Raw genomic sequence first — 57,671 nt, forward strand, 5'->3', positions numbered from 1 at the left:
AACATTTTCTCATCTTAAGTGGATGTTTGAGTGGTTCATTAAAAACACTCTCTTTGATTTTCCGTCTCTCCAGATGTACGGATCATTTTCAAAAATCAAATACTAGTCCTATAGCAAAAGACCAGATTTTTGTATTTGGCAGCAACACAGAAGGAAGACATGGTGCTGGAAGTGCTTTATTTGCGCGACAGTACTGCAATGCAGAATACGGTAATCCCCAAGGACGACAAGGACAATCCTGGGCAATCGCAACCAAAGACCTAAATAAAGGTATCCGGTCAATTCCCCTTCCCCAAATCAAATCCCAAATTGAGAAACTAGTCGAATATGCAAAGACTCATCCTGAACTAGAATTTCTAACAACTAGGATTGGATGCAACCTTGCAGGATACACTGACCCAGAGATAGCTTCCCTGTTTAGCAATTTCAATCTTCCTCCTAATATCTGGTTGCCCCAGGAGTTTGTTGATTGCCTTATAGAAGATAAACCAACTCTAAAAGTGGCATTTACAGGAAACAGTCACAAAAAATTTGATGAGGAAGGATGGAAGCAGGTGCGTAACCGACTTGAAGCTATGATTGTTCGTGCTTGCGATCGCGCCCTTGAGTGGGGTTACAAACGCATCCAGTTTTATTCAGGCATGGCATTGGGAGTTGATACCGCAGCAGTAGAGATAATCTTAGGCTTAAAAGATAAGTACCCTATTGAAATAAACCTTACTGCTGCCGTACACTGCATTAACCAAGATGTCAAATGGAATAATCTCGATAAGCAGAAGTATCATTGGCTGTTATCCCAATGCGACGCTAACAAATTTGTCTCTAACTTACCTTAACATTATCGTTCACAAAGCCGTTCCTGACCCTCCCACACGCAACGAACCACGAGTTATTAAACGCCGCCCCAAAGCTTACCCCTTTATGACCCAACCCCGGCACGAATTACGTAAACGATTACAGACTGCTTAATTGATAAGTGTTTCCGCTTTTCTTAGTGCCATTCGGCTTTGTTTCAGTGTTATCTGCCATCGGTGACGCTCGCCGTTATGCGGCTCAAGTTATCAGTGAGGGTACTGCCGCAAAGTGTTTTGTAGGGATGTCACATTAGTTGACTTCATAATCGCAACTTGAATTATGAAATTGGCATAGGATTTTAGGCATAGGAAGCTCATTAAGTAAATCTTTGTATTCTCGTAGTTCTCTTCTCGGTCATGGAGCGATAATTAAATTGATGAATGTTGAGTGAATACACATAGTATCCTAGCTTCGGTGCTTGACCAGGGTAGGAAGTTATCGGATACCTAGATCCTGTTCAAGTGGGCGAAGTGGACATAGAAAAATCTAGGAGGTCTGCAATGGTAGCTAGTGAATTTACCAATGAAGAGGCTCAAGCGATCAATCCTGAAAAAATACGGGAGCCAGAAGACATTGTTCTCGATCTTTATAGAGCTTATGAGCCGCTAATTGATCCCCATCTTTGGCCTTGGGAAACCAAACGTTGGCATGAATTAGTATTCTGCTTACTAACCATGATCGCAGAGCCAGAAGTTTTGCCTGAAACAGTTAGGGAAGTTACCCAAACATTATCTGAGTGGCGTTTGCTAGAAGTTAGCATTTTAGGAAGCTTGAACCCAGCCCAAAATGAGCAGGATGCTTCAAATCCTATCGTGATAACTATTATGACAATCCTACAACAGTCAGGCTTGAATGCTGACAAAGCTAGGATAGCAGTGACCGCTATATGCGAAGCAGCTTCTGGGTTACAGCAGAAGTATGAGGGCAGGGTGCAGAAGTATTTCCGCAAGTATGGTGCGCTCATGTTGGATGAAATAGCGCAGAATTTCTCGTTTACTCAACTCAATAATGAGAATACTAGGAAAGCCTTTTCAATCTGGTTACAGAATACTTTGAATATGCCTGTTCCGGCGTTGAGCCCTATTGCTGAAAAGGTATGTGAAAAGCTTGATGTTGAATACACAACTCTTGTGGATGCAGCTGACAAGTTAGGAATTAATATCGTTTGGTTAGACGAAGCTCTGCAAGAATATTGGGAGGAAAAATGCACACAAGAGGAGTTTTTACCTGCAACTGAGTAGTAGGAGGTATAGCAATGAGTGGGGCGAATCTAAAACGTGGATATCGTATTGAGTTTAATGGTCAAACTCTAAATGTCTTCAATAGTCGAGGAAAGCTAGTAAGAGGCTTTCCTGCCAGCTCAGGTTTAAGAGGTACTAGTGCATTTGATCAACATATTAGAGATAGGGGCCCTATTCCTGAAGCAATATATTTTCTAGATCCCAAGCAGTTTTCAGGAGGGTGGTTGAAAAACATAATTCGTAACAAAATGCCAAGTTTACTTCCAAAATTTATACTTGAACAACCACCAGATTGGGGGACATATCGTGTTCCAATAAAGGCTGCATCTGGTGAGTATTTATTTGGGCGTGACAACTTCTTTATTCATGGTGGGAGAAAACCAGGGAGTAAAGGATGTATTGACATAGGACATAGGGATATAGAGTTCTATAACTTATTAAAAAACCATGAAGGTGTCATACCAATAAACGTAAGATATCCCCAAACAACACCACCTCCATGGAAGGAATTACCTCGATCGATTAAACCATCTCTATTAGATTATGGTGGTTCACCAACTAGTATTAACTACCGAGTGAAGAAACGAGAAACTTTATATAAGTTAGCTCCTCAGTATGGATATTCAGATCGAAGACAGTTTGTAAATGATTTTCTGAAGCTAAATCCACACGTCACCAATCCAAATCTGATTTATGCAAATCAAAGATACGTAATGCCGATAAAACCAATGATTGCAGGTGCAACCTACAGCGATATTTTTACTAGAAAGACTTACCAAGTGAATGCCTATGGTAGGCATATTCAAACAGGGATTGTGCCAAGATGAGCATAGATCATTACCATGAAATCTTGAAAAGCTCTTTGCATTTGGGCTTAATCCCCGTAGGACACAGGTAAATCAAATTGTGATTGCAGGATAAGTGGTGGGCTTCGTCCTCTATCGATAAATCGGCAGGGATTGCTGACTCAACAGATCGAGAAGGAGTTCTAGGTATGAAGTCAAAAGTAAAGAAGAATTTATTTAATGAATTCCTAACTTGGCTCTGGGAACCTAATTCAGATAGAACTCTTGTCAAGTGGCTGAAAGTAAAAGAAGTAAGAAGTAGGCAAATAGCCGAAGAAGAGAACAGAGCCAGAATCAAACAGAAAAGTGAAGCTGAAAAAGAATACAGAAAAAATATTGAGAAAGAGGCTTATCTTCTTTGGGAAGCTGATGGAAAACCAGAGGGTAAAGATAATTACTATTGGATAAAAGCAATAGAGAAAATAACCGAAAAGAATGTTCCTGGTATTTATAAGCCCTATTACTGGCTCGAAAAGCGTATTCTAGAGCCTAGTGAGGCTTGGATGAGCAAACAAGCTTTATTCAGCATCCTTGAAAGGCTTGGGTATCTAGTTATCTTAGTTGCTGTAATAGAATTTATAGGAGGACAACAAGTAAGACGCAATAATGAAGTTTTTACAGCTTGGCAAACTATAACAAATGTTGATTCTGAAAAGCAAAGTGGAAGTGGTGGTAGGAAAGAAGCTTTGGAGTTTCTCAATTCTCGACCCTTACGATTTCCTTGGATTGGTTGGACTGATGAAGATTGGTATTGGGACGAGCAAGATAAAAAATGTGAGCAAAAGCGTTTATTTGGACTGAGATGGGAGCGTCAAAGCTTACAAGGTTTGTCTGCTCCCAATGCTTATTTACAAGGCATTCGTTTATGTGGAGCCAATTTGGTGAGTGCCAACTTAGTGCAAGCCCACTTAGAAGGTACGGATTTGTGGGATGTTAATCTGGGGGGTGCTGGCTTAAAGTTAGCCAGTTTTGAAGGTGCTAACTTGACAGAAGCTCATCTACAATATGCTTTTTGGTCTGAAGCTAACCTCAAAGGAGCTAACCTCAAGGGTGCCAACTTGTCCTATCCTCAAAGTCTAACCCGAGAGCAAATAAAACTTGCCTGTAACTGGGAGAGGGCTATTTACAAAAGTTACTACGATAGCAATAAGAAACAATGGGTAGTTGACGAGGTGGCTAATCAGCAATATATCGAGCAACTAAAGCAAGACAAAGCCTCAGATCTTCAAGAGCCAGTTGATTGTACAAAGTGGGAAAAAGTTGTTACTTTTGATAACTAGATCGTCTTCGAGATTTATCTAGACTTTGGATTGTCATCATAATTACACAAAACTCTCTCAGGTATAAGCGGATATATAAACTGAAACTCCATCTTAGTTATATTGAAAGATCTAACCGCTACCTTTGTCACAAGGAATGAGCCTCATAACAACGCTCTTGCACCCGACTGAAAAGAGCTTACCTATAAGTTTTCGAGGTTATCTGCGGTGGGTGATTGGGAACGTTAGCCAGCAATCACATACAGCAGTCTAGACATGACATTGAATTGTTTTTGTTGGCTAGCTTAACAACTCAACTCGATGATCTTTGCGATCGCCCCACCAACTATCTCAATACAAAACCGTCACCGATAAATTTCAAAGCTGAAGAACGCTAATGGCTTTCACCAAATTATCTGTTAAATATTTTTTACATCCTTAGTTTCTTCTCTGGCCAAGATAGCCTTGACGGTAATCACTCTTCTTTAATCTGGAAGCTTGACGTGCAGACCACTGACGCATAGGAGTAACTTTCTCTACATGAAGTAGCTTCTGGCGATAAATATTATTATCTGTTAGTTGAGCGATCGCACCAGCAATAAATCGAGCGCAGCGTTCTGGCTGAGATGAGACTTGTTCTTCTGCAAACCGGATAACCAGCCAGTTTGCATCGACAAAACACTTGTTTCTATAGTCATCCTCGCCAATACAGTGAGTGGGCTTGCCAGTTGCAAATGAGATAGGCTCATCAACCTCCAAGTCTATGTGTAAGCCAGTATTTGGTTCAATCATCAGAAAATCAGCCGTAAACGGTAGTCGATGCCCTGGAGGAAGCATCATCTGCTGAGGAGAAACAATTTCACCAAAATAATGTTTGAGAACATTTTCAAACAGCCCCTCACTTGCTCCAATTGGTGCATCTCCTTGCCCAGACGGAAAAACTAAAGGGGTAAACTGTTTTTTGTCTTTAACTAACTCTGGAATAACAACGATTGGATATTCCGGTGTTTTGGCCATAACTAAAAATCGAAACACTTGGGAAATCAGAGTTCTTGGCAATTATCTAAATTCACAACACCATTACACAATCAACAAAATACTGAAAAGAAACCAACTTTTTTCTAATTTTTTGGATTTAGAAATTAGAAAATTATCAGTTATCGTACAGCATATCTTCTAGATAAGATTGCTTCTGATTACGCTACAAGCAACTAAGATGAAGTCTAGCTTTGAGTATCTAGAAGACCTGCTTGCGGACAATTATCCAATCATTGCCTGTGAATCCCCCCTCCAAGAACGCCACCGCTTCCTCATTCGTATTACTACTTCCTGTCAGCAAGCAGGCAGAAAAGTCTATATATGGAATTTAAGCGAGGATAGTATTAAAGAATTAGTCGTTAGCACCGAAAATAATCTTATTTTTCAAGAGTTTAACGACTATAAACCTTCCATCAAACAAAATATAGAAGACTATTTTCAAGTACTCAATTTTTGGAGAATTTATTCTGGCACTGGAGTATTAATCGTTGAGAATATTTTTCCTTGGTTAAAAGAAAGCATAACTAAAGATACTGAATTTCTTCTTCTATCAGAATGGATTAAGTCGTCGCTAGTTAATCTAAAATTTCATACAAACAATAGTGATAAGACTACCATATTACTAGGAGCCAATGCCGAAATAGCAAGCGAGATAGCGGCAGAAATTCCACTATGGAAACAAGAATTACCAGATACACAAGAAATTATTGATAATTTAATCAACAGTAATTTATTTCCTTTAATTTATACGGAACAAGACTATTTAGAAATTGCTAACGCTAGTGCTGGTCTGTATATTTCTGATATTATTCATTGCTTAACCGATATTAGAAAAAATCATGACTTAGGAAATCCCAGTGAGATAGCAAAGCTTCTACTAGCAAAAAAAATTCAACTGCTTAACCGCTTGTATGACATCGAATTCTTACCTCCACCAAAAGTCCAACTTGGTGGGTTAGAACTCATGCAGCAGTCATTCAAAAAGTTCAAGCGATTGCTTTCCCCGCGTGCCAAACAATACAATCTGCGCGTACCCAAGGGAATTATGCTTGTGGGGCCACCGGGGACGGGAAAATCACACTCAGCAAAAGCCTGTTCCCAGAACATGGGTATTCCCCTCATTATGGTCGATTGGGGCAACTTTAGAAGTTTTGGCAACCAAGCAGAAATGAAACTCAAACGCTTGTTGCGACTAGCAGATAGGCTAAACCAAGTAATTTTGTATTTCGACGACTTTGATAAAGGGTTCGCCGGGGATGATGACCTCGCCAAACGGCTGGCTGGTCAGCTGTTGACGTGGATGCAAGAGCGTATATCAGATGTACTGGTCATCGCATCAGTTAACCGTATGGAATGGCTGCCACCCGAACTCACCCGTGCAGGACGGTTTGACTATTTATATAAAGTAGACCTGCCCAATAATGGAGAAAGATATAGTATCTTCAAACTGCACGCTGCCCGGTTTGACGAACGCTTTCGCAATGGCGGCGACCCCTGGAGTGAAGAACAGTGGCGCAGAATTCTTAAAGCCACTAATCGCTGTGTAGGTGCAGAAATCCAGACAATTGTAGAACGCGCTGCTAGTACGATATTCTGCGAAACAATAACAGAAGATACCTACTCAGAAAGCCAACTCTCCAGACTTGAATTAACAATCGAGGCATTACTAGAAGAACGCCGTCAGATTAACCCGCTTGCTATCCGTGAAGCCGATAGAGTCGAATCAATGCGTAACAAAGCTGACCAACAAGCTTTACCTAGTAGCCCCCTCGATGAAAGCAAGTTTGCTGTTGGCAACATTGATATTTTTAGCTAGGACACCTCATAAATCAATTCAAAGTTTTATCATGTTTGGACGAAAGCAAATGTAAATAAAACATTTCAACAGTTCATAATCCTTACCATTTCTAAACGCTTTACTACCTTATTTAGCTAAAACTATGGAAGTCACAAGACAAACTGCTCAAACCAACATTCAAACTAAACAAGCACAAAATCCAGAAAAAAGCCTATTTTTCAAATTCATCAAATTTATCAAATTTATTGGGCCAATTGCTGGTTTTACTGCTGCCCTCTCACCCCTACCGCTATACTTTTGGACTCGCCAGCCCCAGTATTTACCTATTGGCGTAACCTTTACCAGTAACAATCAAACAGTTCAACTCGAATTAGCTGACGATAGAAAAGAATATGCCCACGGTCTCAAATTTCGTACTTCGATTCCTGAGAATCACGGAATGTTATTTGTTCTTAACAAACCTGAAAAAGTTAAACTTTGGATGAAGGATACGTATATTCCTTTAGATATGATATTCCTCCAAGATGGAGTTATCAAATCAATCGTAGAAGCAGCTCCCCCTTGCAAAACCAAAACCTGCCCTAAGTACGATTCAGTCTATCCGGTTAACCAGGTTATTGAATTACCTGCTAACAGTACTAAAACCCTCAATCTCAAAGTAGGCAAGAAACTCCAACTCGATTTCAATACAAATAAAATGCAGAATTAGTTGACGGAGAGTTGATCCATCACAGCAACCTAGCGGTAAACAACCGTAATTACGCTACCTCATATATCAATGTTTGACCCCCGATATAGGCTATATCAGGGGTCAAACATTATGAAATCAACCACTGATTTAATTATTGGAACTTGTCAAGCAAATTTGTCTGAGTTTTTACTGAATGATTTACTGAAAAACATAGTGTCTAAAAATAGAAAATTTTTAGATGATTTTACGGTTATTAATTCCATAAAATAATTCCACAAGTGAGAAGTTGGAGCAGATATTTACTCCAATCAAAACTTTGGTAAAAAGCAGTGTTTCGACCTTAGTTACTCTACAAAGTTTCATCCACTAATTTCTGAAATAATCTTTTTATGAGAACAGACTACGAATCTGATTTTGGTAGCGATCGCGTTTCTTCCCACGAAGAATACGGATACCCCGCTTCCACCCGCCGCAAAAAGCGCAACTGGAAAGAGAACGCTAGCATCGCCGGACTAATGGCAGTTGGTACTGGCTTAATGATTGCAGATATCTCACTCCACCACATGGTGATGGCATCACTCGCGTTTGGAACTGGCATCGTAGCGTTACTACCCAAGGAAGCAAACTTGCTACTTTCCAACTTTGAAAAATGGCAGCGCAAGTATGGCATCAATATTTATACTGTTCTGTTCTGCTTGGTAGGTGTAGTATTTATGTTGGACATTGCCACTGCACCTGCAAACGCCCAGTTCATGCAAAACGCAGAGGACTTCTTCACAGAATACTTTACTGGTGTCAATGAAGATATTATTAGGTACGTATTTGCGGTACTGCGCGGTTTGTTCCTAATTTATCTGGGTATTGGTCTTATTAGGGTTGTTCAAGCAGCCAGAAACGACGAAGATTGGCAAACGATCGCCCGTACACCAATTATCGTTGCCCTCACAGTTGTAGTCGGAGACTTGCTCGCAGGACTGGTAACAGGCTGATACGTCACTCGTCAAAAAAGCCACCACGAGTGGCACAATTCCACAAGTGCCACTCATCAAAATTTCAAAAACTGACTTTTGTCTTTCGTAATAATGGCCAGAGAACGCGAATTTCGTACTGTCAACCGCGTATTAGGAGAACAGCCACGCCTTGGGCCATTCCCCGCCGATCAAATTGTTCCCTGGAGTGCGATCGCTCTCATCTCCTACATGGTAGTTAAGGGTTTTATGCAAGCTTCCTGGCTGGCAACCGGAATTGTAACCGCTTGGGGATGGGCAACTTGGTGGACGGTAAGTTCCAACAAAGCCTTCTTCGGTAAGTTTGTCGGCACACCCCGCATCACCCGTGGTTACAAACCTTTTGTTTCTCTCGTTAATCCTTTACAACCTCAATCCCAGAAAAAGCACCAGCTGAAAAAACGCAGATAAAGCTCCTCAAGTAAAAAATATCACCGAACGAGACTACAGGCCATGAGTTCGACCGCCTCCACGAAAATAAAGGACAAAATTGGTAAGAAATCCCTCGATACCGAACAATTAGGTGTTGTCAAAAATCTGACACCGTTTGAGGATATTACTCATTTAGCTGGGATTGCAAGTATCTCGCTTGCTGGTCGTAGAGATATCGGCGCACTCATCCTCCAGAAAAAAGAAGATATTCAAATTAAGTTCTGCTTCGACGTACAGGGAATTCACCCGTCTTTACCAGAAGAACAGATTCTCCCGATTTTTGAAAATATTGAGGGTGGACTCAAAGAACTTCCCGAACGCGAAACCTTAACAATTCATCTTGGTTCGTTCACCGATGATTTCCTCCGACAGCAGGAACTAAAAAAGATAGAGGATAAATGCGACCTAGAGCAACTAACTTTATTAGTGCGATCGGAACGTCTGCGGGCAAGAGAACTCACTAAAGCAGGAACTCGTAAAAATAAGTTTTTACGTTTCTGGTGTACCTATAGTGTCCTGGCTTCTGAAGATAGTCGCTCAAATGATGCAATTGAAAAAACTATCAAACAATTGCAAAATGCCTGGTTCCAATTTACTGGACAAATTCACGGTGTTCGGCAAGAACGAATCGAAACAATTTTACGGGATAGTTTTACCTCTGGGTTTCAACGCTGGGAACAACTTTTGACAAACTCGATGGGGCTAGCAGTACGAGCAGTCACAAGTGAGGAAGTATGGTCAATCCTTTGGAGTCAATTTAACCGTAGCGATGCACCCAAAGTTCCCAATCCCCTCATATTAGATGAAGATGGGCTTCGAGAGGTTCAAACTAGCGATTTCCATATTCGCCACCTGATGCTGGAGAATGAAAAATCTGTCCCGTTTCTCGATCGCAGCTGGGTAAGACTGCAAGACAGGTATATCGGCGTTCTTCAGTTCAGCGAAAAGCCCCAAGGTTGGGTAGATGAATACGCCCAGCTTCGATACCTCTGGGAGGTAATATCCAAAGAAAAAATCTCCGACACCGAGATTATCTGCCAGCTATCTAAAGCCAACCAGGGACTTGCCAAAACTGCTCTGCAACGGATTACCAAACAGTCAATTACCTCTAGCGCGATGTCTTCTGAGAAGGGGTCAATTGACGTAAAAGCCAATATGAACATTGAGGAGGCAGTTAAGGCACAAGAAACTATCCTCAGAGGCAGTTTACCCATCCATACTGCTGTTGTTTTTTGTGTCCATCGTCACAGCCGTCAAAAACTTGATGAAGCTTGCCAATACCTTTCTAGCTGCTTCTTACGACCTGCTGTAGTTGATAGAGAAATCGAGTATGCCTGGAAAACATGGTTACAATGTGTACCTGTTGTTTGGGAAAACCTACTTACAAGACCCTTTAACCGTCGCCTCCCATATTTCTCATCAGAAGTTCCCGGACTTATGCCGATAGTCAGAACAGCTACAGGAGATAAATCCGGGTTTGAGCTAATTGCTGAAGAAGGAGGAACCCCAGTACATCTTGACTTGTACAAGCAGCACAAAAATCTTGCCATTTTTGGTACTACTCGTGCGGGTAAATCTGTCTTAGTAGCAGGTTTATTAACACCTGCCTTGGCTCAAAATATTCCTGTAATTGCGCTTGATTATCCTAAACCCGATGGTACTAGTACGTTTACTGACTACACCAAATTTATGGGAGAAGAAGGGGCGTATTTCGATATTAGTAAAGAGTCGAACAATCTATTTGAATTACCTGATTTAAGGGGATATGAGCCTGAAGTTATTAAAGAGAGAATGACCGATTTCAAAGAATTCTTGAAATCAACATTAATGATTATGGTACTAGGGACAAATCCTGTAGGGGTAAGTCCGACAACAGTATCAAATATTGAAAGTATCATTACAATCACAATTGAAACTTTTTACAACGATGAGGATATCAAACTTCGGTACAAGTTAGCATTAGAAAATGGATTGGGAACACCTGAATGGGCAGATATTCCCACACTTAAAGATTTCTATAATTATTGTTCCCCTGGATTTATCAAACTCGATTCCATCACCAATAATAGTAAAGAAATTCTCGATGCCCTTGACCAAATCAGATTGCGATTAAAGTTTTGGCTAAATTCACGAGTTGGGCAATCAATCGCCAATCCATCTAGCTTTAGAACTGATGCTCGATTGCTTGTATTTGCACTGCGATCGCTTGGGAGTGAAGCCGATGCCGCAGTCCTTGCCTTGAGTGCCTATTCCGCAGCCTTACGTAGAGCTTTATCATCTAAAGTATCAATATTTTTCTTAGACGAAGCACCAATTTTATTCAATTTTGAGAGCATAGCCGAGCTAATTGGTAGACTCTGCGCTAATGGGGCGAAAGCAGGTATACGTGTAATTTTATCTGCCCAAGAACCAGAAAGTATTTTCCAAAGTAAGTCTGCTTCCAAGATATTTGCTAATATCACAACCCGTCTGATCGGTCGCATTCAAACATCGGCAGTTGACCCATTTGTGAACAGGTTTAAATATCCTTATGAAATTATCTCGCGTAATAGTACCGAAGCATTCTTCCCAAAACGCGAAAGTATTTATTCACAGTGGTTACTTGACGATAATGGCAAACTTACTTTCTGTAGATATTATCCTGCTTATTGCTTACTTGCAGCAGTAGCAAATAACCCGAATGAGCAAGAATTACGCACTCTATTTCTCAATAAATATGCCGATAATCCAATGCTGGGTATGGTGAAATTTACAGAAAGTTACATACAAATGCTTTGGGGAGATGAGTTAAGTCAAGAAGCACAACAATTACTGGATAACAATAAAAATCAGCAATTAAAGTCAGCATAAATTATAGAAGAAAAGCTAAGAGTAATCTGGATTTCTAACAAGAAGAATCAATAACTCATAAACAAGTGGCTTAACTTTAATTGCCACATTGATTATTTTATCCACCAAAAGTATGAAACCAAAATTCAAGTTTACTAAAAAAGGAGTAATAATCGGGTCAATAATTGGTCTGGTTACTTTACTCGGTACAGCACCCAGTTATGCCTTTTCAATTGATGACTTCTTCAAGGTTTTAGGGAAATTCAATAACTATTTTGAGGAAACCAAAAAGGAACTCACTTCAGGAACCAATAAATGGGGTGGGATGAAAGGCGAAGCTAAAACTGCTATTCAGACTGGCAGTATGGATATGCCAGATCCAGTAAACTCAGCCGAAAAGCTCAAAGAGCAACTCAAGAACAAGGGTAACTGGAATGAAAGCAACACAGTTGAAGCTGCGGTCAGTGCAGCTAACGAACTGGAGAGAGAAACCACCCGCGCTACGATCGCCAGCGTATTGGGGGAAGTCGGTCAGGAACGTACCAAAAATGAGATAGAAGCAACTGAACAAACTGTAGCTGAGGCCAAAGAACTCGCAGAATCTGCACAACCAATGGATGCTTCACAAAACATCCTCAAGGTCATTGCTGCCCAAAACTCGCAAATTGTCTCAATGTTGGGTCAATCTCGCATTGACGGACTGCAAACACGGCACGATGCCCAGCAAACTAACCTAATGCTATCTCAACTTGCTGAACAAGGGGCAAGCGATCGCCGCCGTCAAAACCTGATGATGGACGGTATCAGCGCTCAGTATGTCGAAATCAGTGGGTTTAGCAGTCTCAAAACTACCGCAGGTGAATAATTCACCTTAATTAGTTGGTCATCTCTGCAATTGAGATGACCAATTCTCCATCAGGTACATAATACAGACCATGTTAGAACATCTTGTAATTGCAACCGACCCATTCTTTGGGCAAGACATTTTAGAAAATGCGTCAGCTGGAGCGCAATTAGTAGCAGAAGGTTTTAATGAACTTTGGCAGGAAACCCTCAACGGCAATTTGTACGGCTCGATGTGCAAAGTTGGTCAGTTTTTTGCGATCGCTACACTCACCCTTTTTATGGTTGAGTTAGGCAAAAACTGGATAAATCAAGAAGATATGAAAGCCCTCTCCAGTTGGATATGGCCCATTCTGGTTATCGGGCTACTAGCTAATAATGGCACTTTACTCAGAAGTGGAACACTCGCCATCCGGGGATACATTAATACTGTTAATAATGACATCCTAGAATTTACTGCTGCCGGAGCCAACCTAGAAGTAGCATTCAACCGAGCAGTCGGCAATATTGCCCTCCAGCAGCAAGTAGGGGCAGCAATGGAAAGATGCCGTTCCATCCCTGGTAACACGCAAGATTCAATCACCTGCTTGCAACAAGCAGAAGCAGAACTTAAAACCTCTGCGCCCGATCTATTTAAAGGAGAAGCCCCCGATAGCGGTAGTTGGGAATTTAACCCACTTCAGGCTTTATCTGATGCCAAAGACGCGCTCGAAAATCTCTCCCCTGGTCAAATCGCCGAAAAGATTGGTAATACTATCACCAGTACAATCGGTTCGATGATTACCGGATTTGTCGCAGTCATCCTCCTCGCCCTCAATAACGCTTACCAGTGGGGTATCGAATTCACGATGCTTTTAACTGCTCTACTTGGCCCGTTGGCAATAGGCGGTTCGCTACTCCCCTTTGGCGCAAAACCTATTTTCGCTTGGCTAACTGGTTATTTCACCGTTGGAATGGCGAAACTCTGCTTCAACATGATTATTGGTTTGTGCGGACAACTTATCGCTAATTCCGAACAAAATCAACCGATGATATTTCTACTTTTTGTTGGGTTAGTTTCTCCTATCCTGGCATCTGCATTAGCCGCAGGTGGTGGAATAGCTGTTTGGACAGGATTAGGTAAAACAGTAGCATTTGGCTCTGAAATTGCAGCAGGAATCGCTACAGGTGGAGCAAGTACAACTGCTACGGTTGCTGTCAACGCCACCAAATTTGTTAGTTCCAAAATCAAAGTTAAAAAGTAATTAACAAATAAATAAATATGCTTAAACCTAAGTCTAAATCTCAACCGGCTCGGCTTCTCAGTTATGGTCAATCTACCTCGACACCTATTGCAATGGCGATCGCCGTAACAGCAGGAGGAACTATCTTATCTACCCTATTGCAAATCATAAATATTGGCATGAGTGCTAGCACAAATCATCATGTCAAAGGCATGACGATTGTTCAACTCCAAGATGGGTCTATTTCACCTGGTAAATTTGCCGCTCCTAATGAACGCGAAGCCGAAACTATCAAACGCTTTATCTCAGATAGCATGATTAAAATGTTCGGCTGGAACGGAATAATCGAAGCAACAGAGAATGGTGAAAATGCCACTAAACCTGATAGGGGAATAGATATTCAAACAACAAAAAATAGTAGAAAAAAAATTCCTACTAGAGCCTGGGAAGCTGCATTTGCACTATCTGAAAATCAAGATTTCCGAGCAAATTTTCTCAAGAAGTTAGCAGAAATCGTTCCAAGTGGTGTATTTAACGGTGAAGTTCAAGTTTCACTCGTCACCCGCCATATCTCTGAACCCAGAAAAATCAAGGATGGACAGTGGGAAGTTGATTATATCGCTACGCTCGTCAGCTTTAATAGGAACGAAAACCAAGGCAAAGGAATTGCATTTAACAAAACAATTACTGTCGAGGCTGTCGATACTCCCAAATTACCAAATAAGCCAACTGAACTCGATAAAAAAATTTATTTAGTACGAGAACCAGGTTTAGAAATTACTCAAATTGTTGATTATAACCTCGGCAAGAAATAAAAATCATTAATCAAGCATAGAACTATGTTACAGCTAGAGAATGAGGCTTCCAATAAACATATATCTTCCGTAAATAGTCTTTTACCAATCGATAGGTCAGAAGAAGATGAAGTTGAAAATTCACAATTTGAGGTGGTTGAAGAAGATGAAACTGAAGTAGAAGACCCCGCGTTAATCCAAACTAAACACGACTTTGTTACATCTCCCTGGTCAAGGTTAGGAATTATTGGTGGTGCATTTGGTGCTGGGTTTCTAGTTATATTTGTTGTCCTCAACGGCATGATGAATGGGAGTGGTAAAAATGCCAAAAAACCAGAATTAACTACTACTCCAACTCCCACGGTTGCCGCATCTGAGAAAAAAGAAGGCGATGTTTATGCCAAACTTGCCCTCGCCAAGCAACAGGAAGAACTGGATGCCCTAAATGGTAAAGCTAATACGGAAGACAAAGAGGAGAAAAAAGAAGCTACTGAAGAAGAACAAGCCAAAAACCAAGAGAAAACCCGTTCTATTCGACAACGAAGGGTAGTTGCTCAAGAAACTCCCCCTACTTCCAGAAGACGTGTATACCGGGAAGAAACACCCGAACGTGTTAGACCAACACGTAGAGTAGTGGCTTCACAGCCAATACCACCTCTGCGTCCTAGCACTCCTCTACCAAAATTTGCCAAACAATTAGTTGCCAGCAACCAGAGTGTCGCCAAAGATCCAATAGCCGAACTCGAACGCCTGCGTAACCTGGGTTCAGTTGGTCGAGTTGAGTATATGCTAGCCAGTACCACTGTCAGTGAACCTACAAACACAACAGTACCAGAAGTTACAGCTAAAACTGAAGAAACATTACGCCCAGCAGAACAAAATAGCGATCGCTCCCGTCGTCGTCGTAGCCGACGCAGCGAGAATACCGAAACAGTTACCAATACCCCTAATCAAGTTGAAGAATTGCGCCCGCGTTGGCAACCTGTAACCACAAATGACAGTACTCCTAAATATAGCAATACTGATGACAAAGAGAACAATCAAGCCGTGCCAGTTATTTATAGCTTCTCGGTAAAAGAGCCACAAATTAGCTTAGAACTTGACAAAGAAAAGACCGTAGAATCCAGTTTTGCTAGTAATAAAGAAAACAACTCCACTCAGCAAGTCGAACAAGTTGCAAATAACTACCTGCCAGAAGAAGCGCAGATACTCCAAGAAACACAACCGCAGTATTTAGTTGTCGGTTCGTTTGCAAGTGCAACCTTGGTAACTCCACTCGTTATGCCCCAAACCAGTAATAACGCTCGTTCCCAAGAACAGACAAATACATTACGGTTTGTCGCCCGGTTGGACGAGCCGCTTTATAGCAATACTGGCGAAATAGCCATTCCCGCAGGAACACAAGTAACTATCGCTATGATTTCGGTTGATAGCACATCAGGCGTGCGTGCCGAAGTCACGGCCATCCTCAAAGACGGCACAGAATATCCTCTATCACCTGGAACGATATCAGTTTTGGGAGAGATGGGTTCGCCTCTAATCGCCAGACCTTACGACGACAAGGGATCTGAAATTGCTAAATATGATGCCACATTAGGGACAATAGCTGGTCTTGCCAAGGTAGGGGAAATTATTAACCAGCCGGATGAAGAAGTCACAGAAGATTTGCCTTTAGGTGGGACAAGAACCCGCAGCCGCAATAACAACCGCAACCTGGGAGCTGCTTTCCTTGAAGGTGCTTTTGGCAAACTTGGCGAAACACTCAGCAAGCGGACAGAACGTGCTACTGACGAAATCAATCGCCGTCCCAATGTTTGGTATGTGCCTAAAGACACCAAAATCACAATCAAAGTCGATAGGTCAATCAAGCTGTGAAACTAAGAGATATAGCAGATTTTAGTTTAAGGATGCCTAGGGCGATCGCCTTTAGCGGATGCCTCACCATCGCCTCCGTGCTTGCACCAAACCAACTTCTACTGGCAAGTACTATCCGTCAAGTTGCAGCGTCCCAGGTGTCAGGGGAAAATGCTCAATTGCAGACAGTTAAGGTCTGGCCTGGACATGGGGTATCAATATCGTTCTACAACACCAAAGAAATTATCAAGAAAATCTGGCTGGATGACCCATCTAAGTTTGTTTTTGATGTAGACGGATGTCTTGAGGGCTTGGGTAAGTGTTCTGGAAGCAGCACGGGTGCAGGACTAATTCACATTCGCCGCATCGAGACAGTCAAAATTCCCGGTTTACCGCCAGCTCCTTACGGGGCGCACATGACGGTGATTACCGAATCTGGCTCAACAAGGAAAAGCTATCACTTCCGGATTGTAGCGGGCAGTGGCACACCAGAGTACAGCCAAATTGAAATTATTGGTGATACTCCCAGCAAACCTGAAGAAGTAAAACCAAAGGTCAGTTACACCGCATTATCTGATAGCAGACATATCGCCAAAGGAATGCAAGTTGCCCTCAAAAACCAGTGGGTTACTACAGACAGCAAGCTCTGGAAGCGTCTGAACCAACTTGTTGAGTTGCGATCGCAAGGAGAGGAACTTGTCGTTGCCGCCAGCACCGCCGGAGTATCAATGCAATTGGTTGAAAAACTCATGCTACTGGGTGGAAAGCGCTTATTAGAACCACCACAGCGCAATAACCCTCTGACAACAACAAATCTAGGTAAATCAAGTTTTAAATAAATAGTGATGTATACCGAAAATCTGGCCGCTAACAACCAAATTTTAGATACTACACCAGAGGTCACTGCGATCGTACCAGTGAGAGCTGCAAGCCAGGAAACTACTCACAACAAAACCAACCGAGGGCTTGAGTATCGGATGGAAAAATTTAATAAATTACGCTACCTAATGGTTGCAGGACTTATTGCAGGGCTTGCCCTACACGGATTAATCCGATATGGAGGTAGCTATAATATCGGCAGTCTCTTATTCGGCGGAAAAGCGGTAGCTCAAACAGTTTCATCGAAGTATTCAAATTTGAACACTTCGACAGATAAGACAAAACAAACCAAACAACCACAGCCCGTTGCAACTAAATACGTCAATGGCGCACCTACTCCCGATTGGAGCAGTATCACATTCAGAAATATGAAGTTTGGCGGTGCTGGCAGCGTCGAATTCCCTAATATCAAAAACCCTGGTATGAAGGAAACACGCACCTGGAGTGCTGGGCAAAGCCTTGCCGAAGTCATGGAACTGGGTGATTTTGAAGCAACTGAGTTCAATATTGAAAATTTCACACTTGAAGATATCGCCGAAATCACGGGCATTCAACTTAAAAATCTCAAACTGTCAGATTTTGAAACACTCGATTGGCAAACACTTGAAGACCTCGCCGAAGCAATTCCTAATTTAGAAAATTCAGAAGTCGGAGCCATCCCACCAATTCAAGAATTAGTAACCAAAGTTACAGGCAGCAACGCAAGCTACCAAACTGTTGGTGAAGTACTGGACAATTATCCCCAACTGGGAGAAGTGGAACTTGGTGAGTATGTCAAACTTGATAAATATAAACTCACCAGTATCCCTGGTATTGAGGATGCACAGCTAAAAGGCTTTACTAACTGGCAAAACACAACAATTGGTAAGGTTCCGGGATTAGCTGATGTACCGTTCGATCGGTTCCCCAGTGTTCCCATCCCCGATGTTAGCTTTATCGGCAAAGTAGACTTACCCCTCGGTTCCCTTGAAAGCGGACGCTGGAAGTCAATAAGTGGTAGTTACCAAGCTGGGTTTAATGTCCCGTGCGAGAAAACGTGTGGTCACATCGAAGTTTCGGGTAGCGATATTGTGACTGGCGCACAATGGATGTCCGGTAAAGACCAAAAAGTTAAAGGCGGATTTGGCATCTTGGGCAGCCTCAACGGTGGAAAAGAACCTACAGGTCGTCACCCCTTTGGGAAATCATTTAAACAAGTCATCTGGGATATTAACGAAGCGGACGGCAGTATCACCACCGCGATGTTCTTCCGTATCTGCAAGCGGGGATGGGTTGACTTAGGCTGCTCGCCCTACTTCATTGGCCCAGTTCCCTTCTTCACCTACCGCGAGATAGACCCAATTATCCTTGGTACACCCCTCACCGTACCAAAGAAGTAAAAAGTAAAAAGGCAAAAGAGAATAAATTCTTCTCTTTCTTTTAACTTTTGATTTGGAGAAGACACTCTACACAAATAACGGAGAAATATGCAACTTCACTTCACCGCATATTTCTTCAATTTCCTCATGCAATTAACACAGATTAATATGAATAGTTATCTGTTTGCAACCGCTCAAACTAAGACAGTTAGAGAAGTAAAAGCTGCTCAGAAAAATAGCAATACTGACTTTAGTAAGTATACAGATAAGTTCATGTCACCTCAAGGTTTGGCACTTGCCGGGGGAATTGGCTTATTGTTGCTTTTACAGCTTTTTAGTAATGGTAAAAAAGGCAAGCTTGCTACTAGCTATTGGGGTGGAGCAAAGGAAACCGCCCAAGCTAAGAAAAAAGCTCTCAAGCAAATCGTCACTCCTAAATGTGATAGTGCCAGTTTATATATTGGAGTACACAAATACAAGGGTCAAAAATTACCCCAGGGGAGTGGGGGAATTCCAGTTTATGTACCCGATGTCCAACGGGGAACTGCTGTAATTGGCGCACCTGGTAGTGGTAAATCATTCTCGGCTATCAACCCGATGATTTACTCAGCAATTGACCAAGGTTTTGGTATAGTACTATACGACTTCAAGTATGCAAGTCAAGCCAAAATCGCCAGTTATGCCAAATCCAAGGGGTATGACGTACATATCTTTGCACCGGGATTTCCCGAATCAGAGGTATGTAACCCAATCGATTTCTTGCGTGACAGTAGCGATGCTGAAACCGCACGGCAGTTAGCTACGGTAATTAACAAAAACTTCCGCCTGTTAGGTAATGCGTCTGAGGATGCCTTCTTTGGCCCCGCCGGCGACCAGTTGACGCAGGCTATTTTAATGCTAACTAAAGAGTTTGGCGACCGCGCTGATATTATGACGGCTGCGGCAATACTTTCTAGCGAGAAGATGGTCGAACGCTTGATGGCAGCCGAACTAAACCCTTGGATTAGAATAGCTTTTGGTCAATTATTTAGCTCGGCTGGCTCAGAGAAAACTGTAGCGGGTATCGCTGGTAGTGCTTCATTGATGTTCACCCGGTTCATGGCAAGGGGTACATTGGGATGCTTTGTTGGTAAAACAACCTTGCCCCTGGAGGTAAAACGCAAACAGATGATTATCTTCGGGTTAGACCGCGAACGCCGCGATGCTGTCAGCCCCCTGATGACTAGTATTCTTCACATGGTAGTTTCCCGCAGTATTGCCAAAAAACGTAAGGAAGACGGCCCATTAGTAGTGTGTCTTGACGAGTTGCCAAGTATCTTCCTTCCAGATTTATTTAGATGGCTTAACGAATCTCGTTCCGAAGGATTCTGCGGTATCCTGGGTTGGCAAAATATGGGTCAGCTTGAAAAGATTTATGGTAAAGAAATCTCTAAAGCTATCCTTGGTGGGTGCGGCACAAAATTTGTTTTTAATCCTGGTGAAGAAGAATCAGCACGATTATTTTCTGCATATTTAGGTGAAGAGGAAATTAAATATAAACAAAAATCTCGCTCAACGGGAGGGGGTAAATCCAGCACATCTATCAGCGAACAAGAACGGACTCGTAAGCTATTCGAGCCAGCCCAATTCCTCAAATTACCACCTGGGAAATGTCTATTTATCAACCCGGCTTATAGTAATAAAAATGAGGGTTCAGTACCACTATTAAAAAATATCAAAATCCCCAAACATATCATTGGATTAGAACAAGAAAATGACGCTAACTGGGATAAACTCATCAAAGAGCTTGCTAGGAAAAGTACCCAGAAAAAACCCACACAGGAAGATTTAGATTTACGAGTCAAGGAAGTAGATCGGAAGTTCCCTATCCCACAAGCACCCGTACAAGCGGGCAATGCACCGTTACCTGTTGATGCGTACAAGAGCTTTTTCTAAAAACTTTAAGTTTAATGACCAACTGGTTTTTATAAAGCATAGTCAGACTGTTTGAATTTATAGATTATTTTCACCACATTTAATATATGTTTGACACCAGACACACTCAAATTAATGAATCATATTTAGGTACAGCCGATACTGCAATTCAAACAAGTCGAGAATTAAGTAAAAGCCTCATCAATGTACTTACTAAGATAACTAAAGTAATTCTCGAAAAACTCAAAGAAGCTCAAGAAGCAAGTAAAATTGCAGTTAAAGTTGGCAAAGATATCTACAATCTTGTACCTGATGAATCTACCCCTGGTGCGTATAAATGGGAAAAGGTAGATTTAACCAGTCAAAGTATAAAAAGCAATCAAGAAACTAATAAGGTAGATTTAACCAGTCAAAGTATAAAAAGCAATCAAGAAACTAATATTGTGTTAATGCCCGATTTATTAGTAGAAGGTCAATACACAATAGAAACTGAACCTTTTACTGACTATCAAGCACAAACAATTGCTGCAAGATTAGTAGAAGATGTACCCAATTTCAATAGTGATTATCAGCAAACAAGTGATAATACTCTAAAAATTACAGCTTATCTAGAGTCAGATGGTTCAGCAAAACAAATCGTTATCTACGAACAAAATAGCGAAGGTAAATGTACAACTAATCTCGTCACTGGAATACTTACTCCAGATGAAAAAATAGATGTAGCAAGTGAACCACTAGTTAAGTTACTACCTCCATCTGCTGACATTATTAACAATCATAAAGATACAAAAGACTTATTATTTGATAACGGCAACCCAGATGTAATAAAAGTAACTGCATCCTTAGATAATTTATCAGTAATATTGAACGAAGATAATCAACCATTAAATTCTGAAATTGTAACTACACCAGTTAACTTGGATTACGAAGCAGAGGAAGCTGCGGTAGGTTTTATAAATGATATCGACATTAGTAATCCACCCGACTTTGACTCCCCACCAGATGTTAATTATTATCAGTCTCCTGTAGTCAAAAACTATCCTGAATCAGTAGAGCAGACACTCAACGAACAATCTGAAACTAAGATTCAAGCAGTCGAATCAAATACTTCACAACAGTTACCACAAGATGAAAACAGCGAAAACAGTTCGTCTATAAATCAAGAAATTAACTTATCTGTTGAAATAGAGGTAGATGACAGGTTTGGAGATGATGTGGTCAATAATCTTCAAGAAGAAATCGCACAGTCCGAAGAAACTATTCAAATTCAACCGATAGTTACTAGTAACCCTCAATTTCAAAATCAAGCTGGAGAGGAGGTAAATGAAAATGTAAATCCCAATCAGTTTTTTGCACAAGAGCCAGAGGAGCAAACGACTAATAATCGAAAAAAATATGCACCTAAGTTTACGTATCAAGATGTAGAGCCAGCAGCACAACAGTGGGCGCGTCAGGTTGAAGTACCTATTTATCAAATTAATAATAAACAAGCGCGGGAAGAACGTTACAACGGGGAAAATAAAGATATTGCTGAAACTGCGATCGCCATGTTAAAAAAATACAGCACTCTTGAACAAGATGGTTCACGTCTTTACCGTAGCGATACATTTGTAATTCGCCAAGAGGGAGACACTGTTAGCATTCACCGCCGCAGTGATGAATTATTTGGGTGGGAGAACTCTTTGATGGATTTTAAACTCAACAAAAAAGAGGAACCCAAAATCACGAAAAAGCCTACAGAGATGTTACCTGTTGAACGTCAGGAGTTTCTCATGGTGGCAGAATACTTAGGCGACAATGGCAAGCTACCTGACCTCAACAATGCCGATATCCGTGATGTAGCAAACAGCTTGGGAAGTCTTGCACCTGCCGGCACAATTAAAACGCTGGAAGTATTTAAACAAAATGAGATGTTGCACACCCTGAATAATGTCCTCATCCAGGCTGATAAGAAAGAACTTACAGTAGGTGAATTTACCATCAAGCGATCGCGCAACCCCGAAAAAAATCGAGCCAGCTTGCAATTATTTAAAACTACCGAAGAAAAAGGTACTCAGGAACTTGTCCGGTTTGACCTAACTAAAACCGAAGCCGGCATTACCAAAGAAGTCAGCAAAATGAATATCTCTGAGTACGATATCAACCAAATTAAGTTTATTGCCCAAAACGCCAGCAAACTCAACCTGGAACAAATCTTTGGTGACGAACAATCTACTCCCACCGCCGCATCTGCATCCAAAAAACGAGTAATACAAGCAGTTGGCGATCTGCCTGTCACAGTTCACCCTTACATCGCCGAGGAATGGGCAAATATGGTCAAGCATGGTGGCCCTGACTGGGGAGGGGCAATGAATCAAGGCAATGAAGAAATTCTACAACGGATAAATGAGAACAACGGTAAGTTACCAATTGCCGACCAGCGAGAGATGTACTTCAAGATTATGACCTACAAGGCAACTGAAGCACAAAAGCAAGGAGAAACAGTCGTCGATTTTGTTCCGCTTAAAGATATTATGAATGACTTGCAAGTATGGCGAGGAGAAGAAATTCGGCAGCAATATACCCCTACTGAACACATACCCTCTTCTCAAAAGCAAACTGTCGCTGCTGCACCTAAAACCAAGTCAAGAGAAGTTGAACGAGAAGTTGAACTATAAATTCCGTCACCAAGTTTGCAAAGTTGCATTGGCAATATAAAAACTTCGGTTTAGAAGTTACGTAAATTTACATCAATTGCAAATTTCAAATTCAACAAGCTTTTCATTTATTTAAATCATTAGTTTATTATTTTAAATAACACAATTCAAAGAAAAATTACTACGTAAAGCTCACGCAAATACTCAATGTAGTATTTCAAGCGAAAAATCAAAAAGTGAGCTTAACATCTGAATTAAAAAATAGAAATTCACCTATCAGGGAATGGTTTGACTCTAGACTAAATCAGACATTTATTAAAATGATTAATAGCCATAATCAAATATTAGAAAATCAAGAAATTATTAAACCAGTTGATGGTGTAGATTTTCCATTAGTAGGAAATGCGATCGCCAAAGCACTTGCTAAGTATCTAGGAAGCATATATGAAGATAAAACATGGTTTACTAATTGTCTTGCTCAGGTTGGAGCCAAAGCCCTCAAAATAGAATATGCTTTTGATTACTGCATTACAAATTCCAATTCACTTGAAGAAGAAGCTCTAAAGTGTATGCTGCTGGGTGCGTTAGAAAATTATGCACGCAGCCGTAACATACATGAAATTATTCAACCTTTTCTACAAGGAGAAAAAACCCTTCAACTTGAACCAGAATATTTCAAAAAATGGCTTCCTACTATCCAAGATACATCTCAAATTATCGGTATTTTACCCCGTACTTGGCAAACTGTAGCTAATCAAGTAAGTGGAAATATCACCTGCAATGCTTCATACCCTTTAAGTGAATATCTTGGAGGTGCTGATTGCCAGATAATCGCTGGAAATACTCTTATTGATGTAAGAACAACTGCCAAGAAGCGTCCCTTCTCTTTAGAAAATTTTTACCAACAAATTAGTTATGTTCTGCTTGATAGCAATGACATCTATCGTATCAATCAACTAGTCTGGTTTTACAGCCGCCAACAGTCGGTATTCTTCTATCCCACTAACAAAATATTCCGCGACTTGCGAGCAACAAGGGAAGAATTTAAAAAAATGATTCTTGATAATTATGAAACAAATAGACTAGCAGAACAGAATAAGGGTTTATATCTTCCCCAGGAAGGATATAAATATGATTCAAGATTTTCAACTTAACCCTAGCTTCAATATTTACTTTGATGGTATGGAGTATCACGCCAAGATCCACTTTGATGATGCTTTTAAAACTGAAGCAGAAGAAATTGCAGCAAGTGATATTAGCACTCTTGCTACTAAAGTCTCTAATCGTTGGCGGCAGTATCTTCTAAGTATTTCCAATAAATACAGAAAGTAATTGAGCAATTAGCCCTCTCCAAGCAGAGGGTTAACTTAACGAATAAAATTCAAAATTTGCTCGTTTAAATACTATGAAACTAGGTTTCTATCCAGTATTGGGTAAGAGTGATTTTCTCAAAATCAAGGGTGAAAAAATCCCGATTTGGCACTTGCTTGAATATCAGCCTGTGGGCTGGCTATACTCACTCGCTACAAAAGCAGAAATTGTTCCAGATAGTCTGATTATTCATGACTGCGGATCGTTTAACTACCGTGACCAAGATATTCCTACTCTCAACGGTAAATATGTTGATGCCCACTGGTCTATTCATAGATATCGAGAACGTTCAAAAGTCGGTGATATTATTGTTTGTCCTGACCATTTACTTATAGGAGAAAATATTAGGAAACGGCAAGAATATAACCTTCAACAAGCAAAAACATTTATCCAACTTGCTAAAAGTTATCTTCCCAATAGAATCCCCCTAGCAGTCATCCACGGGCAGTCTCTCAGTGAACGCCTCGAAGTAGCAAAATATCTTCTGGGGCTGGGATACCGCCATCTTGGCATCGGTGGCCTTGTTCCCCAGGCGAGGGAGTATTCAACTAACTTGCACATTGTCAAAACAATCACTGAGGTTGTGCGTTCACGAAGTGACTCGGAACGCGTATCGCCGTTCGCGAAGCGTGTCCGACAGGACAAGGCGGGCGTTTCGCCATCGCGCAGCGACTCCGCAGGAGTATTGCACGAGCCAAATGTTCATATACACGTTTTTGGACTATGTTCGCCCCAGTATGCCAAAGCTTTTACTCAGATGGGATTATCCTTTGATGGTTCAACTTTTATCCGAGAAGGACTAGGTGGTGGGATGTTCGTCAGCAATGAGGAAAAACTAATTCGGATGCCAGCCCACTGCACGCCAAAGTGCAACTGTCATGTTTGCAGGGTTCTCAATCGACATAGGATTGACCCTCGGTTAACAAACAAAGGACGGACGCATACTATGGGAAGAATCGCCCACAACCTCAATCTGGCGATCGGCACTTACAGAAAATTCATTCCCAAGGAAAAAATCTACCTGGTTGCTGGATGTGGCAAGCAGCTTCCCTACTCTGCTGCCGCCAAAGACTTATATTGTTCGCAGCACTTTCAAGCTTGCCGTCGCTACGTAGAAGAAAAAGAATCAAGATGGTATATCCTGTCACCTTTACATCAAGTTCTTAACCCAGAAACAATCATCAAGCCCTACGATAAATCCCCCTATTCCTTATCTCATCAGGAACGTATACTATGGGCGCAACAAGTAGCAGAAAACCTCATACAAGTTGCGTCTTTGGAAATAGAGTTTGTATTCTTGACGGGCAAGCTTTACAGACAGGAGGTAACACCCATTTTACAAGCAAAGGGATACGAGACAAAAGTACCGATGCAGCACCTAGCCATTGGACAGCAACTTGCTTGGATAAAGAAGGAACTGGAGCAAGAAAAACAGCTTGTTTTAAATATTTAACCCAGCAGTAATAACACCAAAACGATTTATGGAGACTACAAAGCGAGTAATTAATATAAGTGGAAAATTCGGTAGTTGGACTGTATTAGAAAAACAAGGAAAGCAAGTATTATGTAAGTGTGATTGTGGAATTCAAAAACTTGTTTACAGTCACACTCTCACCAATGGCCGCTCAACTAACTGCGGTTGTAAGAAAAGAAAAGAATCTATCCCAGTTGGTGCAAATTTTGGGAGACTAACAGTGATATCTGATGTAGAAGTTAAGGGGAAAAGGGGCGAACTACTCCTCCTTACCTTATGCAGATGCGGAACCCAAAAATATGTTAGTAAAAATAGCCTAAAAAGAGGGCTTACACAAAGTTGCGGATGTTTGCAACGGGACAGCCTCAAGACCGATAAAACTATCCACGGTCACTGCAAAAGCCATGAGTATAACTCCTGGTTACACATCAAGCGTATCTGCTATAACAAGAACCACCATCAGTACAAATATCATGGCGGGTGCGGAATTGAAGTTGATGCATCCTGGCGTGATAACTTTACCCAATTTCTAAAAGATATGGGATTAGCACCCGAAGGAACAGTTATATCTCGTATTGATCAAGAGAGTGACTTTGCCCCCGGAAATTGTCTGTGGATACCCAGAAAAGAACATTATCGTCAAATACATTTATTAAGAAGAAAAGAATTCTTGATTTCTCAAATTTTACCTAAACCAGTCGTTACCAATAGTGAGATTAATGTTTCACCAAACATTGTTCGAGCAATCATCAAAGATCATGCAAATGGTGAAGCCAACATGAATAAACTTGCTACACAATATAAAATTAGCACTCAAGACGCAATAAATATTATCCTTCACCACGTTTAACTATCAATTTATTTTTAATAAAAGTGCGTCATCAATTAAAAAGGCGCACTTTTTATTTTACAGCAAGTATTTAGTTTTAAAACACACATCAAACTAGTAGATTAATTACCACAATTGTTACACACATCAGCAAGGTAGTCATTGATGATGTGTGATTCAGGAAATAATCACTAATATCTAAAGTGTTGTACCTGAGTATAAAGTTTACTGCAATGAATAATATTTGCAATTTGAAACCAAGTATTCATACAAATACGAAATCATTGTTCAGTAGACCAAGTAACCAAACTTTCTACCACAGACGAAGTTATCAATTAGCTGAACAAGCAAAGCCTCAAGTCAAAATTATAAAACTTGCACATGATAATACACAACGGCTCTTATATCTGGTTTCATGCAGGACAAACTGCTAGATGGGGAACTATAAATGCGATTAAAGCATTGCCATACCTAATGATTGCATATCAAATCGACGGACAATGGTACAGTGACCCCAATTTTTTACAATCTAAAAATTTAGAATATAAACCAGTAATCCCTATAAGTTCAGCAATTATTCATGTACCAAAAATAACAGTTGAGTTACAACCAATTGTTCAATTATGTGCTGGATTTAGGAACAAAAGAATTCATAGTCTTTGGGTGGTTAATGCTCCCGCTCAGGTATTGAAACATATATTAGAGTGCAGCCCATGGGACAGTATATCACTCAAGCAACTACTAGCAACTTTGCACGAATTAATTATTTATGGCTATGAAGTCAAAATACTTCCCGCCAAAAAAGAAACCATATCCCCTATTGAATGGATGGAATAATAATGACTAATAGCAACCAACAACTCACACTTTACTATCCTTGTGTAGTTCAGATTTTAGATCAGTTTGTACAGACAATATCAGTTGAGTTTTGGATACAGAATCCAATAAACGAAAAATGGAATTTGTTACCATTGAAAAATGGTGATAGCAGCATATCAGGTTACACATATGCGACAGCACCACGTATAATGGCATATCCCAATGAAGAATATCCGTCAATAGAAGCATTTTTACAAGCGAAAAAAGAAGAAGGTGTAGACTATCCCATTCGACATAAAAGAACTTATCTTACAGTTAAGGGTGCAGCATCTCACAAACTATTCTGGGCATGGAAAAATCCTCAGACTAATAAAATTGAACGTATCCATTGGCATCCTTTAGCTATAAAAGTAAAGGCAAGTGAAGATGACCAAACTGACTACTCAAATATAACTCCAGTCAAGATTGTAAATGGAAAATTAATCACACTTGAAAAAGACAATTTACCATCAAATAGAGCAGCTTTTTCAGAGTTTATTGCAGACAGAGAAGAAAACCTCCGTCTTGCACTTGAAGCCCTGAAATCACCCAATCCTGATGCCGCACTCGAACTACTGGCCATCATGGAAGAAATATCCAAAGACTGCTTCTACGCCAGTTGGATTATGGGCAATGGATACAATTTAGAATCAATTCTTAAATCATGGGATGGCACTAGTAACGTCATCTACGGTAGTGGGGAAATCGCACATCAACAATTAGCACTAATGCGCGTTCTTTCTGAACTATGCCAAGGTTGGTGGTTTTGGGATGAAGATAAGGATACTGGCGTAATTTTCCAAAGTTATACTTACAGGGGAATCGCCTGATTATTGGGGCTGGGAGTCTTGCGATCGCTGTAAAAAATTTATTGGTGGCTTAAACTTACAATTCTATATCGCTGTTCCGAATCGGAAAAAACTGATATTGCTTTTGTTGTGCAGCAGCTATTTCTGATGGAGTATTAAATACAGTAGCCTTTGTACCAAGTTGGAGTTCTTGGTATAAAGGCACACCATCACCATCATTATCGCTGAGAAGAATCCTGGTCATGATATGAACAGGGGCAACTTGCGCGAGGCGATTCACTACATTAGCAACAAACTCGTTAGATGCATCGCAGCCATCAAGGTATCTAATCAACATATCAGCAGTAGTTTCAGTCATCTTGGCTGGGTCTGTTACCCCCGCTTCCAGAATAAAGTCATCGTAAATAGCCTTCTCGCTATCAGTAAAATTTTCCTTGCAAGCTTGTTGGATAATTAATTCAACTTGTTGTTTCTGTATAAATTTCATAATACACATTTGCAAGCATAAATATTAGTAGTAGATTCTGAATATTTTAAATATGAGTTTAATTAGAAAATTAATAATTAAATATACACGACAAACAGAATTGCAATTAAATTATTATAGCTCATGTTACCTGGGTAATTGAACTGTAAAAATGCTACCTTTACCGAATTCACTTTGTACATTTAATTTGCCTTGATGTGCCTGAACAATTGCTTGAGCAATGGCTAATCCTAATCCAGAACCACCAGTGTTACGAGAGCGATCGCTACTTACCCGATAAAAACGATCAAAAACTCGCCTCAGTTCATGTTGTGGGATACCAATACCTGTATCTTGAACTTTAATTACAGCATAATTATCATTACTTTCTAAGATAACTGTGACTTCCCCTCCTTTGAGTGTATATTGAATTGCATTGACAATTAAGTTAGAAACCAATCGATAAAGCTGATCGGAATTCCCTATAACATTCATATTTTGCTTAACTCTGATTGATAATGTCAACTTTACTCCTGCGGTAGTTGCCATCGCTTCAAATTCTTCAATTAAATCGCTAACAACATCATTTAAACAACAAACTTCATGCTGTAACTTTTGAGCTTGTCTATCTAAACGTGCTAACATCAATAAGTCAACGACTAAAGTTGTTAACCTCTGATTTTGACGCTGTATAGTTTGCAATAAATCTCGTGTTTCTTGTTCATCTATTTCTGACATTAAAAGTGCTGATTCTACAGTTGCACTTGTTGCAGCTAAAGGCGTTCGTAATTCATGTGCAGCATCAGCTGTAAACTGTTGAATTTGTCGATATGACTGATAAATTGGCTGCATCGCTAATCCTGACAACCACCAACTGGCACCTGCAATCATAACCATAGCCATCGGCAGCCCTAATATCAAAATTAGCTTGACACTATCCAAATAGTGATTAAACTCTTCTAGACTTCGCCCTACTTGCATATGTCCCCAATCCTGATAATTTTGGGTATGCAGAGATAAAGTAATTTGATGGTATTCTCTGCCTTTGCTATCTTTGAGAAATTGCCAAGTTTTTTGATTAAAAATATTAGGTAATCCCTCTGGATAATAACCAGCATTAGCAATTAATTTTCCTGAAATATCAAAAAAACGTATATAGTAGCTAGTTTTAGTAACAATACCAAGAAGATGACGTTTAGGATGCGGCTGTTCTTGAATACAATTACTATCTTCAACTTTACATTTATCTACATTTGGAAATAACTTGAGTGCCAAAGGTTCCAAACGTCCAGGTTCTTGCAATTTAAGTTCAATACTGTCGTGCAGTGTTCCCGCTACAGTTTCAATTTCACTGTCTAAAGCTACCACATGAGCATGAAACACAGACCTGTAAAAGCTAAAGGCAGATAGGCTTAAAATCAAACCCATAACAATAGCGTAATACAGAGCTAAACGAAGGCGGGTGAGCCGAAACAGTTTATTTTGATTCATCTGAGAAATTAAGACGATATCCCATACCGTGCAAAGTTTCAATTGGGTTAGGACAGTCGTTACTTGTGAGTTTACGACGTAACAAACGTATTTGCGCTGCCACTACATTACTACTAGATTCCGCATTAACTTCCCAAATTTGATTACGAATTTGCTCAGTCGTAACAATCTGGTTAGGATGGTTCATGAAATATTCCAATAGTTGGAACTCTTTATTAGTTAATGGAATACTTTGCTGTTCACTTGTTGTATTTTGTCTAACAACTGTACTGTTGCCATAATCTAGAGTCAAATTACCAACAGTTAATTGTTGGGGTTGAAAATGGGGGGAACGACGCTGCAATGCCCGCAATCGTGCTAGAAGTTCCACCATGCCGAAGGGTTTTACTAAATAGTCATCGGCACCTGCATCTAGTCCGGCAACTTTATCTTCCATTCTATCTTTAGCAGTTAGCATCAGGATAGGAAGAGGATTACCTTTATAACGCAATCTTTTACACAATTCTAAACCACTAATTCCTGGAAGCATCCAATCAAGAATCGCTACTGTATATTGCGCCGAACTATTTTCTAAGTAAGCCCATGCGTCATTACCATCCATAACCCAGTCAACTAGGTACTTTTGTTGATTTAAAGTACGCTTAATAGCAGCCCCTAAATCCGGCTCATCTTCGACTAATAGCACCCTCATATCAAACTGGGTATTTAAAAGTTCGTTGTAAATTTGTGATTTTAGCATAGTTTGCCATAGGGATACCCCTATTAGTAGATTGACAGAAGCTTATGAAATTAAGATGAAATTCTTAAAAATTAGGATTAAGCTATACAAGACTAAACAGTCAGCTAAGAGTCTTTACGGTACATAATCAAACAGCAAAGACTCAGTATACAAATTGTCAAAGTATAATTTAAAACTAGTTTGAATAGCTATATAAACTAAGTTGTACAAAATGTCTATTGAGTCAATAATAATTTTGGCATATTAGGTTAAAATTCATAATTTTTAGATAAATTTTATAAATTTTATATTTATTGATTAGTTAATGTGCGAATAATGTTGTTTTTCTGCTCTAACTAAAGTTAGTAAATATGTAATAAATATTATAAGTGATTATAATTAATTGGCTCTGCAAAATACTTTTCAAGGGTTAGTAATTCACAAGGAAAAGAACTGGTTCATCAACTTGACAACAGTAGTTGCTGCGACCTTTATTTAGTAGTATGTGAAAGTTCGATTTTTACCAGACATAGCGGAGCCACTTCAGCAGCCTATGGAATGCTTGCGGGTGTAATTAGTGAAATAATCGTGCTTTTCTTCGCCCTTCAAAGGAAATAATCAGAGCAATTATGACTACCTATTATGGCACTATTAACACGGAACAAAAAGTATGATGAAGTACATAATTGCTAACACGACCCAAAACAAATTCTTCCATACCTGAAAGCCACCGCCGCCATCCAATTACAATCAAGTCTGCTTGACAATTTCGCGCAAATTCACAAATGGTTTCGCCAGGTTGACCAATGTGTTGTTTGTATTCTACTTCTACACCTGCTGCTGTTGCTTCTGCTGTATATAAATGCAGCATTTCTAACTTTGGCTGGGAGAATTTATCTAACATTTTTTGGCTATATTTTACGGCTTCGCTGTCTTTATCTTGCTCATAGTAATTTAACAGTTCAGAGTTATCTAAATATCCATCTTCTTCAGGACATACAACATTAAATATCATCAAGTTAGCCTTGGTGAGCTTTGCTAGAGAAAGTGCTTTTTCAAAAACACGCTTGCTAACTTTAGAACAATCTATTGCAACCAGAATCTTGTGAAACATAAAAATATCTCCTGAGTTTTAGAAAAACCTTCAGGGCAGATAGGCATTCGTGACATACTGCTGTACCATACGATGGGTATTGAAAAATGAGGCATTTAGTGCGATCGCACGTCGCATTACATCCACCCACCGCTCGCGCTCTTGATAAAACATTGGAGCTATTACGTTTTTCAACTTCTGATATAAATCCTCTGCATCCTGGCGGTTCAGGACATCTGAACCAGAAAACTCTGGTTCTCTAAAACCAATAGACCAACCAGTCACCCCTTCGATATGTCCCTCAATCCACCAACCATCGAGTATGCTGAAACTGGGAACACCGCTATGTGCTGCTTTCATACCCGATGTTCCAGAAGCTTCTAAAGGTCGCTGTGGCGTATTGAGCCATAGATCCACCCCAGATACAATCAGCTTGGATAGCTCCATGTCATAATTTTCCAAAAAAACTATAGGTATCTGCTTCTGTAATTGGTGGGAAATTTCAAATATCCGTCGAATTAACTCTTTGCCAGCGTAATCTTTAGGGTGCGCCTTACCAGCAAAAACAAACTGTAAAGAACCAACCTGTTTGGCAATTTCCAAAAGTTGATTGATATCTGAAAAAATTAAATCTGCCCGCTTGTAAAGAGTAGCTCTGCGAGCAAAGCCAATCGTCAGAGTCTCCGCAGATAGCGAAAAATCGGTTTTTTCCTGAATGTAACTTAAAAGACGAATTTTAGCCGCTAAATGGGCTGACCAAATCTCCTGTTGGGGAATACTGATGGCGTGCCTTAGCATTGAGGGATCGTTACTCCAACCAGGAATATATCTCTCGTAGAGGGTTCTAAAGCTGTCACAAGTCCACGTCCATGAGTGAACACCATTTGTAATGTGGTGGATGGGATAGCCAGGGAACATTTCTTGCGAAACTTCCTCATGTCGCTTGGCAACACCGTTGACATAGTGGCTCAAGTTTAGTCCTAGCATAGTCATGTTTAGGCGATCGCGTCCCCCCAACATTTGCAGTACATCAAACGGCACTATGTGTCCCAAACTATACTGCACTAAGCCGTAGTCAAACTGGTCGTGTCCTGCTGGAACAGGGGTATGAGTAGTAAAAACGCATTGATTTCTGATGCTACTAAAATCCCATGTTTCTGTATTTATCCAGTTTCGTTCTTTTAGCAACTCTAAAAGCAGCAAACTGGCGTGTCCTTCGTTCATATGGAATCTTTCAATTCCCAGCAGAATTTCCTGGGCCAGCCGATATCGCTCATCTCCGCCATAGAGAACATCAGTTAAAGTACGGTCATAATCGGTATTTTGCTCAACACCAGTATCTAGCAAAATTAAAGGGACGTTGTAGTTACTTAAGCCAACAATGTCATATTGCCAAGCTCGAACTTGTACAGTTCTCTGTTCAATTTCGACCTGAACAGTTTCAGACAAAAGGTGCAGGAAATGTTCGGGACTCCACAAAACAGGAAATTCCTGCTGTCCTCCCCACTCATCCAGCTTTTGGTGAAAGTAACCTTTGCGATAGAGTAGACTTACCCCAACCGCAGGTATTCGCAAATCGGCAAAGGATTTCAAAGTGTCGCCAGCCAGTATACCTAAGCCGCCACTGTAAGTTGGCATAGCAGAACCAACAGCCACCTCCATCGAGAAATAGGCAACCCGCCGATTTTCTTTGGCTTCGTCGTAACTAGTGGTAGTTAATATGGTGATGTATAGCTCTGGATGCTGAAAAAATTTGTTTCGACAGAATTCGGAGCAGAAGTGAATTTTTTGCTCCTGGTAAAAGGCAGTGATCTCTCTGCCTATAATACATTACTGCCAGATTTACAAAGGCTTTTCATGTATATTGAATTTTTTACCTAGTTGCAAAGCTGTTGTAGAGCCGAGCTATCAGGGCAGCATATAAAGCTGTGCCTACAGTCCAAAATAAAAGACCAACAATAAAGCTTCCCCAGGTAATCACCCTAGCAATATTAGTCAAGTCCATATGCAGGACATAACTAAAAAAAGCCATTGCTGCTTTTGGTGCTATTGCTACAAACAGAATGCAGAGTATATAAACTAAGCCTGTAATGATAGCTGTAGCCAGGGAAAGAGATCGCGTGTTTAACTTGTTAATAGAGTGCCTGACATTATGTTGATTTTCTCGATGATGACTTTGCGATAGCATAATTCACCTCTGATTAACTGAGTGGAAAGCTTGAATAAATTCAATTTTTTAAAAATATATTTATTCCACACGCACAATATCTCTCATTCCTAACCAGTTATAGCGTCTAATCAACCAAGGCAACACTATAATTACAATGAGGAAAATAACAGAAATAACCATTCCTAAAGGTGTTCCTACGCTTAATGCTCCTCCCATATATGTAAGTAAAAATGTTGACGGAATCATACCTAAAAAAGTAGCAATGGCATATTTAGGGAGAGAAATACCAGCGATTCCCGCAGCGTAGCTAATCAAATCGAAAGAAAATATTGGCAGCATCCGAGTAATAAAAATTAACCAGCTTAGATATGTCTCTCCTTTGTTTTTCGAGAAATAAATGATTTTACCAGTTAAAGCTTTAATTGCTGATCGCCCCAAAGTGCGACCCAAAAAATAAGCAATTAAACCACCGATAAAACCTCCTATTATGCTGTAGACTCCTGCCATGAATGTCCCCCAAATAGTGCCAGCTATAACTGCGAGTGGCGCACTGGGAATAGGACTAATAACTACAGATAAAGCCAAGATACCAATATAGACAAATGGGCCAAGTAACCCTAAATTCTTAACAGTTTGTCTAAATCCTTCCGGTGTTAATATATTTACCTGGGGATTCAGTATCCAATAACAGACGGCTAAACATAGGAGCAAAATTGCCAACGCAAAGGCGTTTTGACGATTAAACAGGATTTTGATTCTTTCCTGTCTTTTCACTTACTTAGTTCTCCTAATATTTTAGGTATTACTTCTCTTGGTGCTGTCTCCCTGACGAGGGAAAAAAGCTGGTGTATTGCTGGCATAGCGATCGTACTCTGCACCAAATTCTGCTCGCACCTCACGTTCTTCTTGGCGTGCCAGTCGTGTATACATCCACACCAGCACTGGAAACATCAATAATGTGAGAATTGTAGGCCACTGAAGCAAAAAACCAAACATGATACTGATAAAAGCTAAATACTGGGGATGGCGAATTGTTGCATAAGGGCCAGTAGTAGCTAATGTGTGAGAACGCTGGGCTTTGTACAGAACCTCCCAAGCTGATGCCAATAAGATAAACCCACCAAAAATGAGGATGTTACTCAAAATATGCAACACATTAAAGTGAGGATTGCCTTTCATCCCCAGCATTGTCCACCAGAGATGTCCTACATCATGGGAGAGTAAATCTAACTTTGGATAGCGGCTTTGCAACCAACCTGAAAGTAGGTAAATTGTTAAAGGTATGCCGTACATTTCAGTGAACAAAGCCATGATAAAGGCAGAAAAAGCACCAAAGGCTCGCCAGTCACGGGGACTTTTTGGTTTTGTAAAGCTGAAGGCAAAGATAATAAATACCAAAGAGTTGATAATCACCAAAGACCAAAGACCGTAGGCGGGTGCGTTGTTCATTTCTTATTTCCTGTTGATTGATATTTTTTACCGAGATGAACGATCATTTCCGTCACTGTGTCCGCCGTGTCCACCATGTCCTCCGTGCATAAATAAGTGCATGAATGGGCAGGCTAAAAGTAACAAGTAGGGGAGAATTCCAGCTAGATGTGCTAAGTGTTCAGTGATGAGAAAAAATGCAGCAATGGCCAGGAAAATATATAAGGCTATTTTGGCGGGCGATCTCCACCAACTATCTTGACTAGATTGATGATTCATAGAATTTTTCCCCCAATCCAGTTAACAATTGCAATTCAATTTGTTGACAATTTGAATCCTTTCAACAGTGATGAATTAACAATCACTGACAAGGAACTCAAAGCCATCGCAGCTGCGGCAATCATTGGGTTGAGTAAACCGAAGGCAGCAATGGGAATGCCAATGGAGTTATAGATAAACGCCCAAAATAGGTTTTGTTTAATTTTGAGCATCGTGGCACGAGACAGGCGAATCGAGGTCACAACATCCCGCACATCGTTTTTCACCAAAATGATCCCGCCTGTTTCCTTAGCCACATCTGCACCAGAACCAATCGCAATCCCAATGTCAGCAGTTGCTAAGGCGGGTGCATCATTAACACCATCTCCCACCATTGCCACAACTTCGCCGCGTCGTTGAATATCTTTAACGACTTGGGCTTTATCACCGGGCAATACCTCAGCAATTACCTTATCGATTCCTAGTTGACGAGCGATCGCTTCGGCAGTACGCTGGTTATCTCCAGTGAGCATCACAACTTTGACCTTTTCCCGACGCAAAGCAGCGATCGCTTCCTTCGCTTCCGGTTTGAGTGTGTCCGCTACTGCGACAATCCCCATTAGCAGACCATTACAACCAACCAGCATGGCTGTTTTACCATCAGATTCCAAACGAGTCAGTATCTCTTCTGTTGCCGGAGTTATCTGATAGCCTTGCTTACCGAACAAACGGCGATTACCAAGTAAAATCCTATCTCGATTGATTTCTCCTCGAATCCCATGTCCGGGAATTGCCTCAAAATTACTCACCTTGGGAATATCTAGCATTTGATGTCTGGCTGCTCGCACAATTGCTTCACCCAAAGGATGTTCTGAACCCGTTTCTACCGCCGCCGCCAACCGGAGAATTTCATCTTTTGGACGTTCTGCCAAGGGTACAATATCCGTCACACTAGGCTCACCACGAGTCAAAGTTCCAGTTTTGTCGAAAATTACGGTAGAGAGCTTTTCAGCTCGTTCTAAAATTTCACCACCCCGAATTAAAATCCCGGCTTCTGCTCCCTTACCCACACCAACCATCAATGCGGCTGGAGTAGCAATACCCAAAGCACAAGGACAAGAAATAATTAACACAGCAATGAATGCGAGTAAAGCTTGGGGAAAGTTCCCGACAAGTAACCAACCAAGAAAAGCAAGCACAGCAATTCCCACAACCGCAGGCACAAAATAACCCGTCACTTTATCCGCCAAACGTTGGACTTGAGCCGTACTTGTCTGGGCTTCCTCCACAATTTTGATGATTTGAGCCAGAGCAGTTTCTGAACCTACACGAGTCGCTTGGAAACTGAACGCTCCTGTTCTGTTCAAAGTCCCACCAATCACCGCCGCTCCGGCTTGCTTCTCTACTGGTAGTGATTCCCCTGTCAGCATTGACTCATCTACAGATGAAGATCCATCCAGCACAATTCCATCCGTTGGTACTTTTTCTCCCGGACGGACAATCACGGTTTCACCTACCATGACTTGCTCTGCCGGAATTTCCATCTCCATGCCATCTCGGATAACTCTGGCGGTGGCAGGTTTCAAATCTAGAAGTTTACGAACTGCTGCCGAGGAGTTCTTTTTGATAATTTCTTCCATATACTTGCCTAGTAAAACAAAGGCAATGATGACGGCAGAAACTTCAAAATAAACGTCTCGCTCCTCAACACCGACAGGTAGAGCATTAGGAAAGAAAATCACTGCCACACTATAGAAATAGGCAACGCTGGTTCCTAAAGCAATCAGGAAATCCATGTTTACATTGCGGCTTTTGATCGCATTCCACGCCCCTGCATAAAATGACCAGCCACCAATGAACTGTACAGGTGTTGCCAAGATAAAAAGCCAGACTCCCCAAGTAAACCAGGGTAGAGCAGAAATCGGCACCCAGCTTAAGATACTTATGCCTGCTGCCAGTCCCAAAAATGCAGCCGCTCGCATAATTGCTAAAAGCAGTACCCCCGTCATGGCAACGGTAACGCGAGTCCGCATTGATTTGAGTTCCCTCTCAGGATCTAAAAATGTGTTTAAGCAAGTTTGGCTGCAAAAATAGTAATTGCGTCCACCTCTTTCTGTCCTCAAGGATGTGGCTTTAGGTACTGTCATGCCACAGATAGGGTCTTTCGCCATCCCGCCTGGTTCGGGTATAACGCTTGCGTGTTTATGTCCTCGATGCTCGTGAGTTCTTGCCATCTTTCAGTGAACTCCTTCATCATGCTGGTTGTGATTCAAAGGTATGCAGGCAAGTCTGGCTGCAAAAATAGTAAGTCTGTCCGTCTCGCTCGGACTTCAATGCTGTAGCCTTTTCTACAGTCATGCCACATACTGGGTCTACAGCAGTCTTTTCACTATCTTGTGGGCGTTTGCGTCTAAAAAAATTCCACATAATTGACCTCCTTGAGAGCAGATGTCAATCGTGTCAGGTCAAAATCTCTCCGGAATTCAACTTTCTTCGGGGTTGGATTTATACCAGGCCTGATACCATTGCTGCATCTGGTTAATTTCAGCCGTTTGAGTTTTAATGATGGACTGAGCTAAGTTACGAATTTCTGGTTTGGTAGCTTTTTTAGTAGCCATCTGCGACATCATTACAGCCATACGATGATGAGGAATCATCTGACGGATAAATTCTTTGTCGAAATCTGGTGCATTTTTCAAGGCTGCCAAATCTACATTCATACCCATCATGTTGCAGTTCATCGGCATTTTCATCATGCCTGGGTTCATCTGTTGGCACATACGCTGATGCATTGCCATCATTTCTTGACGAGTCATGGCTGTTACAGGTACTTCTTTCCCGTACCATGCCTTGTACCAAGTTTTCATTTGCTGAATTTCGCGGTTTTGTTCTTGTTTAATAGCTTGAGCTAGCTTTTTAATTTCTGGGTGTTGAGCGCGACTTAATGCGATATCAGCCATTTCCACTGCTTGAGTGTGATGAGGAATCATCATTTCAATGAAATGTTGATCCATATTAGTCATCATCCCTCTTTGGGGAGGAGGAGTAGTTTCTGTAGATGGGTGATGAGTATTGTGTTCTGAGTTTGAAACCTGAGCTTGTGCGTTATTTAAAATTACTAATCCAGCGAGCGTACCACTGGTTAATAGACCAGCCAAGCCATACAAAAATGTTTTTGTTTTCATAGCCCCACCTTGTTTTAGGAGTTAAAGACAACTTATATTTATGAAATTATCGAGAGATTGTGAGGAACTTGTGAGACGAAAAATCTTAAATTAAACTCAATAAAATTGCTCAGAAATCAAGTAATATGCAAGTTTTGTTGGCTTCACTTTTCTTGCAAAAATCAAGTTATTTTTTTCCAATCAAATAGCTAGATCGTTTTATCTTCAACAAAAACCTATACTTTAAGATTTACATCTAGAGATGAAAAGAGGATGAAATATTTTTCTTATACACGTTTCTTTACATAATCAAGGCGATCGCATCCTTACTGGTGTCGTGATAGATGCGATTGCCCGAAGGACACTGCTAAAGGCAATCGCGCTTTTTGGACTTTGTTTGACATCCATACTTAATTCAGTGGTTGACCCACACCCACTGCTAGCAATTGGTCACGAGTTGGTTTACCTGTCAGCACTAACACTCCGTTGATAGCGATGGCTGGAACTGACTGAACTCCATAATGTTCAGCTTTCGCTAGATAAGTCTGCTGCTCCTGATTTGAACGCAAATCATAGACTAATACTTCACAATTTGAACAAGCTAATTCTTGCACTGTACGGACTGTTTCATCACAAAAAGGACAATTGGCTGTAAATATCTCAATTTGACGTTTTGCCATAATCCCCACCAACAATTACTTTACTAGTATTGTCAACTCTCCTGTTAGGTGGAGATTCAAGTTTATGAATACAATCTTAATAATTCGTATAAATTTCTTTGATATTAATTACAAATCAACTTTCTTTATCTAAATTTATAACTATGTTTTGCTTCATAAAAATTTTTCTTGTGATCTCTTGACTCTCCAGTTAAATGGAGCATTAAAGATTAAATTATTGAGTTGCGAAAAGAAAGAATAACTTTTTGTCCTTTCAATAGTTATACCTGGGAATTTATTTATGACAAGCAGACAACAGTTACATCAGAGATTCACATCAAGTTCTGATTCTAAAGTACCTTATCAGAATCAATTCAGCATTCAATTATTATTGGGAAAATTCTGGAGATGGTTTGTTGACTTCCTCTATAAAGAACCCGAACCAGAAGTTTGGGAACGGCGTGATCGCCAAGGCAATACATGGTGGTTTGCTTATGATCCAGTAACAGGTAAATCTGCTTCTTTGGCATCTGAGCAAGAAGTTTTGATTTGGATTGAGCAACTTTATTATCAAAAAACTTTAGCTTCTAACAAACATAGATGGTAAAGCAAAGCCTAAGTTGAATATTTAGTTCTAGGGAGATTAGTTATGAGAATAATACCCAGTAAATTTTTTGATGATTTTCAAATTTACCAAAAACAAGAATGGACACCTTCAGATATTTCTGATGGATTTAGACCTCAATTTCATGAAGTCAGCCAACCTTTGAATTATGCGGCTAGAGCGATCGCTCTAGCTTTGATGGACAATTCAACTGCTTTTATTTGGCAGACAAGCGATCGCATGGGAAATATCTGGTGGATTATTGATGATTCACTGATCGGAAATCGTTTCCATGCGTTATCTGAAGAGGAAGTTCGTGCTTGGCTTGCACAACATCACTATGCTAAACCTAACTCATCACAGAGTAGTTCAAGTGATGTAGACTTTATTATCAAAAAAATCTAGTTTATAACAAACAGAAACAGAAAGGCAGAGGTAATACCAATTCTGTATGAAGATACACTCATCTAAAAGAGAAAAAACTTAAACAGGAACAAATGTAGAGACCTTACGTATAAGGTCTCTACACATATTACACAAATATGCAAACTGTTGTACATTTAATTTGATAATGTTTGAAATAAATTCTGTAACGCTAACATTTGTTCTTTTAAGCTAACTACTTCCTGACGCATCAGTGGGGGCAGCGTATCGACTTCTCGGAGTTGATATATCTGAGAACGCAAATGCTCATTTAGCGGTTGATAAATTTCCTCTGGACAAGATAAAAGAAACATTGTTAGCAAATAAGCTAAGTTTTTCTCTTGGAGTTGCCACTTTTCTGTAACAGAAGTTTCAGGAAAATTTCTAGTCAACAGTACGTCTTGAGCAACTGTCCATAAAGGATGCGATTTAATTTCTTCCAATAAACAGCACCATATCTCAAAAAATTCATTTGATAGATTATCTCCAGTAATGCAGAGAACAGAAGTTAACTCTAGTGGCAAATTTATTAATATCGTATCCAGTAACGCAAATAATGAATCTGGCTGTTCTTGAGCCAGTAAAGTTGGTGCAATATCCTTAAAATAAGGCGCAACTTTCGCCCATTGATGTATATCAACTCCTACATGAAAAAAGTTTTGACTGGAAATATTGTTGTTAGAAACAAGGATATAGCCACGACATTTACCTGTTGCAGTATCAATGGGTTGTAGAGCATCCCATAAAACAGTTAAGGGAACCCAGTGAGGTGGGTATTTAAAACGGGCTACATCTAAAAGCAACACAAGGTCACGTTCTGGATGGTATCCCCCAACTGGGGAAAAGTGTCCGTCTCCAGTTTGCCCGACAACTTGTCGTGAATAGCAAACAACTAAATGTAAACCTTGAGGTAGAAAGGTGGCTTGCTTAACAGCTTCTCGGAACTCTTGTAGGTTGCTTTGGTTGTAACGATAGGGTTGTACTTTAGCTCCATTACAACGTGCTAAACAGACAAATTCGTCAAAAGTAATACCTTGATTTTTAACTGCACTCAGTGGTTGGCAACATTCGAGAAATTCTTCACCGTACCATCTCCATACACCTTTCCAAATTCGCCCAGGATCAATTGATAAGGCGTTGAGAACCATGACCAACGTACCTAACCCGCAAAAAGCTGGCTCTGATTGGGTATAAAATTGTTCGGCAAGGGGAAAATAACCCTCCATACCCCCTAATGCGATCGCTTCTTGAAAGATTTTTCGTCCATCAGGGGAAGCAAAAGAAATACTAGGAGGAGGTAAGGGACGACGATAAAATCCTTCAGTATCCATGAACAAAGAAAATCCCAAATATGATGGATTGAATTATTGCAGATATTCAGATATATCATTGGTTAGTTATCTGTTGTGTTTAGCATCTAATTGTGTAAGTATAACTGCGGCTAATAAAAGCCCAGTTCCTAATAATCTGGGCGCACTGACGATATGACTCATAACCCCAAATAAACCAAACTGGTCAATGATCAGTGACATCAGCATCTGTCCAAATGCTACAGCCATTGTTGTGTTTGTCAAACCTAATTTAGGAATGCTGAGAGTATTGAGCGTTACGTAAGTTGCTCCCAAAACACCGCCAAAGAAAGCCCACCAAGGAGCTTGAGACAATTGATTGAGGGATAGTGGGCCGATGACTCCCAGCACCATCAGTAGTGCTAAAGTTGTAAATCCAATAGTGAAATTAACAGTAGCAGCACCGATCGCGGAACGAATTACTTGCATTAATCGAACATTAGCAGCACTACCATAAGCAAGCAGTCCGCCAGCAGAAGCAGCACCAGCGATCGCTAGCAAAATTTCCATACTAATAAAACTAAAAACTCTTATTTCAAAGTGAGAAAAAAAACGGCTAAGAGTAATAATGCTCCAGCAATGCGTCGGTTAGGCGTAAGACGACGAGGCTGCACTGAGAGCCATCCAAAATGATCTACCAGTATACCCATGAAAGATTGACCACTGACAATCAACGCAATTGTGAGCGTAGTTCCCAAGTTAGTTGTCAAGTATGCACTTGAGGTTATGTACCAAGCACCCACCAATCCGCCACAAAAAGCCCACCAAGGTGCTTTGGGTAACGCAGACCAATTTGGTCGTCCGAATTTGCCAGTTAATAGAAGACTTACGAGAACTATAGTGCCTACGAAGTAGGAAATATCTCCAGCTAGAGGGAAAGAACCTATTGACCGAGCTAACTGAGCATTAATTGCTGCTTGAATAGGCAGTACGGCTCCATTAAAGAAAGCAATTAACAGAGAAGGTGAAGGGGGACGAATTAAGGTTGAAACAGTGGGAGATTTTGAAACAGTGGTTTTTGTTGAGGGTAAATGGATGATGCTCATAGCTGTTAGTCCAGTGAATTACAAGTCCGACGCTGAACTATGCCAGAACCTCTGAAATGGTATAACCATAGGCAAATTTTGCCAATAGCGCATTCCAAAAGCTTTCCGAACTTTAGATCAAGGTGGTTATTGTTTGCTGGAGTTTATCTTCAAATATCTAGTTCACTGGAGAGTCAAGAGACTTGAGCAGAAATTTTTCCCCAGTTCAGTTAATGTATGGGAAATAGCTGCAAAGCTAGTTGAGAAAGGACTTTTTGCGTAGTTCCAATTTTTTCCTTTACCCCCTTGACACTCCAGTTCACTGGAGCATTCAAGATGAAATCAGTCTTGAACACGACTTGATAATTGGAGCTTTGAAATGGAGAATGCCACACTTAAACTACGCGGTATGAGTTGCGCTTCCTGCGCCAGAAGTATTGAAGATGCGATTAGTTCTGTCCCTGGTGTAAATGAATGTAGCGTGAACTTTGGGGCAGAACAGGCAACAGTTGATTATGACCCCAGAACAACAGATTTACAAGCTATACAAGAGGCGGTAGATGCAGCAGGTTATTCTGCCTATCCCCTGCAAGAACAAAATCTGATGGCGGGAGAAGATGATGAAGAGAAAAGATATCGCCTGAAAGAGTCCCGCGATTTACAACAAAAAGTAACAGTAGGGGGCATCATTAGCATAGTGCTGGTGATTGGCTCACTACCAATGATGACAGGGTTAAACCTACCTTTTATTCCCACATGGTTGCATAATCCTTGGGTGCAATTAGTCCTCACAACTCCTGTACAGTTTTGGTGTGCTGTACAGTTCTACGTTAATACCTGGAAAGCTTTTAAGCGTCATGCCGCGACAATGGATACCTTAATAGCTTTGGGTACAAGTGCAGCATATTTCTATTCCCTATTCGCTACCTTATTTCCTGGCTTTTTTATTGCTCAGGGATTGATGCCAGATGTGTATTATGAAACTTGTGCTGTCGTCATTACCTTGATTTTACTAGGGCGGCTGTTTGAAAATCGTGCCAAAGGACAAACCTCAGAAGCTATCCGTAAGTTGATTGGTTTGCAGGCGAAAACAGCACGGTTGATTCGGAACGGACGAGAAGTAGATGTACCGATTGAGCAAGTAGAAATTGGTGATGTGGTGCTGGTTCGTCCTGGGGAGAAAATTCCCGTTGATGGGGAAGTAGTTGATGGGACATCCACAGTTGATGAAGCGATGGTGACTGGCGAAAGTGTACCCGTGAAGAAGCAACCAGGGGATGAAGTCATCGGTGCAACCATCAACAAAACTGGAAGTTTTAAATTTCGGGCGACAAGAGTAGGAAAAGATACCGTACTGGCGCAGATTGTGCAATTAGTACAGCAGGCTCAAGGCTCAAAAGCCCCAATTCAAAGACTAGCAGACCAAGTTACTGGCTGGTTTGTGCCGGCAGTAATTGCGATCGCTATCCTTACTTTTATCATCTGGTACAACATCATGGGCAATGTCACCCTGGCGTTGATTACCACAGTTGGGGTGTTAATTATCGCTTGTCCTTGTGCATTGGGTTTAGCTACACCGACTTCAGTGATGGTAGGCACAGGTAAAGGTGCAGAAAACGGCATTTTAATTAAAGGTGCGGAAAGCTTAGAAATAGCACACCAAATTCAAACAATTGTCTTAGACAAAACAGGCACAATTACCCAAGGTAAACCCACAGTTACAGATTTTCTCACAGTTGATGGCACTGCTAACGGTAATGAAATGAAGTTGATACAACTAGCCGCATCCTTAGAACGCAATTCGGAACATCCCTTGGCAGAAGCAGTTGTTAGATATGCCGAATTTCTGCAACTGCCATTAGTAGATGTCAGAGATTTTGAAGCGATCGCAGGTAGTGGTGTCGAAGGTATCGTTTCTAACCGTCTTGTGCAAATTGGTACACAACGTTGGATGGAAGAGTTGAGCATTAACACTCAAGCCTTGCAACAAGATAAAGAACGCTTAGAATACCTGGGTAAAACAGCAGTTTGGTTAGCAGTTGACGGAGAAATCAAAGGATTGATGGGGATTGCTGATGCCATTAAACCCACCTCCACCCAGGCTGTGAGAGCGTTGCAAAAACTTGGTTTAGAAGTTGTCATGCTCACAGGCGATAACCGCCGCACCGCCGAAAGTATTGCCCGTGAATTTGGTATAAAAAGAGTCTTAGCAGAAGTGCGCCCCGACCAAAAAGCCGCTACAGTACAAGCAATACAAGCAGAAGGCAAGATTGTAGCGATGGTTGGTGATGGGATAAATGATGCACCAGCCTTAGCGCAAGCCGATGTGGGAATTGCAATTGGGACTGGTACAGATGTGGCGATCGCCGCTAGTGATATCACTCTGATTTCTGGCGATTTACAAGGCATAGTTACAGCAATTCAACTCAGCCGCGCCACAATTCGCAACATTCGCCAAAACTTATTCTTCGCCTTCATCTACAACGTTGCTGGTATTCCCATCGCCGCCGGGATTCTGTTCCCCTTCTTCGGTTGGTTACTCAATCCTATTATCGCCGGTGCAGCAATGGCCTTTAGTTCAGTTTCTGTAGTCACCAATGCGCTGCGGTTACGTAACTTCCAACCTAAAACACTCGCATAGAGGAAATAAAAATGTTCAATCAAACCATATTTTTCGGAACTTTAGCAGGATTTGGATTTCTGCTGGGAGTGATTTCAGGAATTTTAGTTTAGTTGGCAAATTAATCACATTCAAGTAGGAGGTTTTTCAATGGTAAACAAAACAGCACTCATCGGTAGTATAGCCAGTTTAGGAATTGTATTCTCAATTGCATCGGGTGAAGCAATCGCACAAAAATCCCATGATACGCACTCATCCACAACAGTCCAAACTAATCAATTTCAACGTATCGATCAGCCACTAGGGAACAAAATAGCCGTGACTCTCGGCGGATTTGGACTAATCGGCTTACAACTTTGGTGGTTTTTACTCAGTAAACCTAAGTCTCAAAAAGCAGTTGCAACAGGTGGAAATGTCCAAGAAGTCACTGTCACCGTTGATGGGGGATATGATCCAAGTCGAATAGTGGTGCAAGTAGGGAAACCAGTAAGGCTTAAATTTGAACGCAAAGATCCCAGCAGTTGCTTAGAAAAAGTCGTGATTCCAGACTTTCACATTGCCGCAGATTTACCGCTTAATCAAGTAACCACTGTGGAATTTACACCCAAACAAGCCGGAAATTATCTCTTTACCTGTGGCATGAATATGTTTCGTGGTGAAATTCAAGCCGAAGCTTCAGACATTCAATCAACAGTCATAAAGGAAGAAAAAACGATGAAAGAACCACAACCCAAATCCTTCAGTTCAATCGATGAGCATGAAACAACTGTAGATCAAGGAATTCAGAAAGCCAGCATCAATATTGAAGCTGACATCAAATGAGGAACATCAAATGATTGATATTGGACTTACACATATTGCCCTACCTGTGTCAAACATTGAAAAAAGTATTGATTTTTACGCTACCTATGCTCAAATGCAAGTAGCTCATCGTCGCATTGATACTGACACAGGGGTTGCGGTTGCTTGGCTGACAGACCATACTCGCCCATTTGCAATTGTTCTCATTGAAACTAAGTCAATACATTCTGTTCTCTCGCCATTAGCACATCTGGGAATTGGCTGTAAGAGTCGTGAAGCAATGGATGTTTTGTGTGATCAGGCTCGTCAAGCGGGGGTACTGGTTGACGAACCCAAAGATTCTGGGTATCCGGTCGGATATTGGGCATTCTTGCGAGATCCAGATGGTCACACGTTGGAATTGTCTTACGGCCAAGAGATTGGTCTAACGGTGGAGCAGGGGAATACGTAGCACACATTTTTGAAAATAATAGGAGAATTTTTATGAAAGGCGATCATCTGCGCTCGACTACCCAAGCTACAAATTTACAACCACAAAAACCATACAATACCGGACTTCATGCAACTCGCAATTATTTGCCATTGATTGCCCGCATTCTTTTATCTAGCTTATTCTTGTGGTCAGGGTTCAATAAAATTCTTCACCCAGCTGATACACAAGCATATATGGCCGCCTATGGGATGCCTTTCACCTGGCTATTTTTACCAGTAGCGATCGCCCTAGAAATTTCGGCTGGGCTGTCTTTACTCCTGGGTTTCTATGCACGCTTAGGAGCTGCGGCCTTAGCCATATTCACCTTCATCGCTACCTTTATTTTCCATAGCAACTTTGCTAACCCAATTGAGCAGATCATGTTCATGAAAAATCTGTGCATCATCGGTGGGTTACTAATGGTCATTCAGTACGGTTCTGGCAACATTGCTTGGCGACCACGTTAATGGGTTTAATTATCCGTCTTTATCTGCGCTCATCTGCGTCTATCTGCGGTTAATTATTCTTGATATCTTATTATCTACAACTTTAGATTAATTGGGTATCACAAATTAATTTTTCATCTCGTTTAATTCAACGTATTCTAATTCAGAGATGACTATGAAAGTATTAATTGCTGGAGCTACCGGTGCGATCGGTCGTCCACTCATCACACAATTAATTCAAGCTGGATATGATGTAACTGGCTTGACTCGTTCCCCCCAAAACGCCAATTTTCTTACTCAGCAGGGAGCAAAATCCGAAATCATTGATATCTTTGATGCTGATGCTGTTCATACTACCCTTAGTCGTATTCAGCCTGAAGTTGTCATTGACCTACTCACTGCTTTACCCAAAAACTATACTCCTGAGTCAATGAGTGCTGCAACGGCCCTAGACCATCGCACCCGCAGAGAAGGAGGAGCAAACCTGCAAATAGCGGCTCAAGCAGCAGGAGTCCGGCGTTACATTCTCCAATCCAGTGCTTTCTGGTATGCTCCAGGTATAGGTTTAGCTGATGAAGAAACTCCTTTTGCCTTTGATAGTACCCCAGGCATAGCAGCAGGAACAAGGATGTATGCAGATATAGAACATCGCCTTTTGTCTGCAAATACCTTGGAAGGCATTGTCCTACGTTATGGTCTCTTCTACGGAACAGGAACTTGGTACGCCAGCGATGGGGATATGGCAAATATGGTACGAAAACAGCAATTTCCCATTGTCGGTGACGGACAGGGGGTGTGGTCTTGGATACACGTTGAAGATGCTGCTGCTGCCACTGTTGCAGCTATTGAACAAGGTAAACTCGGAATTTACAACATCGTTGACGATCGCCCTTTAGAACTGCGAGTATGGCTATCTGCCTATGCTGATTGGTTGGGCGCAAAACCACCTGTGCAGGTATCCGTTGCAGATACACTCAAAACTCAAGGAGCAGATGCAGTTTACTATGCCACCCAACTACGAGGTGCATCTAATCTTAAAGCTAAACAGGAAATTAATTTTCAGCCGCGATCGCTCCAATGGCTGGATAAAACTCTGGCTTTTAATTTGTAAAAGCTAGAGAAGCCCAAATCATTAGGAGATCAGTTTTTTCAAAAATGATATTTTTCATGCTTGACTCTCCAGTTTACTGGAGAGTTTAGTATAAGATCAGTAATCATATCTCATTCGAGGTTTGGTAAGTATGTTAGTCCAAGTAGAAGCAAAACAGATTGGTTTAGTTGCCAAAGAAAGCGGAGTACCAATTAAAACTATTCGCTACTATGAAGAACTTGGTCTACTCAAATCATCCGGAAGAACAGAAGGCGGATTTAGATTATTTAATATTGATGTTTTAGCTCGCCTGCACTTTATTAAACGCGCTCAAAGTTTAGGATTAAGCTTATCAGAGATTAAGGAATTTTTAAATGTTCATGATCAAGGGGAATTACCTTGTGAGCATATCAAAACTAAACTAGAAGATAAGGTAAAAGCTATTGATGAACAAATTCAGCAATTACTGATTTTGAGACAAGAATTATCAGGGTTGCTTTCTGGTTGGGAAATCAAGCCGGATGGTTCTCATTCCACTATTTGTCCGATTCTTGAACACGAATAAATTTTACAAAAAACAATATGAGTGAAACTATAGTTCGTAACCAGTATGACCAGTTAGCTTCTGTTTACGATCTACGTTGGAAAAGTTATATAACCAATACACTATCGTTCCTGAAAACCTGGGCAGAAATATCACCAACAGATACTATACTTGATGTTGCCTGTGGGACTGGTGAGTTTGAACGTTTACTTCTAGCTGAGTATTCATCACAACAAATTGTTGGGATAGACATTTCAGATAAAATGCTGGCGATCGCCAAACAGAAATGTAGTGCTTATCCTCAAGTCTCATTCCAGATTGCAAGTGCTTCAAATTTGCCATTCGACAATGATAGTATTGATGTGATTGTGTCTGCCAATGCGTTTCACTACTTTGACGATCCACTTGCTGCATTGAAAGAGATGAGACGTGTCCTTAAGCCTGATGGTAAAGTCATTATCTTAGATTGGTGTAGAGATTATTTAACTTGTAAAATCTGTGATCTGATATTGAAAGTTTTTGATCCGGCTCATCAGCAGTGTTATACCCAAAATGAATTTCACCGCTTGCTTGAAGATGCAAATTTTGCGGTTTATCGCGCAACTAAAATTCGCTTTGGTGTTGTGTGGGGATTGATGGTAGCGACTGCAAGCCTAAAGGCTTAAGGCAATTTTATGTTTGATTGTTGCTTACTAACTTATAAAAGTTCCTAAAATTAATAGTGATGGAATATTACCACTAAATACAATAATATAATAGTCATCTTGTATATAAAAATACAGATATAGGCAGACACATAATTTGTGTTTATCTGTATGCATCTATCTTGAAAAGTTCTGAGTGGAGTCAGCATCCGCCCAGAACTTTTTGTTTGATTTGTGGTTGATTTTTTATTCTTTTTTGATTTTCCTCTTGACTCTCCAAGCAGATGGAGAATTTAAGCTAATTCCAAGTTGAGTAAAACAATTAAAACACTACTCAAACAAACAACCATTTAGTAGGAAAAAATCAGGAGTTTTCAGAGATGACATTACAACTTACTATCCCTAAATTAGCTTGTTCCGCTTGTGTAAATACTATCAACACTGCAATTCACAAAGTTGATACTACTGCTACTGTAAAAGCTGACACAAAAACCAAAACTGTCAGTGTAGAAACTCAAGCATCAGAGACAGCTATTAAAGAAGCGATCGCCTCTGTTGGTTATCCATCCATATAGGAGTTTTTAAAGGTATATCAACAGTTAGCAGAAGCTAACTGTTGATAAAAATCTATTAATTAGGAATTATTTCGACTCAATTGAAATTACAGGAAATTGCTCAAACATGAACCCGTTGGAAAACCAAACTCCTATTCTAGATTTAGATGATGATTTGGAAGATCAGCCTCCCATTCTAGATGACGATGATTTAGAGGCTGAATTACAGTCACCACACTCAAAAAGACCGTGGCTTTGGTTATTGCTGACCTTACTATTAGTAGGTGGAGGTATTGCAGTTTGGCGTGTCCTTACTCCCAGTGCAAAACCCCCGGTGGCTACGGCTGTTACACCTCCTGGTGTACAAGTAAAATTATCTTCCTTAAAAGCCAGCACAATCGAACAAAGTTCCAATTTTATTGCTAACCTCCAATCACGTCGCTCAGTCGCTCTCCGTCCTAGAATTCAAGGACAAATCAGTCAGATTTTTGTACAAGCAGGGGATGAAGTAAAAGCAGGTACACCCATTCTGCAAATAGATGCGGAAGAACAAAAAGCAGCAGTTAGTGGTGTGGATGCAGCTGCAATGGCGGCGCGATCGCAACTCGAAAATGCCAAAGCAACTCTCAAATCTATAGAAGCTGAACGTTTATCCAAACAAGCTGATGTCAAGCTAAACGAGTTGGACTACCAAAGGTACTCTTATCTGGCTGCTGAAGGTGCGATATCTCGCCAAACTCAGGATCAATACGCTAATAAACTAGCTACAGCTAAAGCCAGTTTGAATGCAATTGATGCCCAAATTCAAGCCCAAAAAGCTGCTATCTCTCAAGCCGAAAAAGCCGTACAGCAAGCTCAAGCAGCTACCAAACAACAACAAGTCCAGTTGAAATACTACAAAATTACTGCTCCTTTTGCTGGCAAGGTAGGCGATATCCCCATCAAAATCGGTGATTTTGTTGATACCTCTACTCAATTGGCAACTATCACCGAAAATCAAACTCTAGAAGTCAATATCTCCGTACCAGTTCAGCAAGCAACCCGATTACGTCCTGGAATGACATTGCAGTTAATTGACGAACGGGGTAAAAATCTCGGAAGCAGTCGAATATTTTTCATTGCTCCCAACACCGCTAACGATACTCAGTCAGTCTTAGTCAAATCACTATTTGATAATTCCCTCAGACAGTTGCGAGCCGACCAATTTGTCAAGGCTAAAGTGATTTGGGACAAACGCCCAGGAGTATTAATTCCTACAACAACTGTTATCCGTTTGGGTGCAGAAACCTTTGTTTATGTAGCTGAATCCTCACCCAAAAAACAGGATTTAGTAGCACGGCTCAAACCCGTAGAGCTAGGTAGTATCCAGGGTAATCAGTATCAAGTGTTAAAAGGGTTAACCGCAGGCGAGAAAATTGTTGTTTCCGGTTTACTCAACTTAAGAGATGGCGCTCCAATTATCCCTGAGCCTTAGTTAAATCCAGATTTTTACTCACAAAGAATAAGTTTATGTTTGCGAATTTTTTTATTAAGCGACCTGTATTTGCGATCGCCTGCGCTCTTGTGATGCTCATGGTAGGGATAATCAGCATTCCGCTACTACCAGTAGAGCAGTACCCAGATATCAGTCCTGTGCAAATCAATGTCACCGCTAATTATATTGGTGCGAGCGCGCAAGTTGTAGAAGATACAGTCACAACAGTTTTAGAACGCCAAATTAATGGTGTCGAAGGCTTAAAATATATCACCTCAACTAGCAGCAGTGACGGTACTAGTAACATCATCATCACTTTTGATCAAGGGTATGACATTGATACTGCGGCGGCTGATGTGCAGAATCGAGTCTTGCTGGCGGAACCAAAATTGCCAGAAGTTGTCAGGCAAACAGGAGTTTCTGTCACAAAGCAATCCAGTGGTATCGTCTTAGCAATGGCTATGTATAGCGAAGGCGATAAGTACGATGACACTTTTATTAGTAACTATGCAGACCTGTATGTTTTAGACCGTCTCAGACGCATCAAAGGTGTAGGTAATATTGCGACGTTTGGCGATCGCCGCTATGCAATGCGGTTGTGGCTTGACCCGACTCAACTTGCTAATCGCAAGCTCACAACTGAGGACGTAATTAACGCACTTCATCAACAAAACTTACAGTTAGGTATCGGTAGTATTGGACAGCCACCTGCACCAAATGGGCAAATGTATCAAATTGAGTTGCAAACTCAAGGGCGGTTAAAAGAAGCTGCCGAATTTGAAAACATGGTCATCAAAGCGGGTACAGATGGCACACTTGTGAAGCTTAAAGATGTTGGTCGTGCTGAACTTGGGGCAGAAAATTATAGTTCCTTTGCTCGCTATAGCGGTCACGTTGCTGTTGGCTATCAAATCCTGCAAATTCCTGGAAGCAATGCTTTAAAGATTGCTAATGCGGTAAAAGCCGAAATGGAGCAAATTGCAAAGGACTTTCCACCTGGTTTGAAATATGAATTTCCCTATGATTCTTCACTATTTGTTGAAGCATCTCGCCAGGAAGTTGTCAAAAATTTATTGGAATCGATTGTGCTAGTTGTCTTAGTAATTTTTGTTTTCTTACAAGACTGGCGCACTACCCTCATTCCCGCAATTACAATTCCAATTTCTTTAATTGGAACGTTTGCCTTTGTAAAGGTTTTCGATTTTTCACTTAACAGCTTGACTTTGTTTGGTTTGACTTTAGGGTCGGGGATGGTGGTAGACGATGCAATCATCATCGTCGAACAAATTAACCGCTTTATCCAGAGTAAAAGGATGAATCCGCGCCAAGCGGCTAGTGAATCCATGACAGAACTGTTTGGGGCGGTAATTGCCACATCCCTCGTACTCATGGCTATGTTTATTCCTGTGGGATTCTTCCCTGGAACAACGGGACAACTATATAAACAATTTGCACTGACGATCGCTTTCTCAATTGTACTTTCGACTTTTATTGCTATTACCTTAACTCCAGCTCTGGCAGCTATGTTGTTGCGGAAAACTCAAAAACCACGCGGTTTACTAGGCTGGATTTTTGGAGCGATTAATTGGTTACTTGACTGGATGCAAAAAGGATACCAACAAATTCTCCGGTTGCTGATCAACTTTAAAATCGTTGTTGTGGTACTGTTTATTGCATCTTTGGTTTGGACAGGCTGGCTTTACCTGCGCGTCCCGACAGCATTTTTACCAGAAGAAGACCAAGGTTATTTTATTAACTTAATACAGGGGCCAGATGGCACTTCACTCAACTACACCCGTGAAGTTGCGAAGCAAGCAGAAAAAGCACTGCTGAAGATACCAGAGATTCAAGGTACTTTTGCAATGGGTGGTGTTGGTTTTAGTGGTAATACTCCCAACCGAGGCTTGATATTTGCACCGCTAAAATCTTGGGATGTCCGAAAAACAGCCCAACAAACAGCATCAGCAATTGTTAATCAAGCTAGAGGTGGACTGTCAGCAATCAAAGACGCAGCCGTGTTTGCAGTGAATCCTCCGACTATCCAAAGTTTAGGCAGTGTGGGTGGTTTTGTGTTTCAGCTGCAAGATAGAGGAGACAGAAATAATAGCGACATCAATAATTTAGTCAAAATCAGCCACGATTTAATCGGCAAAGCCAATCAAACACCAGGATTGCAAGGAGTATTCAGTACCTACACAGCCAATGCACCACAGTTACTTATCGAAGTAGATCGAGAAAAAGCCGAAGCCTTACAAGTCCCTGTCAGAGATATTTTTAGCACCTTGCAGACTTTCATCGGTTCTCGCTACGTCAATGATTTTAATGCTTTTGGTCGCACTTATCGAGTCTATGTCCAAGCAGATCAACAGTTTCGCGCTAACCCAGAAGATATTGGACAACTATATGTGCGTTCCGGGCGGGGTGAGATGATTTCCCTCAGTAGTTTGGTGAAGGTTACACCAACCACCGGGCCGCAAACAATTAACCACTACAATCTATATCGCTCAATTGAAATTAATGGCGCAGCTGCACCTGGTTTTAGCTCTGGACAAGCAATAGAAGCGATGAAGAATTTAGCCGCTACTGTCTTACCAAAAAATATGAGCTACGAATGGTCAGGTATTACCTTAGAAGAATTAGAATCTGGTGGTCAAGCACCAATTATTTTTGGTCTAGGGATTTTCTTCGTTTTCTTAGTGCTGGCTGCTCAATACAATAACTTCGTAGACCCTTTGATTATTTTATTGTCAGTTCCCTTAGCTGTTTTAGGAGCATTGTTAGCTCAATCATGGCGTGGTTTGTATAACGATGTTTATTGTCAGGTTGGTTTAGTGATGTTAATTGGTTTAGCTAGTAAAAATGCAATTTTAATTGTTGAATTTGCTAACCAATTACGCGAACAAGGTTTTTCGATTACTAAAGCAGCCGTAAAAGCTTCTGGAGAACGCTTAAGACCAATTGTCATGACTGCTATTTCTACGCTACTGGGAACTTGGCCACTCGTTGTCGCTACAGGCGCAGGGTCAGCTAGTCGACAATCTCTTGGTACGGCTGTCTTTGGTGGAATGTTCGTTGCTACTTTCTTGAGTTTGTTTGTTGTGCCTATCCTGTATATCGTAATTACCCAAATTCGCTTACTGTTTGTAGGTGTACCAAAGTTAAGGAATCAAGCAGGTAAGTTAGCAAAACAATCAAGAGTTGACGTACTCCCCTGAAAATAAGCGAGAATTCTTAGCTTGGCTTATATCCCCTGGCTTGAGCTTAGGGGGTTTTCACTTTACCCCATTATTTTTAATCGAGTTGATACTTGACTCTCCATCTGACTGGAGAATCTAGGATAAAGTAGACGATTAAATTTAAGAGAAGTAATTATGCTAGTTCAAGAAAAGTCAAAACAGATTGGTGTAGTTGCTAAAGAAAGTGGAGTACCGATTAAAACCATTCGCTACTATGAGGAGCTTGGTCTACTCAAATCATCAGGCAGAACTGAGGGTGGTTTTAGATTATTTAACACTGATGTCTTAGCTCGCCTGCACTTTATTAAACGCGCTCAAAGTCTGGGTTTAACTTTAGCCGAAATCAAAGAATTTTTGAATGTTCATGATGAGGGAGAATTACCGTGTGAACATATAAAAATCAAGCTTGAGGATAAGGTACAAGCTATTGATGATCAAATTCAGCAATTACTTATTTTGAGACAAGATTTGTCAGGGATGCTGTCTGACTGGGAAATTCAATCCGAAACATATCATCCAACAATTTGCCCCATTATTAATTAAAAATCAGTGTTAATCTAAAAAATATTTTTTAACAATACGTTCACTCAAAAATGAACGTATTTTTTATTAATTCAAATCAAAAAACTAAAAATTTCTTGATTTTACCTCTTGACTCTCCACTCAACTAGACAATTTAAACTCACTTTATGTTGAGTAAAGGAGAAAATCAATGAATAGATTTATAAATGCGATCGCTATCACTACTACTTTGGTAATAGTTCAAGCTTGTTCATCATTACCTAACGCTGAAGAAAAAGCAATGTCTGTTAGTACACATCAGCATGAGGAGCATTTAACGAGCGGAAGTCATAATCATGAAGAGCCTTCAATCAATGAAAGTCATCATGGAGAACATTCAACAAGTAGCACAGTTCATGGTGAGAAGAAAGCAGTGACTCAAGCAAAACTTAAAGTTTCCAGTGAAATCACCCCAAATAAAAATATTTCGCTATTGATTGATGTTGAAGATTTAGAAGGGAAGGCGATCGCCAAGTTTGACACTTTTCAAGAAAAGCTCATGCATTTAATTATTGTCAGTGACGATCTTCAGTTTTTCAGCCATCTTCATCCTACATATAAAGATAATGGTCAGTTCAAAGTAGAAGCTAGTTTTCCCCAAGCAGGTGGTTACACATTTTTTAGTGACTACAAACCTACTGGTCAAACAGAGCAAATTTCAGTATTGAAAACACAAGTTCCAGGAATCAGTATTGCTGCTCCAGAAATTGACATTAAGCGTAGTAAAACTTTCAATGATACTCAAGTCAATCTCGCTCTTTCTGAACCCACTGTAAAAGCAGGTCAAGAAGTGACTTTAATGTTTAAATTACAAGATGCTGCTAACAATCAACCGTTAACAGACTTGCAACCTTACTTGGGAGAAAAAGGACATTTGGTTATCCTGCGACAGTCAAGCTCATTAACAGCAGCAGATTACATCCATGCTCACGCACTCAAAAATACCCCAACTGGACAGGTTCATTTTATGACTAGCTTTCCGCAAGCAGGCAAGTATAAACTTTGGGGACAATTCAATCGTAACGGGAAAATTATTACTGCTGATTTTTGGATTAATGTGGTTTAATTTAGCTTATACTTCTTAGTAACACAAGAGTACAAAACTTTTTGGCTTCTTACTTTGTATGTCCATAGTATATAGGTGAATTCACCACCTTAAACGGGTGGTGAATTCTTGCTTTTGACTCTTCTTATTAAAACTAAGAGTATTATCTCAAGATCTATTGGTTATGAGAAAGCTACATACAGTAACTTTTTGTCTATTAATAGAAACTGTTGTAGGAATTATCTGCCCTGATTGATTTTTAACTTGAATTCTACTACGTCAGGTAACTTAATTGCAAGTTATACCAAAGGTTAACCTATACATTAACTTTAAATTTATGAGTAGCATCTGTGGGATAAGTAGTAATAAGAATGACAACACTTTTAAACAGATGAGAAGTTATAAAATCACCTGTTTCTCCACTTGCCCAAATATTATAACCCGAAAAAGATGTCAAGGCTAAAATACATACATTAACATAAATCTATTTTTTTATTTT

At 40.7% G+C, this 57,671-nt stretch carries 55 protein-coding genes and 1 pseudogene; 39 read left to right on the forward strand and 17 right to left on the reverse strand.

All coding sequences use genetic code 11. The features are described 5' to 3' along the window. The first annotated feature begins 125 nt into the window (after positions 1–125). The 5 genes from H6G74_RS31945 (at position 126) to H6G74_RS24335 (ending at position 4,221) form a co-directional block, all read left to right on the forward strand. Positions 126–836, forward strand: a complete 711-nt coding sequence (locus tag H6G74_RS31945; RefSeq protein WP_449289975.1) for an A1S_2505 family phage non-structural protein — start codon at positions 126–128, stop codon at positions 834–836. Continuing rightward, complete coding sequence (locus H6G74_RS24320) at positions 817–969, forward strand: hypothetical protein (protein ID WP_190970100.1); 153 nt, start codon at positions 817–819, stop codon at positions 967–969. The genes H6G74_RS31945 and H6G74_RS24320 overlap by 20 nt, the downstream gene beginning before the upstream one ends. 386 nt (positions 970–1,355) lie before the next feature. Beyond that, on the forward strand, positions 1,356–2,096 hold the full coding sequence (locus H6G74_RS24325) for a hypothetical protein (protein WP_190970101.1): 741 nt from the start codon (positions 1,356–1,358) through the stop codon (positions 2,094–2,096). 14 nt (positions 2,097–2,110) lie between these two features. Then, on the forward strand, positions 2,111–2,923 hold the full coding sequence (locus H6G74_RS30870; protein ID WP_199341110.1) for a LysM peptidoglycan-binding domain-containing protein: 813 nt from the start codon (positions 2,111–2,113) through the stop codon (positions 2,921–2,923). Positions 2,924–3,090: 167 nt separating this feature from the next. After that, complete coding sequence (locus tag H6G74_RS24335; RefSeq protein WP_190970102.1) at positions 3,091–4,221, forward strand: pentapeptide repeat-containing protein; 1,131 nt, start codon at positions 3,091–3,093, stop codon at positions 4,219–4,221. Positions 4,222–4,638: 417 nt separating this feature from the next. Here H6G74_RS24335 and H6G74_RS24340 read toward each other — a convergent pair whose 3' ends face one another. Further along, a complete protein-coding gene (locus tag H6G74_RS24340; protein WP_190970103.1) occupies positions 4,639–5,217 on the reverse strand; it encodes a hypothetical protein in 579 nt (192 codons plus the stop codon). Positions 5,218–5,416: 199 nt separating this feature from the next. On the opposite strand from H6G74_RS24340, the gene H6G74_RS24345 reads away from it, so the two are divergent. The 19 genes from H6G74_RS24345 (at position 5,417) to H6G74_RS24435 (ending at position 28,858) form a co-directional block, all read left to right on the forward strand. Continuing rightward, positions 5,417–7,054, forward strand: a complete 1,638-nt coding sequence (locus H6G74_RS24345) for an ATP-binding protein (protein ID WP_190970104.1) — start codon at positions 5,417–5,419, stop codon at positions 7,052–7,054. Positions 7,055–7,178: 124 nt separating this feature from the next. Further along, positions 7,179–7,745 (forward strand): DUF192 domain-containing protein, encoded by a 567-nt coding sequence (locus tag H6G74_RS24350; protein ID WP_190970105.1) that lies wholly within the window; start codon positions 7,179–7,181, stop codon positions 7,743–7,745. Positions 7,746–8,116: 371 nt separating this feature from the next. Continuing rightward, a complete protein-coding gene (locus H6G74_RS24355) occupies positions 8,117–8,716 on the forward strand; it encodes a hypothetical protein (protein ID WP_190970106.1) in 600 nt (199 codons plus the stop codon). A gap of 93 nt (positions 8,717–8,809) precedes the next feature. Then, positions 8,810–9,145: a hypothetical protein gene (locus H6G74_RS24360; RefSeq protein WP_062296238.1), complete on the forward strand. Its 336-nt coding sequence runs from the start codon at positions 8,810–8,812 to the stop codon at positions 9,143–9,145. Between the two features lie 42 nt (positions 9,146–9,187). Then, a complete protein-coding gene (locus H6G74_RS24365) occupies positions 9,188–12,016 on the forward strand; it encodes a hypothetical protein (RefSeq protein ID WP_190970107.1) in 2,829 nt (942 codons plus the stop codon). Positions 12,017–12,128: 112 nt separating this feature from the next. After that, positions 12,129–12,860 (forward strand): hypothetical protein, encoded by a 732-nt coding sequence (locus H6G74_RS24370; RefSeq protein WP_190970108.1) that lies wholly within the window; start codon positions 12,129–12,131, stop codon positions 12,858–12,860. Positions 12,861–12,930: 70 nt separating this feature from the next. Beyond that, positions 12,931–14,082 carry a hypothetical protein gene (locus tag H6G74_RS24375; RefSeq protein WP_010993862.1) on the forward strand — a complete coding sequence of 384 codons (1,152 nt, stop codon included), beginning with the start codon at positions 12,931–12,933 and terminating at the stop codon, positions 14,080–14,082. A gap of 17 nt (positions 14,083–14,099) precedes the next feature. Next, positions 14,100–14,876 carry a hypothetical protein gene (locus tag H6G74_RS24380; RefSeq protein WP_017307492.1) on the forward strand — a complete coding sequence of 259 codons (777 nt, stop codon included), beginning with the start codon at positions 14,100–14,102 and terminating at the stop codon, positions 14,874–14,876. Positions 14,877–14,900: 24 nt separating this feature from the next. Next, positions 14,901–16,730, forward strand: coding sequence for a TrbI/VirB10 family protein (locus tag H6G74_RS24385; protein WP_190970109.1), 1,830 nt, complete (start codon positions 14,901–14,903; stop codon positions 16,728–16,730). Then, positions 16,727–17,548 (forward strand): hypothetical protein, encoded by an 822-nt coding sequence (locus H6G74_RS24390; protein ID WP_390849975.1) that lies wholly within the window; start codon positions 16,727–16,729, stop codon positions 17,546–17,548. The genes H6G74_RS24385 and H6G74_RS24390 overlap by 4 nt, the downstream gene beginning before the upstream one ends. Positions 17,549–17,554: 6 nt before the next feature. Then, positions 17,555–18,967, forward strand: coding sequence for a hypothetical protein (locus H6G74_RS24395; RefSeq protein WP_190970110.1), 1,413 nt, complete (start codon positions 17,555–17,557; stop codon positions 18,965–18,967). Positions 18,968–19,114: 147 nt separating this feature from the next. Then, the gene (locus H6G74_RS24400) at positions 19,115–20,881 is read left to right on the forward strand and encodes a type IV secretory system conjugative DNA transfer family protein (RefSeq protein WP_190970111.1); all 1,767 of its coding nucleotides are present in this window, start codon (positions 19,115–19,117) and stop codon (positions 20,879–20,881) included. An 86-nt stretch (positions 20,882–20,967) separates the two neighbouring features. Next, a complete protein-coding gene (locus tag H6G74_RS24405; protein WP_190970112.1) occupies positions 20,968–23,517 on the forward strand; it encodes a hypothetical protein in 2,550 nt (849 codons plus the stop codon). Between the two features lie 215 nt (positions 23,518–23,732). Further along, positions 23,733–24,650, forward strand: a complete 918-nt coding sequence (locus tag H6G74_RS24410) for a hypothetical protein (protein ID WP_313888513.1) — start codon at positions 23,733–23,735, stop codon at positions 24,648–24,650. Further along, positions 24,628–24,828, forward strand: a complete 201-nt coding sequence (locus H6G74_RS24415) for a hypothetical protein (protein WP_190970113.1) — start codon at positions 24,628–24,630, stop codon at positions 24,826–24,828. Before H6G74_RS24410 ends, H6G74_RS24415 begins: the two co-directional genes overlap by 23 nt. Before the next feature lie 73 nt (positions 24,829–24,901). Then, on the forward strand, positions 24,902–26,320 hold the full coding sequence (locus tag H6G74_RS24420) for a DUF6884 domain-containing protein (protein WP_190970114.1): 1,419 nt from the start codon (positions 24,902–24,904) through the stop codon (positions 26,318–26,320). 28 nt (positions 26,321–26,348) lie between these two features. Continuing rightward, positions 26,349–27,191, forward strand: coding sequence for a hypothetical protein (locus tag H6G74_RS24425; protein WP_096585179.1), 843 nt, complete (start codon positions 26,349–26,351; stop codon positions 27,189–27,191). Between the two features lie 360 nt (positions 27,192–27,551). Beyond that, complete coding sequence (locus tag H6G74_RS24430; protein ID WP_096585182.1) at positions 27,552–28,007, forward strand: hypothetical protein; 456 nt, start codon at positions 27,552–27,554, stop codon at positions 28,005–28,007. Positions 28,008–28,009: 2 nt separating this feature from the next. Continuing rightward, on the forward strand, positions 28,010–28,858 hold the full coding sequence (locus tag H6G74_RS24435; RefSeq protein ID WP_242051342.1) for a hypothetical protein: 849 nt from the start codon (positions 28,010–28,012) through the stop codon (positions 28,856–28,858). Between the two features lie 55 nt (positions 28,859–28,913). Here the strand turns inward: H6G74_RS24435 and H6G74_RS24440 are convergent, their stop codons facing one another. From H6G74_RS24440 to rppA, 3 genes are all read right to left on the reverse strand, one after another. After that, a complete protein-coding gene (locus H6G74_RS24440; protein ID WP_190970116.1) occupies positions 28,914–29,324 on the reverse strand; it encodes a hypothetical protein in 411 nt (136 codons plus the stop codon). A 126-nt stretch (positions 29,325–29,450) separates the two neighbouring features. Then, entirely contained in the window at positions 29,451–30,794 is a 1,344-nt protein-coding gene (gene rppB, locus H6G74_RS24445; RefSeq protein ID WP_190970117.1) for a two-component system sensor histidine kinase RppB, read from the reverse strand. Continuing rightward, on the reverse strand, positions 30,781–31,533 hold the full coding sequence (rppA, locus tag H6G74_RS24450) for a two-component system response regulator RppA (protein ID WP_190970118.1): 753 nt from the start codon (positions 31,531–31,533) through the stop codon (positions 30,781–30,783). The genes rppB and rppA overlap by 14 nt, the downstream gene beginning before the upstream one ends. A 382-nt stretch (positions 31,534–31,915) precedes the next feature. Here rppA and H6G74_RS31860 point away from each other — a divergent pair. After that, positions 31,916–32,130, forward strand: a pseudogene (locus H6G74_RS31860) (hypothetical protein); the annotation flags it as partial. A 22-nt stretch (positions 32,131–32,152) separates the two neighbouring features. Here the strand turns inward: H6G74_RS31860 and H6G74_RS24455 are convergent. The 10 genes from H6G74_RS24455 to H6G74_RS24500 form a co-directional block, all read right to left on the reverse strand. Then, positions 32,153–32,626, reverse strand: a complete 474-nt coding sequence (locus H6G74_RS24455) for a universal stress protein (protein ID WP_190970119.1) — start codon at positions 32,624–32,626, stop codon at positions 32,153–32,155. Positions 32,627–32,656: 30 nt separating this feature from the next. Beyond that, positions 32,657–34,432, reverse strand: coding sequence for an alpha-glucan family phosphorylase (gene glgP / locus H6G74_RS24460; protein WP_190970143.1), 1,776 nt, complete (start codon positions 34,430–34,432; stop codon positions 32,657–32,659). Positions 34,433–34,478: 46 nt separating this feature from the next. Beyond that, positions 34,479–34,793, reverse strand: coding sequence for a DUF5676 family membrane protein (locus tag H6G74_RS24465; RefSeq protein ID WP_096585203.1), 315 nt, complete (start codon positions 34,791–34,793; stop codon positions 34,479–34,481). A gap of 60 nt (positions 34,794–34,853) precedes the next feature. Next, positions 34,854–35,549: a TVP38/TMEM64 family protein gene (locus tag H6G74_RS24470; RefSeq protein WP_190970120.1), complete on the reverse strand. Its 696-nt coding sequence runs from the start codon at positions 35,547–35,549 to the stop codon at positions 34,854–34,856. Between the two features lie 21 nt (positions 35,550–35,570). Then, positions 35,571–36,224, reverse strand: a complete 654-nt coding sequence (locus H6G74_RS24475) for a methyltransferase family protein (protein WP_190970121.1) — start codon at positions 36,222–36,224, stop codon at positions 35,571–35,573. Between the two features lie 27 nt (positions 36,225–36,251). Beyond that, positions 36,252–36,482 (reverse strand): DUF2933 domain-containing protein, encoded by a 231-nt coding sequence (locus H6G74_RS24480; protein WP_010993919.1) that lies wholly within the window; start codon positions 36,480–36,482, stop codon positions 36,252–36,254. 35 nt (positions 36,483–36,517) lie between these two features. Further along, positions 36,518–38,695 carry a heavy metal translocating P-type ATPase gene (locus tag H6G74_RS24485; protein ID WP_190970122.1) on the reverse strand — a complete coding sequence of 726 codons (2,178 nt, stop codon included), beginning with the start codon at positions 38,693–38,695 and terminating at the stop codon, positions 36,518–36,520. Positions 38,696–38,714: 19 nt separating this feature from the next. Then, positions 38,715–38,888 carry a YHS domain-containing protein gene (locus H6G74_RS24490; protein ID WP_096585218.1) on the reverse strand — a complete coding sequence of 58 codons (174 nt, stop codon included), beginning with the start codon at positions 38,886–38,888 and terminating at the stop codon, positions 38,715–38,717. 56 nt (positions 38,889–38,944) lie between these two features. Continuing rightward, positions 38,945–39,646 carry a DUF305 domain-containing protein gene (locus tag H6G74_RS24495; RefSeq protein WP_190970123.1) on the reverse strand — a complete coding sequence of 234 codons (702 nt, stop codon included), beginning with the start codon at positions 39,644–39,646 and terminating at the stop codon, positions 38,945–38,947. 389 nt (positions 39,647–40,035) lie between these two features. After that, a complete protein-coding gene (locus H6G74_RS24500) occupies positions 40,036–40,305 on the reverse strand; it encodes a thioredoxin family protein (protein WP_190970124.1) in 270 nt (89 codons plus the stop codon). Positions 40,306–40,585: 280 nt separating this feature from the next. On the opposite strand from H6G74_RS24500, the gene H6G74_RS24505 reads away from it, so the two are divergent. Continuing rightward, positions 40,586–40,891, forward strand: a complete 306-nt coding sequence (locus H6G74_RS24505) for a hypothetical protein (RefSeq protein WP_190970125.1) — start codon at positions 40,586–40,588, stop codon at positions 40,889–40,891. A 42-nt stretch (positions 40,892–40,933) separates the two neighbouring features. Continuing rightward, positions 40,934–41,293, forward strand: a complete 360-nt coding sequence (locus H6G74_RS24510) for a hypothetical protein (RefSeq protein ID WP_190970126.1) — start codon at positions 40,934–40,936, stop codon at positions 41,291–41,293. 155 nt (positions 41,294–41,448) lie between these two features. On the opposite strand, the gene H6G74_RS24515 is transcribed toward H6G74_RS24510, so the two are convergent. The 3 genes from H6G74_RS24515 to H6G74_RS24525 form a co-directional block, all read right to left on the reverse strand. Continuing rightward, a complete protein-coding gene (locus H6G74_RS24515; RefSeq protein WP_190970127.1) occupies positions 41,449–42,642 on the reverse strand; it encodes a phytochelatin synthase family protein in 1,194 nt (397 codons plus the stop codon). A gap of 66 nt (positions 42,643–42,708) precedes the next feature. After that, positions 42,709–43,170 (reverse strand): DMT family transporter, encoded by a 462-nt coding sequence (locus tag H6G74_RS24520; protein WP_190970128.1) that lies wholly within the window; start codon positions 43,168–43,170, stop codon positions 42,709–42,711. Between the two features lie 20 nt (positions 43,171–43,190). Continuing rightward, the gene (locus H6G74_RS24525) at positions 43,191–43,706 is read right to left on the reverse strand and encodes a DMT family transporter (RefSeq protein ID WP_190970129.1); all 516 of its coding nucleotides are present in this window, start codon (positions 43,704–43,706) and stop codon (positions 43,191–43,193) included. A 358-nt stretch (positions 43,707–44,064) separates the two neighbouring features. On the opposite strand from H6G74_RS24525, the gene H6G74_RS24530 reads away from it, so the two are divergent. The 12 genes from H6G74_RS24530 to H6G74_RS24585 all read left to right on the forward strand — a co-directional run bounded on the left by H6G74_RS24530 (position 44,065) and on the right by H6G74_RS24585 (position 57,193). After that, on the forward strand, positions 44,065–46,326 hold the full coding sequence (locus H6G74_RS24530; protein WP_190970130.1) for a heavy metal translocating P-type ATPase: 2,262 nt from the start codon (positions 44,065–44,067) through the stop codon (positions 46,324–46,326). Between the two features lie 129 nt (positions 46,327–46,455). Then, entirely contained in the window at positions 46,456–47,127 is a 672-nt protein-coding gene (locus H6G74_RS24535; RefSeq protein WP_242051343.1) for a cupredoxin domain-containing protein, read from the forward strand. 10 nt (positions 47,128–47,137) lie between these two features. Beyond that, on the forward strand, positions 47,138–47,557 hold the full coding sequence (locus H6G74_RS24540) for a VOC family protein (protein WP_190970144.1): 420 nt from the start codon (positions 47,138–47,140) through the stop codon (positions 47,555–47,557). Positions 47,558–47,589: 32 nt separating this feature from the next. Then, positions 47,590–48,045: a DoxX family protein gene (locus H6G74_RS24545; RefSeq protein WP_190958829.1), complete on the forward strand. Its 456-nt coding sequence runs from the start codon at positions 47,590–47,592 to the stop codon at positions 48,043–48,045. Between the two features lie 154 nt (positions 48,046–48,199). Further along, on the forward strand, positions 48,200–49,135 hold the full coding sequence (locus tag H6G74_RS24550; protein WP_190970131.1) for an NAD-dependent epimerase/dehydratase family protein: 936 nt from the start codon (positions 48,200–48,202) through the stop codon (positions 49,133–49,135). Positions 49,136–49,265: 130 nt separating this feature from the next. Next, the gene (locus H6G74_RS24555; protein ID WP_190970132.1) at positions 49,266–49,679 is read left to right on the forward strand and encodes a heavy metal-responsive transcriptional regulator; all 414 of its coding nucleotides are present in this window, start codon (positions 49,266–49,268) and stop codon (positions 49,677–49,679) included. Positions 49,680–49,696: 17 nt separating this feature from the next. Then, positions 49,697–50,323, forward strand: a complete 627-nt coding sequence (locus H6G74_RS24560) for a class I SAM-dependent methyltransferase (RefSeq protein WP_190970133.1) — start codon at positions 49,697–49,699, stop codon at positions 50,321–50,323. Between the two features lie 359 nt (positions 50,324–50,682). Then, a complete protein-coding gene (locus H6G74_RS24565; protein WP_016863701.1) occupies positions 50,683–50,877 on the forward strand; it encodes a heavy-metal-associated domain-containing protein in 195 nt (64 codons plus the stop codon). 106 nt (positions 50,878–50,983) lie between these two features. Beyond that, positions 50,984–52,330: an efflux RND transporter periplasmic adaptor subunit gene (locus H6G74_RS24570; RefSeq protein WP_190970134.1), complete on the forward strand. Its 1,347-nt coding sequence runs from the start codon at positions 50,984–50,986 to the stop codon at positions 52,328–52,330. Between the two features lie 35 nt (positions 52,331–52,365). Next, positions 52,366–55,545: an efflux RND transporter permease subunit gene (locus tag H6G74_RS24575; RefSeq protein WP_190970135.1), complete on the forward strand. Its 3,180-nt coding sequence runs from the start codon at positions 52,366–52,368 to the stop codon at positions 55,543–55,545. A gap of 156 nt (positions 55,546–55,701) precedes the next feature. Beyond that, entirely contained in the window at positions 55,702–56,109 is a 408-nt protein-coding gene (locus H6G74_RS24580) for a heavy metal-responsive transcriptional regulator (RefSeq protein ID WP_190970136.1), read from the forward strand. A 169-nt stretch (positions 56,110–56,278) separates the two neighbouring features. Further along, the gene (locus H6G74_RS24585; RefSeq protein WP_096585266.1) at positions 56,279–57,193 is read left to right on the forward strand and encodes a hypothetical protein; all 915 of its coding nucleotides are present in this window, start codon (positions 56,279–56,281) and stop codon (positions 57,191–57,193) included. Positions 57,194–57,671: the final 478 nt, after the last annotated feature.

This window comes from Nostoc spongiaeforme FACHB-130, from assembly GCF_014698475.1.
Taxonomy (GTDB): Bacteria; Cyanobacteriota; Cyanobacteriia; order Cyanobacteriales; family Nostocaceae; genus Nostoc_B; species Nostoc_B spongiaeforme.

Coding starts and splice junctions, on each gene's coding strand:
- H6G74_RS24325 (WP_190970101.1), top strand. CDS start 1,356: ATGGTAGCTAGTGAATTTACCAATGAAGAGGCTCAAGCGATCAATCCT.
- H6G74_RS30870 (WP_199341110.1), top strand. CDS start 2,111: ATGAGTGGGGCGAATCTAAAACGTGGATATCGTATTGAGTTTAATGGT.
- H6G74_RS24335 (WP_190970102.1), top strand. CDS start 3,091: ATGAAGTCAAAAGTAAAGAAGAATTTATTTAATGAATTCCTAACTTGG.
- H6G74_RS24340 (WP_190970103.1), bottom strand. CDS start 5,217: ATGGCCAAAACACCGGAATATCCAATCGTTGTTATTCCAGAGTTAGTT.
- H6G74_RS24345 (WP_190970104.1), top strand. CDS start 5,417: ATGAAGTCTAGCTTTGAGTATCTAGAAGACCTGCTTGCGGACAATTAT.
- H6G74_RS24350 (WP_190970105.1), top strand. CDS start 7,179: ATGGAAGTCACAAGACAAACTGCTCAAACCAACATTCAAACTAAACAA.
- H6G74_RS24355 (WP_190970106.1), top strand. CDS start 8,117: ATGAGAACAGACTACGAATCTGATTTTGGTAGCGATCGCGTTTCTTCC.
- H6G74_RS24360 (WP_062296238.1), top strand. CDS start 8,810: ATGGCCAGAGAACGCGAATTTCGTACTGTCAACCGCGTATTAGGAGAA.
- H6G74_RS24365 (WP_190970107.1), top strand. CDS start 9,188: ATGAGTTCGACCGCCTCCACGAAAATAAAGGACAAAATTGGTAAGAAA.
- H6G74_RS24370 (WP_190970108.1), top strand. CDS start 12,129: ATGAAACCAAAATTCAAGTTTACTAAAAAAGGAGTAATAATCGGGTCA.
- H6G74_RS24375 (WP_010993862.1), top strand. CDS start 12,931: ATGTTAGAACATCTTGTAATTGCAACCGACCCATTCTTTGGGCAAGAC.
- H6G74_RS24380 (WP_017307492.1), top strand. CDS start 14,100: ATGCTTAAACCTAAGTCTAAATCTCAACCGGCTCGGCTTCTCAGTTAT.
- H6G74_RS24385 (WP_190970109.1), top strand. CDS start 14,901: ATGTTACAGCTAGAGAATGAGGCTTCCAATAAACATATATCTTCCGTA.
- H6G74_RS24395 (WP_190970110.1), top strand. CDS start 17,555: ATGTATACCGAAAATCTGGCCGCTAACAACCAAATTTTAGATACTACA.
- H6G74_RS24400 (WP_190970111.1), top strand. CDS start 19,115: ATGAATAGTTATCTGTTTGCAACCGCTCAAACTAAGACAGTTAGAGAA.
- H6G74_RS24405 (WP_190970112.1), top strand. CDS start 20,968: ATGTTTGACACCAGACACACTCAAATTAATGAATCATATTTAGGTACA.
- H6G74_RS24415 (WP_190970113.1), top strand. CDS start 24,628: ATGATTCAAGATTTTCAACTTAACCCTAGCTTCAATATTTACTTTGAT.
- H6G74_RS24420 (WP_190970114.1), top strand. CDS start 24,902: ATGAAACTAGGTTTCTATCCAGTATTGGGTAAGAGTGATTTTCTCAAA.
- H6G74_RS24425 (WP_096585179.1), top strand. CDS start 26,349: ATGGAGACTACAAAGCGAGTAATTAATATAAGTGGAAAATTCGGTAGT.
- H6G74_RS24430 (WP_096585182.1), top strand. CDS start 27,552: ATGATAATACACAACGGCTCTTATATCTGGTTTCATGCAGGACAAACT.
- H6G74_RS24435 (WP_242051342.1), top strand. CDS start 28,010: ATGACTAATAGCAACCAACAACTCACACTTTACTATCCTTGTGTAGTT.
- H6G74_RS24440 (WP_190970116.1), bottom strand. CDS start 29,324: ATGAAATTTATACAGAAACAACAAGTTGAATTAATTATCCAACAAGCT.
- rppB (WP_190970117.1), bottom strand. CDS start 30,794: ATGAATCAAAATAAACTGTTTCGGCTCACCCGCCTTCGTTTAGCTCTG.
- rppA (WP_190970118.1), bottom strand. CDS start 31,533: ATGCTAAAATCACAAATTTACAACGAACTTTTAAATACCCAGTTTGAT.
- H6G74_RS24455 (WP_190970119.1), bottom strand. CDS start 32,626: ATGTTTCACAAGATTCTGGTTGCAATAGATTGTTCTAAAGTTAGCAAG.
- H6G74_RS24465 (WP_096585203.1), bottom strand. CDS start 34,793: ATGCTATCGCAAAGTCATCATCGAGAAAATCAACATAATGTCAGGCAC.
- H6G74_RS24475 (WP_190970121.1), bottom strand. CDS start 36,224: ATGAACAACGCACCCGCCTACGGTCTTTGGTCTTTGGTGATTATCAAC.
- H6G74_RS24480 (WP_010993919.1), bottom strand. CDS start 36,482: ATGAATCATCAATCTAGTCAAGATAGTTGGTGGAGATCGCCCGCCAAA.
- H6G74_RS24485 (WP_190970122.1), bottom strand. CDS start 38,695: ATGGCAAGAACTCACGAGCATCGAGGACATAAACACGCAAGCGTTATA.
- H6G74_RS24490 (WP_096585218.1), bottom strand. CDS start 38,888: ATGTGGAATTTTTTTAGACGCAAACGCCCACAAGATAGTGAAAAGACT.
- H6G74_RS24495 (WP_190970123.1), bottom strand. CDS start 39,646: ATGAAAACAAAAACATTTTTGTATGGCTTGGCTGGTCTATTAACCAGT.
- H6G74_RS24500 (WP_190970124.1), bottom strand. CDS start 40,305: ATGGCAAAACGTCAAATTGAGATATTTACAGCCAATTGTCCTTTTTGT.
- H6G74_RS24505 (WP_190970125.1), top strand. CDS start 40,586: ATGACAAGCAGACAACAGTTACATCAGAGATTCACATCAAGTTCTGAT.
- H6G74_RS24510 (WP_190970126.1), top strand. CDS start 40,934: ATGAGAATAATACCCAGTAAATTTTTTGATGATTTTCAAATTTACCAA.
- H6G74_RS24515 (WP_190970127.1), bottom strand. CDS start 42,642: ATGGATACTGAAGGATTTTATCGTCGTCCCTTACCTCCTCCTAGTATT.
- H6G74_RS24520 (WP_190970128.1), bottom strand. CDS start 43,170: ATGGAAATTTTGCTAGCGATCGCTGGTGCTGCTTCTGCTGGCGGACTG.
- H6G74_RS24525 (WP_190970129.1), bottom strand. CDS start 43,706: ATGAGCATCATCCATTTACCCTCAACAAAAACCACTGTTTCAAAATCT.
- H6G74_RS24530 (WP_190970130.1), top strand. CDS start 44,065: ATGGAGAATGCCACACTTAAACTACGCGGTATGAGTTGCGCTTCCTGC.
- H6G74_RS24535 (WP_242051343.1), top strand. CDS start 46,456: ATGGTAAACAAAACAGCACTCATCGGTAGTATAGCCAGTTTAGGAATT.
- H6G74_RS24540 (WP_190970144.1), top strand. CDS start 47,138: ATGATTGATATTGGACTTACACATATTGCCCTACCTGTGTCAAACATT.
- H6G74_RS24545 (WP_190958829.1), top strand. CDS start 47,590: ATGAAAGGCGATCATCTGCGCTCGACTACCCAAGCTACAAATTTACAA.
- H6G74_RS24550 (WP_190970131.1), top strand. CDS start 48,200: ATGAAAGTATTAATTGCTGGAGCTACCGGTGCGATCGGTCGTCCACTC.
- H6G74_RS24555 (WP_190970132.1), top strand. CDS start 49,266: ATGTTAGTCCAAGTAGAAGCAAAACAGATTGGTTTAGTTGCCAAAGAA.
- H6G74_RS24560 (WP_190970133.1), top strand. CDS start 49,697: ATGAGTGAAACTATAGTTCGTAACCAGTATGACCAGTTAGCTTCTGTT.
- H6G74_RS24565 (WP_016863701.1), top strand. CDS start 50,683: ATGACATTACAACTTACTATCCCTAAATTAGCTTGTTCCGCTTGTGTA.
- H6G74_RS24570 (WP_190970134.1), top strand. CDS start 50,984: ATGAACCCGTTGGAAAACCAAACTCCTATTCTAGATTTAGATGATGAT.
- H6G74_RS24575 (WP_190970135.1), top strand. CDS start 52,366: ATGTTTGCGAATTTTTTTATTAAGCGACCTGTATTTGCGATCGCCTGC.
- H6G74_RS24580 (WP_190970136.1), top strand. CDS start 55,702: ATGCTAGTTCAAGAAAAGTCAAAACAGATTGGTGTAGTTGCTAAAGAA.
- H6G74_RS24585 (WP_096585266.1), top strand. CDS start 56,279: ATGAATAGATTTATAAATGCGATCGCTATCACTACTACTTTGGTAATA.